The 57,671-nt window shown below is 57.1% G+C and carries 49 protein-coding genes and 2 tRNA genes (2 of these 51 cut by a window edge); 38 read left to right on the top strand and 13 right to left on the bottom strand.

Going from position 1 to position 57,671, the window contains the following annotated elements:
- From BQ5462_RS01160 to BQ5462_RS01120, 9 genes are all read left to right on the top strand, one after another.
- Positions 1–1,389, top strand: partial view of an AAA family ATPase gene (locus BQ5462_RS01160; protein ID WP_071141619.1) — the 3' portion only. 234 nt of this gene lie to the left of the window's left edge; only the last 1,389 of its 1,623 coding nucleotides appear in the window; its start codon lies beyond the left edge, outside the window; it ends in the stop codon at positions 1,387–1,389.
- 3 nt (positions 1,390–1,392) lie between these two features.
- Positions 1,393–1,872: a hypothetical protein gene (locus tag BQ5462_RS01155; protein ID WP_071141618.1), complete on the top strand. Its 480-nt coding sequence runs from the start codon at positions 1,393–1,395 to the stop codon at positions 1,870–1,872.
- A 116-nt stretch (positions 1,873–1,988) separates the two neighbouring features.
- Positions 1,989–3,227 carry a hypothetical protein gene (locus tag BQ5462_RS01150; RefSeq protein WP_071141617.1) on the top strand — a complete coding sequence of 413 codons (1,239 nt, stop codon included), beginning with the start codon at positions 1,989–1,991 and terminating at the stop codon, positions 3,225–3,227.
- Between the two features lie 201 nt (positions 3,228–3,428).
- Positions 3,429–4,868: a carbon starvation CstA family protein gene (locus BQ5462_RS01145; protein WP_071141616.1), complete on the top strand. Its 1,440-nt coding sequence runs from the start codon at positions 3,429–3,431 to the stop codon at positions 4,866–4,868.
- A gap of 320 nt (positions 4,869–5,188) precedes the next feature.
- On the top strand, positions 5,189–6,628 hold the full coding sequence (locus BQ5462_RS01140; protein WP_071141615.1) for an FAD-binding oxidoreductase: 1,440 nt from the start codon (positions 5,189–5,191) through the stop codon (positions 6,626–6,628).
- 209 nt (positions 6,629–6,837) lie between these two features.
- Positions 6,838–8,016, top strand: a complete 1,179-nt coding sequence (locus BQ5462_RS01135) for a hypothetical protein (protein ID WP_071141614.1) — start codon at positions 6,838–6,840, stop codon at positions 8,014–8,016.
- Positions 8,017–8,046: 30 nt separating this feature from the next.
- A complete protein-coding gene (locus BQ5462_RS01130; RefSeq protein ID WP_071141613.1) occupies positions 8,047–8,826 on the top strand; it encodes an NAD-dependent protein deacylase in 780 nt (259 codons plus the stop codon).
- 57 nt (positions 8,827–8,883) lie between these two features.
- Positions 8,884–10,164: a serine--tRNA ligase gene (gene serS / locus BQ5462_RS01125; RefSeq protein ID WP_071141612.1), complete on the top strand. Its 1,281-nt coding sequence runs from the start codon at positions 8,884–8,886 to the stop codon at positions 10,162–10,164.
- Between the two features lie 343 nt (positions 10,165–10,507).
- A complete protein-coding gene (locus BQ5462_RS01120; RefSeq protein WP_071141611.1) occupies positions 10,508–11,677 on the top strand; it encodes a type III PLP-dependent enzyme in 1,170 nt (389 codons plus the stop codon).
- Between the two features lie 27 nt (positions 11,678–11,704).
- Here BQ5462_RS01120 and nagA read toward each other — a convergent pair whose 3' ends face one another.
- Positions 11,705–12,832: an N-acetylglucosamine-6-phosphate deacetylase gene (gene nagA, locus BQ5462_RS01115; RefSeq protein ID WP_071141610.1), complete on the bottom strand. Its 1,128-nt coding sequence runs from the start codon at positions 12,830–12,832 to the stop codon at positions 11,705–11,707.
- A gap of 67 nt (positions 12,833–12,899) precedes the next feature.
- Between nagA and murQ the strand changes: the two genes are divergently transcribed.
- Complete coding sequence (gene murQ, locus BQ5462_RS01110) at positions 12,900–13,736, top strand: N-acetylmuramic acid 6-phosphate etherase (protein WP_071141609.1); 837 nt, start codon at positions 12,900–12,902, stop codon at positions 13,734–13,736.
- Positions 13,726–15,132, top strand: a complete 1,407-nt coding sequence (locus BQ5462_RS01105; RefSeq protein ID WP_071141608.1) for a PTS transporter subunit EIIC — start codon at positions 13,726–13,728, stop codon at positions 15,130–15,132. The genes murQ and BQ5462_RS01105 overlap by 11 nt, the downstream gene beginning before the upstream one ends.
- A gap of 192 nt (positions 15,133–15,324) precedes the next feature.
- Here the strand turns inward: BQ5462_RS01105 and BQ5462_RS01100 are convergent, their stop codons facing one another.
- Both BQ5462_RS01100 and BQ5462_RS01095 read right to left on the bottom strand, forming a co-directional pair.
- The gene (locus BQ5462_RS01100; RefSeq protein ID WP_071141607.1) at positions 15,325–16,323 is read right to left on the bottom strand and encodes an IS3 family transposase; all 999 of its coding nucleotides are present in this window, start codon (positions 16,321–16,323) and stop codon (positions 15,325–15,327) included.
- A gap of 11 nt (positions 16,324–16,334) precedes the next feature.
- Positions 16,335–16,739 (bottom strand): HTH domain-containing protein, encoded by a 405-nt coding sequence (locus tag BQ5462_RS01095; protein ID WP_071141606.1) that lies wholly within the window; start codon positions 16,737–16,739, stop codon positions 16,335–16,337.
- A 272-nt stretch (positions 16,740–17,011) separates the two neighbouring features.
- Between BQ5462_RS01095 and BQ5462_RS01090 the strand changes: the two genes are divergently transcribed.
- The 8 genes from BQ5462_RS01090 (at position 17,012) to BQ5462_RS01055 (ending at position 23,651) form a co-directional block, all read left to right on the top strand.
- Positions 17,012–18,061 (top strand): MupG family TIM beta-alpha barrel fold protein, encoded by a 1,050-nt coding sequence (locus tag BQ5462_RS01090; RefSeq protein WP_235819530.1) that lies wholly within the window; start codon positions 17,012–17,014, stop codon positions 18,059–18,061.
- A 105-nt stretch (positions 18,062–18,166) separates the two neighbouring features.
- Positions 18,167–19,276 (top strand): redox-regulated ATPase YchF, encoded by a 1,110-nt coding sequence (gene ychF / locus BQ5462_RS01085; protein ID WP_071141604.1) that lies wholly within the window; start codon positions 18,167–18,169, stop codon positions 19,274–19,276.
- Between the two features lie 33 nt (positions 19,277–19,309).
- Positions 19,310–20,083 carry a histidinol-phosphatase HisJ family protein gene (locus tag BQ5462_RS01080; protein WP_071141603.1) on the top strand — a complete coding sequence of 258 codons (774 nt, stop codon included), beginning with the start codon at positions 19,310–19,312 and terminating at the stop codon, positions 20,081–20,083.
- Positions 20,084–20,167: 84 nt separating this feature from the next.
- On the top strand, positions 20,168–20,779 hold the full coding sequence (gene nadD / locus BQ5462_RS01075; protein ID WP_071141602.1) for a nicotinate-nucleotide adenylyltransferase: 612 nt from the start codon (positions 20,168–20,170) through the stop codon (positions 20,777–20,779).
- A gap of 37 nt (positions 20,780–20,816) precedes the next feature.
- Positions 20,817–21,395 carry a bis(5'-nucleosyl)-tetraphosphatase (symmetrical) YqeK gene (gene yqeK / locus BQ5462_RS01070; protein ID WP_071141601.1) on the top strand — a complete coding sequence of 193 codons (579 nt, stop codon included), beginning with the start codon at positions 20,817–20,819 and terminating at the stop codon, positions 21,393–21,395.
- Between the two features lie 18 nt (positions 21,396–21,413).
- Positions 21,414–22,391, top strand: coding sequence for an LCP family protein (locus BQ5462_RS01065; RefSeq protein WP_071141600.1), 978 nt, complete (start codon positions 21,414–21,416; stop codon positions 22,389–22,391).
- A 16-nt stretch (positions 22,392–22,407) separates the two neighbouring features.
- Positions 22,408–22,761 carry a ribosome silencing factor gene (gene rsfS / locus BQ5462_RS01060; RefSeq protein ID WP_071141599.1) on the top strand — a complete coding sequence of 118 codons (354 nt, stop codon included), beginning with the start codon at positions 22,408–22,410 and terminating at the stop codon, positions 22,759–22,761.
- Complete coding sequence (locus BQ5462_RS01055) at positions 22,758–23,651, top strand: CvfB family protein (RefSeq protein ID WP_071141598.1); 894 nt, start codon at positions 22,758–22,760, stop codon at positions 23,649–23,651. Before rsfS ends, BQ5462_RS01055 begins: the two co-directional genes overlap by 4 nt.
- Positions 23,652–23,772: 121 nt before the next feature.
- On the opposite strand, the gene BQ5462_RS01050 is transcribed toward BQ5462_RS01055, so the two are convergent.
- Positions 23,773–23,848, bottom strand: a tRNA-Ala gene (locus tag BQ5462_RS01050).
- A gap of 186 nt (positions 23,849–24,034) precedes the next feature.
- On the opposite strand from BQ5462_RS01050, the gene BQ5462_RS01045 reads away from it, so the two are divergent.
- Positions 24,035–26,572, top strand: coding sequence for an excinuclease ABC subunit UvrA (locus BQ5462_RS01045; protein WP_071141597.1), 2,538 nt, complete (start codon positions 24,035–24,037; stop codon positions 26,570–26,572).
- Between the two features lie 90 nt (positions 26,573–26,662).
- Positions 26,663–27,871: a DUF819 family protein gene (locus BQ5462_RS01040; RefSeq protein WP_071141596.1), complete on the top strand. Its 1,209-nt coding sequence runs from the start codon at positions 26,663–26,665 to the stop codon at positions 27,869–27,871.
- 169 nt (positions 27,872–28,040) lie between these two features.
- On the opposite strand, the gene BQ5462_RS01035 is transcribed toward BQ5462_RS01040, so the two are convergent.
- Both BQ5462_RS01035 and BQ5462_RS01030 read right to left on the bottom strand, forming a co-directional pair.
- Positions 28,041–29,771, bottom strand: a complete 1,731-nt coding sequence (locus BQ5462_RS01035; protein WP_071141595.1) for a [FeFe] hydrogenase, group A — start codon at positions 29,769–29,771, stop codon at positions 28,041–28,043.
- A complete protein-coding gene (locus BQ5462_RS01030; RefSeq protein ID WP_071141594.1) occupies positions 29,765–31,600 on the bottom strand; it encodes an NAD(P)-binding protein in 1,836 nt (611 codons plus the stop codon). The genes BQ5462_RS01035 and BQ5462_RS01030 overlap by 7 nt, the downstream gene beginning before the upstream one ends.
- Before the next feature lie 257 nt (positions 31,601–31,857).
- Between BQ5462_RS01030 and BQ5462_RS01025 the strand changes: the two genes are divergently transcribed.
- Positions 31,858–32,277: an RrF2 family transcriptional regulator gene (locus BQ5462_RS01025; protein ID WP_071141593.1), complete on the top strand. Its 420-nt coding sequence runs from the start codon at positions 31,858–31,860 to the stop codon at positions 32,275–32,277.
- 122 nt (positions 32,278–32,399) lie between these two features.
- On the opposite strand, the gene BQ5462_RS01020 is transcribed toward BQ5462_RS01025, so the two are convergent.
- A tRNA-Ala gene (locus tag BQ5462_RS01020) sits at positions 32,400–32,475 on the bottom strand.
- A 360-nt stretch (positions 32,476–32,835) separates the two neighbouring features.
- Here BQ5462_RS01020 and larAH10 point away from each other — a divergent pair.
- Positions 32,836–34,143 carry an NPN-dependent 2-hydroxyacid racemase, LarAH10 family gene (gene larAH10, locus BQ5462_RS01010; RefSeq protein WP_071141591.1) on the top strand — a complete coding sequence of 436 codons (1,308 nt, stop codon included), beginning with the start codon at positions 32,836–32,838 and terminating at the stop codon, positions 34,141–34,143.
- Positions 34,144–34,272: 129 nt separating this feature from the next.
- Here the strand turns inward: larAH10 and BQ5462_RS01005 are convergent, their stop codons facing one another.
- The 5 genes from BQ5462_RS01005 to asrA all read right to left on the bottom strand — a co-directional run bounded on the left by BQ5462_RS01005 (position 34,273) and on the right by asrA (position 39,953).
- The gene (locus BQ5462_RS01005; RefSeq protein ID WP_071141590.1) at positions 34,273–36,318 is read right to left on the bottom strand and encodes a TonB-dependent receptor plug domain-containing protein; all 2,046 of its coding nucleotides are present in this window, start codon (positions 36,316–36,318) and stop codon (positions 34,273–34,275) included.
- A gap of 65 nt (positions 36,319–36,383) precedes the next feature.
- Positions 36,384–36,902, bottom strand: a complete 519-nt coding sequence (yfcE, locus tag BQ5462_RS01000; RefSeq protein WP_071141589.1) for a phosphodiesterase — start codon at positions 36,900–36,902, stop codon at positions 36,384–36,386.
- A 236-nt stretch (positions 36,903–37,138) separates the two neighbouring features.
- The gene (gene asrC, locus BQ5462_RS00995) at positions 37,139–38,116 is read right to left on the bottom strand and encodes a sulfite reductase subunit C (protein ID WP_205407910.1); all 978 of its coding nucleotides are present in this window, start codon (positions 38,114–38,116) and stop codon (positions 37,139–37,141) included.
- 9 nt (positions 38,117–38,125) lie between these two features.
- Positions 38,126–38,941 carry an anaerobic sulfite reductase subunit AsrB gene (asrB, locus tag BQ5462_RS00990; protein WP_071141588.1) on the bottom strand — a complete coding sequence of 272 codons (816 nt, stop codon included), beginning with the start codon at positions 38,939–38,941 and terminating at the stop codon, positions 38,126–38,128.
- Complete coding sequence (asrA, locus tag BQ5462_RS00985) at positions 38,931–39,953, bottom strand: anaerobic sulfite reductase subunit AsrA (RefSeq protein ID WP_071141587.1); 1,023 nt, start codon at positions 39,951–39,953, stop codon at positions 38,931–38,933. Before asrA ends, asrB begins: the two co-directional genes overlap by 11 nt.
- Positions 39,954–40,235: 282 nt before the next feature.
- Here asrA and BQ5462_RS00980 point away from each other — a divergent pair, with 282 nt between their 5' ends.
- The 4 genes from BQ5462_RS00980 (at position 40,236) to BQ5462_RS11570 (ending at position 44,718) form a co-directional block, all read left to right on the top strand.
- Positions 40,236–41,792, top strand: a complete 1,557-nt coding sequence (locus tag BQ5462_RS00980; RefSeq protein ID WP_071141586.1) for an ABC-F family ATP-binding cassette domain-containing protein — start codon at positions 40,236–40,238, stop codon at positions 41,790–41,792.
- A gap of 167 nt (positions 41,793–41,959) precedes the next feature.
- The gene (locus BQ5462_RS00975; RefSeq protein ID WP_071141585.1) at positions 41,960–43,219 is read left to right on the top strand and encodes a [Fe-Fe] hydrogenase large subunit C-terminal domain-containing protein; all 1,260 of its coding nucleotides are present in this window, start codon (positions 41,960–41,962) and stop codon (positions 43,217–43,219) included.
- A 78-nt stretch (positions 43,220–43,297) separates the two neighbouring features.
- Positions 43,298–43,876: a helix-turn-helix domain-containing protein gene (locus tag BQ5462_RS11575; RefSeq protein ID WP_071141584.1), complete on the top strand. Its 579-nt coding sequence runs from the start codon at positions 43,298–43,300 to the stop codon at positions 43,874–43,876.
- Positions 43,843–44,718 carry an IS3 family transposase gene (locus BQ5462_RS11570; protein ID WP_143037990.1) on the top strand — a complete coding sequence of 292 codons (876 nt, stop codon included), beginning with the start codon at positions 43,843–43,845 and terminating at the stop codon, positions 44,716–44,718. Before BQ5462_RS11575 ends, BQ5462_RS11570 begins: the two co-directional genes overlap by 34 nt.
- A gap of 71 nt (positions 44,719–44,789) precedes the next feature.
- On the opposite strand, the gene BQ5462_RS00960 is transcribed toward BQ5462_RS11570, so the two are convergent.
- Positions 44,790–45,653 carry a hypothetical protein gene (locus tag BQ5462_RS00960; RefSeq protein ID WP_071141583.1) on the bottom strand — a complete coding sequence of 288 codons (864 nt, stop codon included), beginning with the start codon at positions 45,651–45,653 and terminating at the stop codon, positions 44,790–44,792.
- Between the two features lie 578 nt (positions 45,654–46,231).
- On the opposite strand from BQ5462_RS00960, the gene BQ5462_RS00955 reads away from it, so the two are divergent.
- The 11 genes from BQ5462_RS00955 to BQ5462_RS00905 form a co-directional block, all read left to right on the top strand.
- On the top strand, positions 46,232–47,689 hold the full coding sequence (locus BQ5462_RS00955; RefSeq protein WP_071141582.1) for an aminotransferase class I/II-fold pyridoxal phosphate-dependent enzyme: 1,458 nt from the start codon (positions 46,232–46,234) through the stop codon (positions 47,687–47,689).
- Positions 47,690–47,705: 16 nt separating this feature from the next.
- A complete protein-coding gene (gene speE / locus BQ5462_RS00950) occupies positions 47,706–48,572 on the top strand; it encodes a polyamine aminopropyltransferase (protein WP_071141581.1) in 867 nt (288 codons plus the stop codon).
- The gene (gene speB, locus BQ5462_RS00945; RefSeq protein WP_071141580.1) at positions 48,559–49,416 is read left to right on the top strand and encodes an agmatinase; all 858 of its coding nucleotides are present in this window, start codon (positions 48,559–48,561) and stop codon (positions 49,414–49,416) included. The genes speE and speB overlap by 14 nt, the downstream gene beginning before the upstream one ends.
- Positions 49,417–49,633: 217 nt before the next feature.
- Positions 49,634–50,893, top strand: coding sequence for a saccharopine dehydrogenase family protein (locus BQ5462_RS00940; RefSeq protein ID WP_071141579.1), 1,260 nt, complete (start codon positions 49,634–49,636; stop codon positions 50,891–50,893).
- Positions 50,893–52,107, top strand: coding sequence for a carboxynorspermidine decarboxylase (locus BQ5462_RS00935; protein ID WP_071141578.1), 1,215 nt, complete (start codon positions 50,893–50,895; stop codon positions 52,105–52,107). The genes BQ5462_RS00940 and BQ5462_RS00935 overlap by 1 nt, the downstream gene beginning before the upstream one ends.
- A gap of 213 nt (positions 52,108–52,320) precedes the next feature.
- Positions 52,321–53,223: a phosphate ABC transporter substrate-binding protein gene (locus tag BQ5462_RS00930; RefSeq protein WP_071141577.1), complete on the top strand. Its 903-nt coding sequence runs from the start codon at positions 52,321–52,323 to the stop codon at positions 53,221–53,223.
- Positions 53,216–54,145, top strand: a complete 930-nt coding sequence (gene pstC / locus BQ5462_RS00925) for a phosphate ABC transporter permease subunit PstC (RefSeq protein WP_071141576.1) — start codon at positions 53,216–53,218, stop codon at positions 54,143–54,145. The genes BQ5462_RS00930 and pstC overlap by 8 nt, the downstream gene beginning before the upstream one ends.
- Before the next feature lie 3 nt (positions 54,146–54,148).
- Complete coding sequence (pstA, locus tag BQ5462_RS00920; protein WP_071141575.1) at positions 54,149–55,021, top strand: phosphate ABC transporter permease PstA; 873 nt, start codon at positions 54,149–54,151, stop codon at positions 55,019–55,021.
- The gene (pstB, locus tag BQ5462_RS00915; protein ID WP_071141574.1) at positions 55,014–55,799 is read left to right on the top strand and encodes a phosphate ABC transporter ATP-binding protein PstB; all 786 of its coding nucleotides are present in this window, start codon (positions 55,014–55,016) and stop codon (positions 55,797–55,799) included. The genes pstA and pstB overlap by 8 nt, the downstream gene beginning before the upstream one ends.
- Positions 55,800–55,812: 13 nt before the next feature.
- Positions 55,813–56,481, top strand: a complete 669-nt coding sequence (phoU, locus tag BQ5462_RS00910) for a phosphate signaling complex protein PhoU (RefSeq protein WP_071141573.1) — start codon at positions 55,813–55,815, stop codon at positions 56,479–56,481.
- A gap of 271 nt (positions 56,482–56,752) precedes the next feature.
- Positions 56,753–57,671, top strand: partial view of an alkaline phosphatase gene (locus BQ5462_RS00905; RefSeq protein ID WP_071141572.1) — the 5' end (the start) only. It continues 947 nt past the right edge of the window; only the first 919 of its 1,866 coding nucleotides appear in the window; the start codon lies at positions 56,753–56,755; its stop codon lies beyond the right edge, outside the window.

Here is a 57,671-nt window from a genome sequence, read left to right as displayed (position 1 = left end):
ACCCTGGGAGCCGGGGATTTCTTCATTACGAAGCTCCAGAAAGAAGACCGGCGGGATCAGACTCTGATCTTGACGGAAATCCCGGACATCAGCGACGATAACAGTGAAGCCCAGCGGATGCTGGACCTGGTGAGCCTGGCCACAGAAAAGTACAGTACCCTGGTGGTACTCTGCCACCGGCCGGTGTGGAACAACCTGCAGCGTCACGGTCTCATCGTCACCCTGGACATGCCTGACGAAGAAGAGATGTACCAGGTGATCCACGACCAGCTGGAGGGTAACCGGGATGCGGTGGACATCCAGTGGGACGAGGGGGATATGCGGGAAGCCGCTGCCACCCTGGCCGGCGTTACGAAGATCGAAGCGGAGAACGTGCTGTCGGCGCTCCTGGCCAAAGGATCCGTCACCAAGGCGGACATGGCCGAGGTGCGCAACGCCAAGAACCGCCTGTTTTCCAATATCTCCGGTCTGGAAAAGATCGCGGTGGACCCCACCATGAAGAAAGTGGGCGGTCTGAAGGGACTCCAGGCCTGGCTGGATGAGAAGAAGGCGCTGCTGAAACCGGAAAAGAAGGAGCTCATGCGGAAACTGCACTTGCAGCCGCCCCGGGGCATCCTGCTGGTGGGGGTGCCGGGCTGTGGCAAATCTCTGTCTGCCAAGGCCATTGCGGCCAACTGGGAACTGCCTCTCTACCGGCTGGATTTTGCCACGGTGCAGGGCAGCTATGTGGGCCAGTCGGAACGGCAGCTGCGGGATGCGTTGACCACAGCCGAGAACGTGTCCCCCTGCATCCTGTGGATCGACGAAATCGAAAAGGGCCTGTCCGGGGCCGGCAGCAATAACGATGGGGGTGTGTCCACCCGGATGGTGGGCCAGTTCCTGTTCTGGCTGCAGGAATGCCGCAAGGCGGTGTTCGTGGTGGCCACGGCCAATGATGTGTCCATGCTGCCTTCGGAACTGCTGCGCCGGGGCCGGTTCGACGAACTGTTCTTCGTGGACCTTCCTACGGAAGAGGAACGGGAGGACATCCTGCACCTGTACTTCCAGCGGTACCTGCAGGTGGATATCCATTCCAACGAGGATTTTGCCGGGCAGCTGGTGGCCCTGACGGACGGCTTCACCGGTGCGGATCTGGAAAGTGCCGTGCGGGAGCTGGCCTATCGGAAGGTGGCGGAACCGGAGCATGAATTGACCAGGGGGGAAATCCTGTCCTCCTTCCAGAATGTGGTTCCGCTTTCCCAGACCAGCCCGGAAAAAATCAATTCCATCCGGAACTGGGGCAAAGAACGGGCGGTCCCTGCTTCCGGCCGCCCCATCGGCGAAGAGAAACTGCCCACCCACACCGGCAATCTGGTGCGGCGGGTGCTGGTCCGGAAAAAGGAGGAGTGACCCATGTTCCTGAGCAGACAGAAACGGCAGACCCTGGCGGGGAGCACCCTGCAGACAAACGCCACAGGATCCCGGCAGCAGACCGGGACCCTGACGGGGGAAGGCGCCCGGCTGCTGCGGCAGAACCGGACACCGGCCTATATGGACGCCCTGGGAAAACTGGATGCCGGAGACGCCAGGCTGGACCCGGAATTTGCGGCCAGGGTGGTGGCCCGGATCCGGAAGGAATTCCCGGCAGTCCAGTGCCTGGGCAGCTTCCTGGGCATCCTGGCCCCATGCCATATCGACGATACCTATGATGTACACACCCTGGACTGGAAGGAGGACATCCTCCAGCACTACCACAGGGGAGAAGCCCTTCCGGAGGGACTTGCCAAGGGACGCAGCCTGGCACTCTACGGGGGCTATGCCTTCGTGGAGGTGTACACGGACTGCTGCCGGGGGGTCTATCCCGACGGCCATGTGGCCGTGATCCCTGACTGATGGGATTGTGAACCTTTTGGAGTACCTTGCTCCGGGTGACTGACGGGGTGGGGCAAATATGCTATACTGTAGGAAACAGGCGAGATTCGCCAAGCTACCTGTTAGGAGGGATTCATATGACAGAAGAAATGGATAAACGGGATAAAATGGAACAAGAGGACGATGCTGTGGAAGCAGAAGCCCGCCCCATGGACGAAGCACCGGACGAAGAACTGGAAACGGTGGATATCGCCCATGAATCGGAACAGATCATCCGCTGGGGCGCAGCCCGTGCCAGTGTGATCGTCATGACCCCCTTCCTGGGGAGCCTGGCCCTGATGGCCAACGAAGTGTACATGATCACCCGGCTGTGCGATCTGCGGGGTGTGGAACTGGAAACCGGCGCCATCGCCGGGCTGGTAGGCTCTTTGGGGGCCTCCTTCGTGGGTCAGACCGTATTCACCATGATTCCGTTCCCGCCGCTGCAGGTCCCCATGGCTGTGGGCATCACCTATGCTGTGGGCAAGGCGGCCAACGCCTGGCTGGATGCCGGCCGCCCCGACGATCTGAGCCAGTTCAGGACCCTGTATGAACAGGCCCGGAAGGAAGGCATGGCCAGATTCCGGGAATTCACCCAGGACAAACGGAAGAACATGCCCCTGGGGGATGAACGGAAGAAAGTGGCCGACAAGGCCCGTCCTCTGTTCGACAAACTGAAGGACCGGGCCGATGAAGCCGCTGTGAAACTGGGTGAAGTGGCTGAAAACATGGGTACCTATGTGGAAGACCTGAATCTCCTGGTGGCCCCGTTCCGGGAAGCTGCCAGCCGGTGGATCAGTGCCCAGAACTGGGAACAGCTGCGCCGGGGTGAACTGGTGGTGCCTTACACCGACCTGGCCAGGGGCCTGGGCGAAGCCATGAAGGACAGCGAATTCAAGTTCCGTGACTGCCAGTACAAGGGCGACCACCAGCTGCAGGTGACCGTGGAACACGAAAAATACGGCAGCCTGACTGCCGATGTGGAAATCGAGGCACTGGCCCTGAACAACACGGCTTCCTATGCCCGGTTCCGCATCCACGATTTCGCCATTGCTGACAACAAACTGGGCGAACTGCTGGTACGGCTGCTGGGGACCCGGATCATCATGAGCCTGGTGAATGCCATCTTCAATATGACGGTGGTGAACCGGGACGACCTGATCTGTACCTTCAATGACAAGAGCCTGACGGTGGACTTTACGGAAGTGGTGGCCAAGAGCAAGGTGGCACAGCTGAAGGTGAAGGGGTATAATCTGTTCGATCTGGTCAAACTGACTGGACTGGTTCCGGAAGCGGATGGACTGCATGTATACAGCAAATGGGGCCTGAAAAAGTAGAAACAGAAAATGTCCATATAAGAAGATACATGTGTTTACAATAAGAGAGAGGGTGGTAACACCCTCTCTCTTATTTTACGAATAATAGTAAATATACACAGAAGTCCCACAATTGTTGTAGATTTTTTGTGACGAAAGGATTATAATAAACGCGACAGTAAAATTGCGAATGGAAGGGATTCGCAGAAGGGGGTTTATTCAATGATTAGCTTCTTTGTGTGTCTTGCTATCTTAATTGCTGGTTATTTCATTTATGGCGGATACGTAGAAAGCTGCTTCCGTCCTCCTATCGATGACAGAAAGACTCCTGCCTATCGTCTGGAAGATGGTGTTGACTACGTACCTATGGAAAACTGGAGAGTTTTCCTGATTCAGCTGCTGAACATCGCCGGCCTGGGTCCTATCTTCGGTGCTCTGGCTGGTGCTATGTGGGGTCCTGCCGTATTCCTGTGGATCACGTTCGGTACTGTGTTTGCAGGCGGTGTCCATGACTTCATTTCCGGCGTACTGTCCGAACGGAATGATGGGGCATCCATTTCCGAACTGTGCGGCAAATACCTGGGGCCGACCATGCGTCACATCATGCGTGGCTTCTCCGTTGTCCTGCTGATCCTGGTAGGCGTTGCCTTCACCACTGGCCCTGCCGGCCTGCTGACCAAGATCACCCCGCTGAGCTACAACTTCTGGCTGGTTATCCTGCTGCTCTATTATTTCTGTGCTACATTCCTGCCGGTTGATAAGCTGATCGGGAAACTGTATCCGTTCTTCGGCTTCTGCCTGATCTTCATGGCTATCGGTGTTGCCTGCGGTCTGTTTTTCGAAGGGTATCATATCCCTGAAATCGCTCTGACCAACATGCATCCGAAAGGCACCCCGATCTGGCCGATCATGTTCATCACCGTGGCCTGCGGTGCCATTTCCGGGTTCCATTCCACCCAGTCTCCTATCATGGCTCGGTGCATCAAGAGTGAACGGGACTGCCACAAGATCTTCTACGGAGCTATGGTCTGCGAAGGCATCATTGCTCTGATCTGGGCTGCTGCTGGTGTTTCCTTCTATGGAAATACTTCCGGCCTGGCCGATGCATTCGTGAAATACCATGGCGCCGGCGGCGTTGTGTATGATATCTGCTCCGGCCTGATGGGCTATCTGGGTACTGTCATCGCTATGGTCGGTGTTATCGCCTGCCCTGTATCCTCCGCAGATACGGCCTTCCGTTCTGCCCGGTACACCGTGGTTGACTGGTTCAAGATTGATCAGCACACCCTGGTTTCCCGTCTGAAACTGGCTGTGCCCATCATCGCCGTTGGCGGTATCCTGACCCAGGTGGATGTAACCATCCTGTGGAGATACTTCTCCTGGACGAACCAGACCCTGGCTATGCTGGTGCTGTGGTCCGGTGCCATGTACCTGTATGCTAACAAGGGCAATGCCTGGATCGCCATCATTCCTGCAACCTTCATGAGCGCAGTATCCTGCACCTACATCCTGGTTGCTAAAGAAGGGCTGCAACTGAGCACGTCCGTTGCTTACCCCGCTGGCATCATTTTCGCCATCGTTGCCTTCTGCCTGTTCTGGAAACGGGCCAAGAAAGTTGACCGTGGCGAACTGGATATTGCCGACAAACCTGTCCAAGGTTGATTCCTTGTAAAAAATCCATTTCCCTTCAAAAAGGCCCGGGAGCTTTGCTCCCGGGTCTTTTTTTGCTTTTTCCAGAACTGTATACAAAAATAATTCGGATGCAAAATATACATGATTTTCAGGATCTTGTATAAAAAACATTACAGTTTTCTTGAGAAATTGCATGAAGTATGCAAAGGAAAACGATAAAATGTATAAAATAAAAGAAAAAAGCCCTTTACATGTATACAAGATATGGTATACTAGGACACATCAACCTCAATGGTAGAAAGACGGACGCGAAAAAACGTTACAAAATCACAGAGAGAAGGAAAGAATCAATGGAACATACGTACAATCCGGTCACTCCGGAACTGGTGGAAGAATTAAAAAAAGTGGTGGGCGACCATTATGTGAAGACGGATGAGGAATATCTGGAACAATATCAGACAGATGAAGAGGGGAACCCTCACTTCTTCAAAAAACCGGAAGTGGTGGTATTCCCGGGTACCACGGAAGAAGTAGCCGCCATCGTGAAACTGGCCAACAAATACATGGTTCCCATCACTCCCCGCAGCGCCGGTACCGGTGTGGCCTGTGGCGCCATCCCCATCTATCACGGCATGGTGGTGGAACTGCAGCGCATGAACAAGATCCTAAAACTGGATGCGGACAATTTCTACGCCGTGTGCCAGACCGGCGTATTTACCGGCCAGCTGCAGGCTGAAGCCAGGAAGGCCGGCGTCATGTACGCCGGGGATCCTTCCAGTGCCGAATCCTGCCAGATCGGCGGCAACGTGGCCAACAACGCCGGCGGCAACCGGGCTGTACGGTACGGTACCACCCGTGATCAGATCTACGCCCTGAAGGTGGTCACTCCCACCGGTGACATCGTGGACGTGGGCGCCCGGCTGAAGAAATGCTCCACCGGCCTGTGCCTGGAACAGTTATTCGCCGGCAGCGAAGGCACCTTGGGCATCATCACGGAAGTCACCGTGAAACTGCGTCCGCTGCCTCCCTACGCGTTCAACATGGTCTGCGTCTTCAAGACCGATAAAGAAGCCTTTGCCCTGCCCAACAAGATCCTGAAGGCCGGCATCGACCCCACCTCCATCGAATATATGGGCAACTCCGCCATCGACATGACGGTGAAATACCTGAACAAATTGAACCAGCACATGGAATTCCCCCATGTGGAGGAAGGCTGCTGCTACGTGATCGTAACCGTGGAAAGCTTCGACCAGGATGAATCCGACCGGAAAATGGAGAAGCTGTGCGATCTGGCAGAAGCCAACGGCTCCATCGACGAATTCGAGGCGGACGAACGGATCTGGGTCCTGCGGAAACAGTTTGCTGAAGCAGCTCGGGATATCGACAAGATGTTCCAGACGGAAGATTTCGTGGTGCCTCTGGACAAGATTGCGGAAATGACCGCCCAGATTCCCGAACTGGAAAAGAAATACAACCTGTACACCGTAACCGTGGCCCACATCGGCGATGGCAACATCCATGTGCTGCCTTTGAATAAATATGGCATGAGTCCGGAAGACTGGTTCAAGACCATCAAGGCCTTCCATGCGGATCTGTTCCCCCGCGTCTATGCCCTGGGCGGCAAGATGAGCGGCGAACACGGTATTGGCTACAAGAAGCTGGAAGAATTCGCCCGCTGCACGCCGGCAGGCGAAGTGAAGATGATCAAAGCCATCAAACGGGCCCTGGATCCCAACAACATCATGAACCCGGGCAAACTGGTGGATATCAACGGCGATTTCATCGCGTAAGTAAATTAAAAGGGCTGTGAATCTCAATCACAGTCCTTTTTTATTTTTGCCAGCACAGCTGGCTTCCTTCGACTAGTGACTAGTGACTAGTGACAGGGCCGCAGGCCCGCTTAGCGGGGGTGTGAAGTATTCACACCCTTTTTTTTGTTGTATAATAAGGAGGAATTGACTTTACGAAAACGGGGCCCTGCCCCTTGAGGAGATATGCCATGAAATCTTGTTTACCAAAGGGACTGGTGCTGCTTCTGGGCTGGCTGCTGTGTCTGCCCATCTGGGCCGGGGCGGCGCCCCAGATGGAACTGGGGTCAGCCCTGAGCCCGGAAAAGGACCTGCGGGCCCTGGTACTGAGCCGCTACGGTGTCCCGCCTGACAAACCTGCCACCTGTACGGATCCCCGCAACGGAGTTACGTTCACCCTGCCGGAGGGTTTTACGCTGCAGGGAGTCTACGGCAGGGGCCAGGACCATCAGGACATCCTAATCCGGGCCACGAAGGGAGATGCGGTGCTGGTGTACATGGCCAACGGCGCCATGATGAAGACGGACGGCCAGACCCAGGCCAAACCCTTCCAGTCGGAAAAGGTCATGCTGGACATTACCTATCGGACGTACCAGGAGGAAGCCAGGGCCAAGGGCCTTGCGGTGGAGGACAGCAGGCTGGGCACTTTTGCCGGACGGGATGGCATCCACATCCGGCAGATGGAGGACGGGAAACTGTCCGACCGGTATTTTTTTGCTGACCGGAAGAACCTGTACTCCTTCACCTTGCTGGCCCCGGAAAAAGAGATGGATCCTGCCCTGGAACGATCCTTCCAGAACAGCCTGGAAAGCCTGAAGATCCCCACTGCTTACGAGCGGGTGGAGGTACCCCACAGCGGGGTGTCCTACGAAATTCCCTATGGAAGTGTGGATATCCAGAAAGCCACCGATCCGGGGGACCCTCACCAGCTGAACCGGCTGCACCTGGACAACCAGCTGATCACCGGGGTGATCTACAGACCCCTCCAGGATACCATGGAGTATGCGTTCCTGCCCGACAGCCTGGACGGCCTGTGTGCCCAGGATCAGGAGAATCTGAGCCGGCTCATGAACGCGAACCGGCAGGCTCAGTGGGAGAAAACCCATCCCGGGCTGCGGCTGAAGAAAAATGTGACCTATTTTGCCAGAAAGGCCGGCCGGCCCTGCATCGTAGAGGAGGAAGTGACCCCCGGGGGCAAAAGCCTGGGCTATGTCTTCCTGCAGGATGGCATGTTCCTTTCCCTGGACTATATGCAGCTGGGGGAAAAGGACCAGCAGGATGTGATCGACCATAGCGTGGACAGCCTGCGGTGGACTTCCGATGGCTCTGGAAAGAAGGACGATCAGGGAACGGCCCTGCCTTCCCGATAAAAACAGGCGGGGAAGAAGGAGCTGATTTACATGGATGAAAAAGAATTCAAACAGGATATCGACACCCTGGACCGCTGGATCCGGGATGCCAGGAGCATTGTTTTCTTCGGCGGAGCCGGGGTTTCCACAGCCAGTGGCATCCCGGATTTCCGCAGCAAGGACGGACTTTACAACCAGCACGATGTGCAGTTCGAACAGTACAGGCCGGAATATCTGCTGAGCCACAGTTGCCTGGTCAATGAACCGAAGGTGTATTTTGAATTCCATCGGCAGAAGATGGATACCCGGAAGATTCAGCCCAACAATGCCCATAAATACCTGGCGGCCCTGGAAAAACGGGAACCGGAGAAGTTCCTGGGCATCGTGACCCAGAACATCGACGGGCTGCACCAGAAGGCGGGCAGCCAAAAAGTGTACGAGATCCACGGCAGCGCCCTGCGGAACTACTGCATGAGCTGCGGCAAGGTGTATCCACCCGACTACATCTTCGAATCGAAGGAACCGGTGCCTCACTGCAGCTGTGGCGGCGTGATCCGCCCCGACATCACCCTGTACGAGGAAATGCTGCCCGACGAGGCGGTGGAAAAGGCCGTGGGGGCCATTTCCAAAGCGGATCTGATGATCATTGCCGGTACCAGTCTGACCGTGTATCCGGCGGCCTCCTTCATCAACTATTTCCATGGCCGGTATCTGGTGATCCTGAACCGGGATCCCCTGGGGGTGCACCTGAAGGCACAGACCCTGGCCATCACCGACGATATGGACAAGGTTTTTGCAACCCTGGCCAAAAAAGAAGATATGGAGTTGTAAGGGCCATTTGTGCTATAATGACAGGAGTATTGCATAGACTTATTGGGGGTACTCATTATGTTAGATTTGAAATTTGTCCGGGATAACACGGAAAAAGTGGAACAGATGCTGAAGAACCGCCATGCCAAGGTGGATCTGGTGGAATTCAAGCAGCTGGATGCCAAACGGCGTACGCTGATCCAGGAAGTGGAAGCTGACAAGAGCCAGCGGAATACGGTCAGCGCTGAGATCAGCCAGATGAAGCGCAACGGGGAAGACGCTACGGAAAAGATTACGGCCATGCGTGCCCTGGGCGATAAGATCTCTGCTACGGATAAAGAACTGAAGGAAGTGGAGGAACGGCTCCATGCGGTGATGCTCACCATCCCCAATATGCCGGCTGCAGATGTACCGGTGGGCAAGGATGATACGGAAAATCCGGAAATCCGCAAATGGGGCGAACCCAAACATTTCGACTTTGAACCGAAAGCCCATTGGGATATCGGCGAAAAACTGGGCATCCTGGATTCGGAACGGGCTGCCAAGGTTTCCGGTGCCCGGTTCTACTATTACAAAGGGGCCGGTGCCCGTCTGGAACGTGCGGTCTATAACTTCTTCCTGGACCAGCACACCCGGAACGATGGCTACACCGAAGTGATTCCGCCTTACATCGTGAATACGGCTTCCATGACCGGTACCGGGCAACTGCCGAAATTCCATGAGGACATGTACAAAGTGGAAGGCCAGGACATGTACCTGATCCCCACCGCCGAGGTGCCTCTGACCAACTACTATCGGGATGAGATCATTGACGGCAAAGAGCTTCCCATCTATCTGACCGCCATGACGCCCTGCTTCCGGGCCGAAGCCGGCAGCGCCGGGAAAGATACCCGGGGCCTGATCCGGCAGCACCAGTTCCACAAAGTGGAAATGGTGAAGTTCTGCAAACCGGAAGACAGCTATGACGAGCTGGAAAAACTGGTGAACAACGCCGAAGAATGCCTGAAGCTGCTGGGTCTGCCCTACCATGTGGTCTGCCTGTGCACCGGCGACCTGGGCTTCTCTGCCGCCAAATGCTACGACGTGGAAGTCTGGTTCCCGCAACAGAACAAGTATCGTGAAATCTCTTCCTGCTCCAATACGGAAGACTTCCAGGCTCGCCGGGCCAACATCCGGTTCCGCCGGGATGCCAAGTCTAAACCGGAATATGTACATACCCTGAACGGCTCCGGGCTGGCCGTAGGCCGTACCGTGGCTGCCATCCTGGAAAACTACCAGCAGGCCGACGGGTCCGTGGTGGTCCCCGAAGTGCTGCGCAAGTACATGGGCTGCGATGTGATTACCGGAGTGAACTCCTGAGAAAGTTCTATTATTCGCTACAATTGAATAATTATGCGACACCCGCCTTTCTGGGCGGGTGTTTCATTTTTTAGTATCTGGACATATCGGGCTCATACGGACTCATACGCCCTCAATCGGGGAAAATCGGGCAATGGGGAAAAAAGTAGCGGATTCCAGATTAAAACCATATCTGTGAATATTTTTCTTGAAACTCCTTCGAACTCCTCAAATCTCCTCTTTTTTCCTCGTTTTTCCTCTTGCACTTTCCCCAATCCGTAGTATAATGAACTACGAATTTAGGGAAGACCGGAAAGGCCGTCACGGAAACAACGGGCCCGGAAGGTCCAAAGGGGGATGGATAATGAACGAACAAAGTTTTTTCCAATTGACTCAAGAAGCTGTCACCAGCCTGGCTGAACGGTATGGCACACCTCTTTTGGTGCTTTCTCTGGAGCAGGTTGAGAAAAACTATGATATCCTGCGGGAACACATCCCGCAACTGAAAATCCATTATGCAATGAAAGCAAATCCGGATCTGCACATCCTGGATCTGCTCATCAATAAAGGAGCCTGCTTCGATGTGGCCAGCGACGGGGAAATCCGTACCCTGAGCCAGCTGGGGGTATCCGGTGACCGGATGATCTACGCCAACCCCATCAAACTGGATGCGGGCTTTGCTGCCTGCCGGGATGCCGGTGTGTACCGGATGACCTATGACAGCGAAAGTGAAATCAAAAAGATCGCTGAACACTGCCCTGGCGCCACGGTGCTGCTGCGGCTGCGCATCGACAATGCCCAGGCCCATGTGGACCTGAACAAGAAATTCGGCTGCCCCCGGGAACGTGCCCTGGAACTGATGCTGAAGGCGAAGGAAGCCGGCCTGGATGTAGCAGGCGTCGCTTTCCATGTAGGCAGCCAGACGGTGGCAGCGGATCCCTACTTCCACGCCATGGACATTACCAAGGAACTGATGGAGGAAGCCCGGAAGGCAGGGCTTACCATGCGGGTGCTGGACATCGGCGGCGGGTTCCCCATTCCGGAAACCGGCGTCCATTATAATCTGACGGCGCTGCTGGACCAGGTGGCTGCCCGGCTGCGGGAAGATTTCAGCGACCTGGAGATCTGGGCGGAACCGGGCCGGTATATGTGCGGAACGGCTGTGAACCTGATCACCCGGGTCATCGGCGAAAATGAACGGAATGGCCAGACCTGGTATTTCCTGGATGACGGTATTTATGGCACTTTTTCCGGTGTGATTTTCGACCAGTGGGATTTCAAGCTGATCAGTTTCAAGGAGGGCCGAAAGATTCCGGCCACCTTTGCCGGTCCCAGCTGCGACTCCCTGGACATTATGTTCCGGGGGAAGATGACGGAACCCCTGGAAGTGGGGGATGTGCTGCTGGTGCCCGTGTGCGGTGCCTACACTTCCGCTTCTGCCACTACCTTCAACGGTTTCCGGAAAGCCAGAACGGTGATCTGGGAAGAAGTACGGGAAGAACTGGGCCTGGATGCCCTGAGCATGGCTGGATAAAAGAGAAACAAAAAGAACCTGTATCTTTCATTTCTGAAAGATACAGGTTCCTTTTTTGTAGGTCTGTAAGATATGGAAATCGTCGTCGAACATGGTGAAATCGGCCCGCTTGCCTGGTTCCAGGGTGCCCCGGTCCGTGAGGCCCAGCTCCCGGGCCGGGTTCAGGGTAGCCAGCTGTACCGCCTGGGGCAGGGTCAGGTGGGCGAATCTCCAGATGTTCTGCACAGCCTTTTCCATGGTCAGGATGCTGCCGGCCAGGGTGCCATCTGCCAGGGTGGCCCGGCCATCCTTTACGAACACCTTCTGGCCGCCCAGCTCGCTTTCTCCTTCGCCCAGCAGACAGGCCCGCATGGAATCGGTGATGAGCACGATCCTGTCCAGCCCTTTGGCACGGACCGCCAGACAAAGAGCGGCCGGGTGGATGTGGATGCCGTCGGCGATGAGTTCGCAGGTCACCGGCTGGGTGAGGGCTGCCCCCACCAGTCCGGGCCGGCGATGGTGCAGGGGGCTCATGGCGTTGTACAGGTGGGTGATGTGGCTGGCCCCGGCCGCAATGGCCCGGGAGGCCTCCTCGAAGGTGGCATCGCTGTGGCCCAGGGAGACGATGATCCTGTGGCTGCAGCAGCGGGGGATGAATTCCATGTCCGTCAGGGTCTCCGGCGCCAGGGTCAGGATCTTCAGGATATCCGCATAGGGCTCGATGAAGTCCCAGCGGGCTTTCCGGATGTGACAGGCTTTCTGGGCTCCCTTGTATGTTTCACTGATGAAAGGACCTTCCAGGTTGGCGCCCAGGATATCCGCTCCCGGTTCATGGCCCCGGGCCTCCCGGATGGCCGAGAGGGCTTTTCCGATGGCTTCCTCGCTGCAGGTCATGGTGGTGGGCAGGAAGCCTGTGACCCCGGTGGAGGCCTGGAGCCGGCTCATGGTGGCGAGGGCCTCCCGGGTGCCGTCCATGGCATCGCAGCCTCCGCAGCCGTGGATGTGGAGGTTCAGGAACCCGGGAGCCACGTAGGCCCCTCCGGCATCGATGATCTGGGTATGGGCAGGCAGCTGGTCCGGGTCTGAGAAGCCCTCCAGCATCTTGTCGAAGGTCAGTGCCTGTCCCTCAATGATTTCTTGTGGTAAAATAAATCTGCCGTTGATGATGGCTTTCATACTTGTTCTCCTTCTCACGGTACAGAATTATCTTTATTATAGCACAACCGAACCAGGAGGTTTTTTCATGATCGATTTGAACAAATTATCTACAGAACAGCGGAACCCGGCATCTGTAGCCATTGATAAGGTATCCACCCAGGAACTGGTGGAAATCATCAACCGGGAGGATCACAAGGTGGCCGATGCGGTGCAGAAGATCCTGCCCGCCATTGCACTGGCCGTGGATCTGGTGGCTGACCGGCTGAAAAAGGGAGGCCGGTTGTTCTACATGGGCAGCGGAACCTCCGGACGGCTGGGCATTTTGGACGCGGTGGAATGTCCGCCCACCTACAGTACGGATCCGGAGCAGATCCAGGGACTGATTGCCGGGGGCTATGAAGCCATCTTCCGGGCCAGGGAAGGGGCCGAGGACAGCGAGGAACAGGGTCGTAACGACATCTGGGCCAAGGAGCTGACGCCTGATGATGTGGTCATGGGGATCAGCGCCTCCGGCCGTACGCCCTATGTCCTGGGCGGTATGAAGGAAGCCAAGGAACGGGGCTGCGCTGTGCTGGGATTGTGCTGCAGCGCCCGGAGCGCCATGGCAAAAATCGCCGACCTGTGTCTCACCGTATTGCCCGGGCCGGAAGTGATCACCGGGTCCACCCGTATGAAAGCCGGGACGGCTACGAAGATGGTGCTGAACATGATCACCACCGGAGCCATGGTCCGCCTGGGCAAGGTACGGGGCAACCTGATGATCGATGTGCGGGCCACCAACGAGAAACTGCTGGAAAGGGCCCTTTCCATTGTGTGCACCGTTACGGGCTGCAGCCGGGAGGAAGCACGGCTGAGCCTGGCCCGGAACCGGGGCAGTGCCCGGAAGGCTGTGGAGGAATGGGAGGCCATCCATGGAAAATAAGGAACTGGCCCGTCAGATCCTGCAGGTGGTGGGGCCCGGGACCAATGTACGTCAGGCCACCCACTGCATGACCCGGCTGCGGCTGGTCCTGGAGCATCAGGATGTGGACCGGGAGTCCCTGAAGAAGCTGCCCGGGGTCATGGGGGTGAACCAGTCCGGACCGGAACTGCAGATCATCCTGGGGCCGGGGAAGGCTGCCCAGGTGACGGACGCATTCAACGCCCTGCTGGCTGCACCGGAGGAAGCGATGACGCCGGCTCCGGAAAAGAAAGCCACGGAGCAGCCGGGGAAATCCAGCTTTCCCCAGGGAGAAGTGGGGGATGGCAAGGCCCTCCATGAGGCCATCCGGGCGAAGAATGCCACGCCGGCCAAACTGTTTTTGAAACGGATCAGCAGCATCTTCGTGCCCCTGATCCCCGGTTTCATCGGCTGTGGCCTTTTGACGGGAATCTTGAACATCGTCCGGCGTCTGGATCCGGCGCTGGCCCAGAACGTGGCCTTTCAGATCCTGGGCCTGGCCGGCAATACGGTGTTCTGGGGCATGGACCTGTTCGTGGGCTGGAACGCGGCCAGAGAATTCGGCGGGTCGCCGGTACTGGGCGGGGCCCTGGGGGCGCTGATCAGCCATCCGGGTCTTTCCGGCATCGTATTGAACGGACAGGCTCTGACTCCGGGCCGGGGCGGTGTGGTGGCCGTGCTGATCGTGGCGGCCCTGGGAGCCCAGCTGGAAAAGAAACTGCATCAGCGGGTGCCCGAGGCCCTGGATTTGTTTTTGACGCCGTTTTTGGTGCTGGGCATCATGGCATTTGCAACTTTATATGTGTTCCAGCCCCTGGGCGGTTTCATCGCTGAAGGCATCGGCTTTGCAGCCACGGAGGCGGTGGCCCGGGGCGGGGCTCTCACCGGGTTCCTCCTGGGTGGCACGTTCCTGCCTCTGGTCATGCTGGGAGTCCATCAGGGACTGACCCCCATCCATGCCCAGCTGATCGCCCAGTACGGCTATACCATTCTGCTGCCCATCCTGGCCATGGCCGGAGGCGGACAGGTGGGTGCCGCTGCGGCGGTGTACCTGAAGACGAAGGACCCGGATGTGAAACGGGTGGTGGCTTCCGCCCTGCCCGTAGGGCTCATGGGTGTGGGAGAGCCGCTGATCTACGGGGTGACCCTGCCTCTGGGACGGCCCTTCATCGGGGCCTGTATCGGCGGGGCCCTGGGGGGCGCGGTACAGGCAGCCTGTCAGGTGGGCGCCGGAGCCCTGGGGATTTCCGGTCTGCCCCTGGCGCCCAGCACTACCCAGGTAACGGCATACCTGGCCGGTCTGGCCATTTCCTATGCAGGGGGGTTCGTGGCCACCTGGGTGCTGGGGTTTACTGATCCAGTGCAGAGTAAAGAGTGAAGAGTGCAGAGCAGAATCTAAACCGTACCCCTTGTCAAGGACAGTTTATAAAAGTAGGACCCCTTGTTTTAGACAGTTCAACAATCTTGGTACCTTTAAAATGGACGTCTGGTAATTGTCTATCAGAAGGCCCCTAACCATCCAAATCTCATGTACTGGCTCCTTACTCATAAAATGGCTGCTTTTGCCATTTTATGAGGTGAGCTGGTTCCCCAGCTCACAGGCTCTCCGCTTCAATGTAGGAACCTCGGGCATCTTGGGAATATCGAGCGGATAAACCCCTGTTGTTACAAATTGGTAGAACTCGTTTGGCGACAGTTTCGCCAGTTCCCACTGGTAGCGATCGTTGTTGTAATAATCCATGTAATCATCTACGATGGCCTTCACCTCCCCAAAGCTCACTGCTGCTGCAATTTTCTTTTTCACATGGTCTTTCATACGGCCGAAGAAGCTTTCCTGCGGCGCATTGTCCCAGCAATTCCCCCGCCGTGACATGGATTGTCTGAGATCCTTGTCATGGAGGATATCAATGAAGCTGTGACTCGTATAATGGCAACCCTGGTCAGAATGCACGATGGTTTCAGCATGCAGTGAGACGCCGTGATCTCGAATCAGGTTGTTCACCGTTTCTACCACGAAATCCATCTCCAAAGAATTGCTGAGGACATACGCCAGAATCTGCTTGGTATAGGCATCCAATATGGTAGAAAGATAAGCAAAGATCCCATTGTAAGGAAGGTACGTAATATCTGTCAGCAGTACCATGCGAGGGCCATAGTCCTCAAACTGGCGCTGCAGCAAGTTATCGGCCACCGTATTGGTCTTCAGGGCTTTCACCAGCTGCCGATAGGGATTCGCCTTCCTGATGGGGCAAAGCAGGTGGAACTTTTTCATCAGACGACGGATTTTCTTCACATTCATAATGACGGGCGGATCCATGTGGAGCAGCTCCATATAGATGCTGCGGGCGCCCTTCTTGTACCCTCGTCTTTTGTAAGCGGCAAGGATCAGTTCAAAGTCCTTGCGGTCCTGTTCTTCCTGGGCCTGCCGAAATGCTTCCGCCTTCACCCAGGCATAATAACCGCTTCGGGACACGCCTGCCATCTTGCATAAACTGCTGATGGAAAGTCTGTTCTCGCTGGTACTTACCGTCTTTTCTATGATTTCGAACACACAAGAGGAATCGTTCATGAGCAGAGAATCTACCTTTTTGTGTTCTTGATCGCGGAAATTTTTTTTAAATATTCCACTTCCTGCCGCAAGTATTCAACTTCATGTCTGAGGGCCTTAATGTCATCTTCATGCTTGACCTTGGCGGCGGTGTCAGACCTGTCGGCGGGTCTCCTGCCTTCATAGAAACAGCCATATTTGGCATATTCCTCTTTGATATGCTGGAGAGCACCGCCAATGCGTCTTTCGCCCAGCACAGCAGGGTCAAAGCCGTATTTTTTGAAGATGTCTTTGGGATAGACTCCTTCCATATATTCGGTGTAAAAGATTTCTTTAAAGGACTTCCTCAGGACCAGGGTAGAGCGGCTTACGCTATACACATAAGGGTTCTGGCGCAACGCTGCAATCTGCTCCTCAGTAAAAAGTTTTCTGCTCATGTGGATTCTCCTTGGCTTTATTGGATTTGAGGATACCACATACATATGATTGTGTTCAATAGGTTGGGTCCAAAATGAGCACGTCAATTTTAAAGGATTCAAATTGTAGCCTGTCCAATTTTGTGGGCAGGTGCTACTCTTAAAAAGTGTCCACACTTATGGGTACAGTATAATCCATTTTTGTATATTGGAAATCGCAGTGCGATTTCCTTCCAACGGCTAGTGACTAGTGACCAGTGACTAGTGACTGCCTTTGATGAGGAGGTTGAATGATGACAGTACACAAAGGGATTTCTTTGTATCCGGGGCTGGGCATGAGCCTGGAGGAGATGCTGCAGCGGCTGGAGGAGGCCGCCGGGCTGGGGGTGGACCGGCTGTTCCTTTCCTTCCACATCCCGGAGACGGATCCGGCTGCGTTTGAATGCCAGGTGGCACCTCTCCTGGCCCGGGCCAGGGCCCTGGGGCTTGCTGCGGTGGGAGACCTGGTACCCGGCAAACCGGTACCGGACAACCTGCCCTGTCTGCGGCTGGATGATGGCTTTACTCCGGACAGGGTGGCGGAGTTGCAGCGTGATTATCCGGACCGGACCCTGGTGCTGAATGCCTCGGCAGTGACGGAAAGCCAATTGGAAGCCCTGCAGCAGGCCCAGGTGGATTTTGGCCGGGTGGAAGCCCTCCACAATTTTTATCCCCATCCCCATACGGGGATTTCCGTGCCTTACTTTTTGAAACAGAATGCCCTGCTGCGCCGGTACGGGATCCCTTCTGGCGCTTTTGTGGCCAGCCAGGCCGGGAAACGGGGACCCCTGCACGAAGGGCTGCCCACCCTGGAGCAGGACCGGCACCGCAGTGTCTCCATCGGGGCCCGGCAGCTGGCCGCCCTGGGTGCAGACACCCTCTACATCGGTGACGACGGCCCCAGCTCGGAAGAGGTAGAGGCACTGTGCCGGCTGGAGGAAGGGGTGCTGGAACTGACCCTGGAAGTGTTCCAGTGGCGGCCCTGCCATGACATCCTGGCCACCCATGTGTATGAGACCCGGCCGGAGGAGGCGGAAGAGGTGATCCGCACGGTCAACAGCCGGGCTCTGTGGAAAGGGGTGGATATCCCTGAAATCCCCTTCCGGCGCTGCCATCCGGGAGATGTGACGCTGGATAATGGCCGGTATGGACGCTACGCCGGAGAACTGGAAATCTGCAAGACGGAACTGCCGGCGGACAAACGGGTGGATGTGCTGGGCCGGATCCCGGCCGCTGAACAGTTTTTGCTGCAGTATCTGACCGGCGGAAAGAAATTCCGCTTCCACCCGGTCAAGATCCAGTAAAAAGAGAGCAGTGCCGAAAGGGGACGGGGTGAAACGTGGGATACAGTGCGTCCTCTGGGGAAATATGATATAATAAAAGTTAGTTTGCACGAAGGAGAGATCATCATGAGTTCAACCAATCTGGAAATGGGTATCGTAGGCCTGCCCAACGTAGGCAAAAGCACCCTGTTCAACGCCATCACCAAGGCAGGGGCCGAAGCGGCCAACTATCCTTTCTGTACCATAGAGCCCAATGTGGGTGTGGTCGACGTTCCCGATCCCCGTCTGGACGTACTGGCCAAAATGTTCCATTCCAAAAAGATTGTCCCCGCCGGGATGAAATTCGTGGACATCGCCGGTCTGGTAAAGGGAGCCAGCAAGGGGGAAGGCCTGGGAAACAAATTCCTGAGCCACATCCGGCAGACCGATGCCATCGCGGAAGTGGTACGCTGTTTTGAAGACGGCAATATCACCCACGTGGAAGGCTCCATCGACCCGGTCCGTGACGTGGAGATCATCAACACGGAACTGTGCCTGGCCGACCTGGAAAGCGTGGAAAAACAGCTGACCAAGGCCCAGAAGCTGATCAAAGCCGGGGACAAGAAGGCAGCAGCCAAGGCTGCCCTGCTCCAGAAGATCTCCGACAACCTGAGCGAAGGCATCCCCGTGCGCCGGCTGGAACTGACGGACGACGACAAGGAGAACCTGAAGGAACTGGATCTCCTCACCAGCAAGCCCATCCTGTACGTGGCCAACGTGGCGGAAGAAGAAGCCGCCGACTGGTCCGGCAACAAATACGTGAAGGCCCTGGAAGATTACGCCGCCAAGGAAAACGCCCAGGTGATCGTGATCTCCGCCAAGGTGGAAGAAGAAATCGCCCAGCTGCCCAAGGACGAAGCCAAGGAATACCTGGAAATGGAAGGGCTGACGGAAGCCGGCCTGGACCGGCTGATCAAAGCCGGGTTCAAACTGCTGGGCCTGCAGACGTTCCTGACCGCCGGGGAAATGGAATCCCGGGCCTGGACCATCGTGGCCGGTTCCACGGCGCCCAAGGCTGCCGGCAAGATCCATACGGACTTTGAAAAAGGTTTCATCCGGGCCGAGATCGTTTCCTACGACGACCTGGTGAAATGCGGGTCCAAACAAGCTGCCAAGGAAAAAGGCCTGGTACGCCTGGAAGGCAAGGACTACATCATGCAGGACGGGGATGTAGTGGAATTCCGCTTCAACGTGTAAGCGGAGGATTTTCAAGAGAAAGAAGGGCATGCCATGCTGTTCGATACCCATACCCATGCAGATTATTCCTGCGATGCGGAGCAGACCATCGGGGAAGCGGCGGAGGCGGCCCACAACCTGGGCCTGGGGATCATCCTGACAGAACATTGGGACCGGTATTATCCCTCCTACCCGGAAAGCTTCCTGTTCGACATCGCCGATTATTTCAAACACAATACTCCCTTGCGCAGCGCTACGGTGCTGCTGGGCATCGAGGTGGGGCTGCAGCCCAAAGCCATTGCCGAAGACAAGGCCATGGTGAAGCAGTATCCCTTCGATGAAGTGGTGGGGTCCATGCACTGCTTCGACGGGCTGGACATGTATGAACCGGATACCTACAAGGGCCTCTCCAAGGACGAGGCCGTGCGCCGGTATCTGGAGGATTCTGTCCGGTGCCTGGAGATGGAGCCGGATTTCGACTCTTACGGGCACATCGATTACATCTGCCGGTACATGCCCTATGAGGACCCCAATCTGTACTACAGCGACCATCCGGAGCTGTGGGACAGGGTGTTCCAGCTGCTGATCGATCAGGACAAGGCCATCGAGATCAACACGAGACGGCTGGGGAATCCGGCGGTGGTGCCGCCTCTGGTGGAGCTGTACAAGCGGTTCCACGAACTGGGTGGAAAGTATGCCACCTTGGGCAGCGACGCCCACTACAAAGAGCATGTGGGCCGGGACTTCGCCGTGGGGCAGAAGATTGCCGAAGCGGCCGGTCTGGAGCTGGTTTATTTCAAGGGACGTAAACGCATTGTTTGTCCATAAAATTGTCACGGGATCAACCTTGTTTTCGTTTCTTTTCCCTGTTATAATACACGGGTATCACCCTGATAAAGGAGCGTGGAAACCATGGGCCGTCAGCGGCTGGGCATCCTGGGCGGGACCTTCGATCCCATCCACAACGGGCATTTGATGATCGCCCGGGCCATGCAGGAGCAGCTGCACCTGGACCGGGTGCTGTTCATTCCGGATTATATCCCTCCCCACAAACGGGGCTGGCACTGCTCCCCTTCGGCGGACCGGCTGGCCATGACGCTGCTGGCGACGGAGGACAACCCTCTGTACACCGTTTCCGATATGGAACTGCGGCGGGGCGGGGTCTCCTACACCAGCGATACCCTGCGCCAGCTGTACCGGCGCTGGCACCGGCTGTACGATCTGTACTTTTTGATCGGCGCCGATTCGGCGGAACAGCTTCCCACCTGGCACAATATCCGGGAAGCCATGGAGTACGCCACGTTTGCGGCAGCGGCCCGGCCCGGGTTTGCTCCGCAGAAAGAAGCGGTCAGTGCCAGGCTGGCCCGGCAGGGACTCACCCGGTTGTGCTGGGTGGATACACCGGAGCTGGACCTTTCTTCCACGGAAATCCGGAAGAAGGTCCGCCGGGGCGAATCGATTGCGAACCTGGTACCCAAGGCAGTAGCGGAATACATCGAACAGAGAGACCTCTACCGCAAGTAGGGGCTCTCTGTTTTTTTCTTTGATAGGAGGCATGATCATGGAACTTGAGGAAATGCAGGCCCGGCTGGAAAAAGAATTGCCGGCCAAACGCTTCCACCATACGGTGGCAGTGAGCCAGACCGCTGTGGAGCTGGCGAAGCTGTACGGCGTGGATGAAAAGAAGGCGGCCATCGCAGGCATGCTCCACGACAGCGGGCGGCAGATCCCCAAAAAGGATTTTATCGCCAAGGCGGCGGAACTGGGCATCCAGCTGGACCCGGTGGAAAAAGCCCAGCCCATCCTGATCCATGCCAAACTGGGCGCCTACTATGCCGAGCATGAATTCGGTGTCACTGACCCGGACATCCTGTCCAGTATCCGGTACCATACCACCGGGGCCGCCCATATGAGCCCTCTTGCCATGGTGATCTACCTGGCCGATCTGATCGAACCCCACCGGGACTTTGAAGGGGTGGATACCCTGCGGCAGCAGGTGCGCCAGGGCCTGGAATTCGGCATGCTGAAAGCCTACGCCCATACCATGGCCTATCTGCTGGACCAGGGGCAGCTGATCCATCCCGACTGCCTGGCCGGATACAACGAACTGATCATGGAACAGAAAGCCAACCAACAATAACAGGAGCGTACGCAAACAATGACTGAACCAAAGAAGACAGGGGGACGGCGCTACAAGAAACGGCTGCGAAAGGGACGGCTGTTCTTTTCCCTGGTGCTGATCTGCCTTTTGATGGGCAGCTGCTTCGCCGCCGGTATGCGGATCTATAACCGGTTCTTCCGGCCCCGGGCCCAGGTAGCAGATACGAAAGAGAACAGCCTGACCACCGAAGGGTTTTCCCGGCGGATCAATGTACTGCTTCTGGGAACCGACGACGGGGACAGTGAAGATTTTGGCACCGATGCGCCCAAGCGGACCGATGCCATGCTGCTGGTAAGCTTCGATCCCCAGAATGACCAGGTCTCTGTGCTGAGCCTGCCCCGGGATACCCGGGTGACCATCCCCGGCCGCCGGGGCCACGACAAGATCAATGCGGCCTATGCGTATGGGGGCGTTCCTCTGGCCCGGAAAACCGTCAGCAATCTGCTGCAGGTGCCCATCAACCACTACATGCAGGTGGATTGGAAAGGCTTCATCAAGGTGGTGGATATGCTGGGCGGTGTGGACCTGGACGTGGAACAGGATATGGACTACGAGGATCCCTATGCAGATTTGAAAATCCATCTGAAAAAGGGAAAACAGCACCTGAATGGAGAAAAGGCCGGAGAATACGTCCGGTTCCGGCATGACGAAATGGGCGATATCGGCCGGGTGAAACGGCAGCAGAAATTCATGAAGGCCCTGGCCAAACAGGCCTTTACGGTGACCAACATGGTGAAACTGCCCATGATCATCGGAACGGCCACTGAATATGTGAAAACGGATATGGACTTCATCCAGATGGTGAAGGCGGCCAACTGCCTGCGGCTCTTTGGAGACGGCGGCGTGAAAAGCGCCAGCCTGAAGGGCGATTTCGGAGACATCGGCGGGGTCAGTTACTGGGTGACCACCCCCTCCAAGATTGCTGCGACCCTGGACGAGCTCAAGATCCCTCATAAAAGGATTCCCAGTATCTGACGAAAGGAAAAGTGAAATGACGGGTAAAGAACTGGCCAACAAGATTGCAGCTGCGGCTGCGGACAAGAAAGCACGGGATATCCTGCTGCTGAACATGGAAGGACTGTCTTCCGTGACGGATTATTTCATGATCTGTTCGGCTCCCAGCACCACCCAGGTGCGGGCCATCGCCGACGGCATTGAAGACAAGCTGGCCCAGGAAGGCAAGCTGCCCGCCCATAAGGAAGGGTACAGCGAAGGCAACTGGGTGCTGCTGGACTACGGTGACTGCGTAGCCCATGTGTTCCAGGAATCCCAGCGGAATTTCTACAATCTGGAACAGCTGTGGGCGGACGCTCCCAGCGAAGCTTACACGGAGCCGGAAGCATGAGGAAAGAGCATGGACCGGTAACGGTCAAGACGGTGGGACGCTACCGGGTGGGGGATGTGTGTGACATGACCGTGGCCCGGCTGGGCGAAGCCGGGGCATTCCTGGACGCCGGTACGGGCAATACCTCCGACGATATCCTGCTCCACCAGCATCAGCAGACCCATCCGGTGAAAGTGGGGGACAGGGTAAAGGTGTACCTGTACCTGGATGCCAAGGGACGGATGACGGCCAGCATGAAGCTGCCCAAAATGCGGGAAGGGCAGCTGGGGTATGTAAAGGTGCTGTCGGTGACCCGGCAGGGCGGTTTCGTGGATATCGGAGCCGAACGGGGCGTGTTCCTGCCCTACAGCGAAATGCGGGGCCACGTTTCTCCCGATCAGCTGGTCTGGGTGAAGCTGTACCGGGATAAAAGCGGCCGCCAGGCTGTGACCATGCGGGTAGAGGACGATATGGTGCGGGCTTCCGTACCGGCGAAGGACGTGAAGGTGGGGGACGAACTTACGGGCACGGTGTACAACATCCTGCCGGAAGGGTTCTTCCTGCTGACTACCCAGCGGTATCTGGCCTTCATCCACCGCAGCGAAGTGCCCGGCGGGCGCCTGGATTTCGGTCAGAAGGTCACCGGCCGGGTCACCTTTGTCCGGGAAGACGGGCGGGTGGACATGAGCCTGCGGGAAGTGAAGGAAAAGGCCATGGTGACGGACAGTGAGCGGATCCTGGCCCTCCTGGAAAAACGCCAGGGCACCATGCCCTACAGCGATGCCACGCCCCCGGAAATCATCAAAGATGCTTTTGGCATCTCCAAAGCTGCGTTCAAGCGGGCCCTGGGGCGGCTGATGAAAGAAGGAAAGATCGTCCAGAAGGACGGCTGGACCAGTTTGAAGAAATAAAAGAAACCCGGTTGCTGATGCATTGTGCATCAGCAACCGGGTTTTGTCATATGTCATAAGCAGAAGGAAGCAAACAAAAAGCCCATGCAGTCTTTCGACCGCATGGGCTGTACATTTCATTTGGTGGAGACAAGGAGGATCGAACTCCTGACCTCTTGCATGCCATGCAAGCGCTCTCCCAGCTGAGCTATGCCCCCAAACGACTTCCTTAGTATACAATGGAATCAGGGGATTTGTCAATGGGTTTTTTAAAAAATTTGGATTCCTTTCCTGCGTGCCCTGTTTTCGGCTGTAAGCCAGGGATGTGCTTATGGTATACTATATGGATAAAGCACCGCATGGGGCGGTCTTTTTTATTCAGCCAATCATGGAGGGAAAAATAAATGGACGCACACAATACGAAACTGCCCCGCTGCATCGAGGTCCGGGGCGCCAGGGTCCACAATCTGAAAAACATCGACGTGGATATCCCGTTGCATCAAATCGTGGGCATTGCCGGTGTTTCCGGTTCCGGTAAATCATCACTGGCATTGGGAATCCTTTATGGGGAGGGGTCCCGGCGGTATCTGGAGTCTCTTTCCACCTATACCCGCCGGCGGATGACCCAGGCAGAACGGGCGGAGGTGGAGGAGGTCCGGTATGTGCCGGCGGCCCTGGCCCTGCGGCAGCGTCCCGGTGTACCGGGCATCCGTTCTACCTTCGGGACGCTGTCAGAGCTGTCCAACTCCCTGCGTCTGATGTTCTCCCGTCTGGCCAGCCACCGCTGTCCCAACGGCCACTACTGCCCTCCTTCCCTGGCCGTGGCGGCTATGCAGGAAATCACCTGTCCCGTATGCGGGGCCAAATTTTACGGACCGGGGGCGGAGGATCTGGCGTTCAATTCCCGGGGAGCCTGTCCCACCTGTGGAGGTACGGGGGTTATCCGTACCGTGGACGAATCCACCCTGATCACCGATGAAAATCTGTCCATCGATGAGGGGGCCGTGGCGGTGTGGGGCACCCTCATGTGGTCCCTGATGAAGGATGTATGCCGGGAGATGGGCGTGCGCACTAATGTACCCTACAAGGACCTGACGGATCAGGAAAAGGACATTGTCCTCCACGGCCCCATGGTGAAAAAGCATATCCACTATATGAACGAAAAATCCCATCAGATGGGAGAACTGGATTTCACCTATTACAGTGCCGTGAATACGGTGAAGAATGCGCTGGCCAAGGTGAAGGATGAAAAAGGCATGAAACGGGTGGACAAATACCTGAAAGAAGGAGAATGTCCTGACTGCCATGGCACCCGTATGAGTGAAGCCACCCGGGCACCTCGGCTGCGGGGCATTGGCCTGGACCAGGCATCGGCCATGCCCCTGGCTGATCTGGTGGAATGGGTGAAGGGGGTGCCTTCCACCCTGCCGGAAGCCATGGTTCCCATGGCCGGGAGTATCTGTGAAGCCTTCCTGGATACGGCGAAACGGCTGCTTGACCTGGGACTGGGGTATCTTTCCCCGGATCGGGCGGCTGCCACCCTTTCCACCGGGGAGCGGCAGCGGGTGCAGCTGGCCAGGGCCGTACGGAACCGGACCACAGGGGTACTCTATGTCCTGGATGAGCCATCCATTGGTCTCCATCCCTATAACCTGAAGGGGCTGACCGGGGTCATGGATGATCTGATCGCTGACGGCAATTCTGTGGTGCTGGTGGATCATGACACCCAGGTGCTGCTCCATGCCGATCATCTGGTGGAAATGGGGCCGGAGGCCGGAGCCGGCGGAGGGCAGGTGATCGCCCAGGGGACGGTCCAGGAACTGGAGCATACGCCCCATTCGCTGATCGGTCCCTATCTGGCGGAAGAGCAGCGCCTGGAAAGGGCTTCCAGGACGGTTCGGCAGCGGGAATGCCGGCGGCTGCGGCCGGTGATCCCGGAAAAGGAGCTGTTCGACCGGGGCACCCTCCATCTGGTTACGGACCGGATCCATACGGTGCAGCCTCTGGATGTGCGGATCCCCCAGGGACGTATGACAGTGGTGACCGGGGTATCCGGATCCGGCAAGACCACCATGGTCCTGGAGAGCCTGATCCCGGCCCTGACCGCCCATATCCAGGGCGCGCCGCTGCCTGCTCATGTAAAGTCCATCCAGGCAGAGGGCATCCGTCAGGTGAAACTCATCGACGCGACTCCCATCGGCATCAATGTACGCTCTACCGTGGCCACCTATGCAGGTGTCCATGCGGAACTGCGCAAGGCCTATGCCCGTCTGGCCCTTTCCCGGGAGAAAGGGTACAGGGCCGGAGACTTTTCCTACAATACGGGAAAGCTGCGCTGTCCCACCTGTGACGGCACCGGCCAGATCACCCTGGACGTGCAGTTCCTGCCCGATGTGGATATTCCCTGCCCGGACTGCCACGGGTCCCGCTATGGACGGGAAGCGTACGGACTTTTACGGAAGGCCGGGGACGGAAAGGCATACAGCCTTCCGGAACTGATGAATCTGAGCGTGGACCAGGTGCTGGCAGCCTGTGGCGGTCTTTCCCTGGTACAGAAACGACTGCAGGTGCTCCATGACCTGGGACTGGGATATCTGACCCTGGGTGAGGAAACGCCCGGCCTTTCCGGCGGGGAAGCCCAGCGGCTGAAACTGGCCAGCGAAATGGGCAAGGGCCAGAAGGATTCAGTGTTCGTGTTCGACGAACCCACCATCGGGCTCCATCCCCGGGATGTGGAGACCCTGCTGCAGGTGTTCCAGGGGCTGATCGATTTCGGGGCTACCGTGGTGGTCATCGAGCACGACCTGGATGTGATCCGCAATGCTGATTACCTGATCGATCTGGGGCCCGGCGGTGGGCAGGCCGGTGGCCGGATCGTGGCCCAGGGAACCCGGGAGGCCATCCGGAACTGTCCGGAAAGCATTACAGGAAGATATATCTGATGAGAGATTTCCCCCTTTCCATTTTTGTCACAGAGAAGTATACTAAAAGGTATGCTTTATTTTGACAAAATGAGGATGGGGGATTGTTTTATGACATCGCTGATTGGGCCGGGAAACACCTGGCTGTTGTTGAGCATTACCTGTGTGACCATTGCAGGGGCCATCTGGCTGGAACAGAAATATGCCTGGGCCTCCCGGATTTCGGGGGCGGTCATCTGCCTGCTTGCGGCAGTGCTGCTGGTGAATCTGGGGGTGATCCCCAGCCATGCGCCTCTTTTCGATGACATCATCTGGGGGTATGCGGTGCCGGTGGCCATTCCCCTGCTGCTGCTCCAGGCCAATATGGCCCGGATCTGGCAGCAGACGGGACGGATGCTGTTCATCTTTCTGATCGGGGCCGTGGGCACCCTGTGCGGTGCCGTACTGGGCTATGAAATCCTGGGGAGCCGCATTCCCGGACTGGCCAAGGTGGCAGCCATGATGACCGGCTCCTACATCGGAGGTGGCGTGAACTTCGTGGCCCTGTCCGATGCCTTCAAGACCAGCGGCACCCTGGTGTCCGCCACAGTGGTGGCAGATAACCTGAATATGGCCGTGTACTTCCTGGTGCTGCTGAAATGCGTGGGCAGTGCTTTCTTCCGCACGCACTATACCCATCCCCACATCGACCGGGTGGAACAGCTGGGCAAAGGGGATGCAGAGACCCTGGCAGCGGCTTACTGGAGCCGGAAGGACATTTCCCTGAAGGACATTGCCATGAACCTGATGTACGCGGTGGTGGTGGTCACCCTGAGCCGGAACCTGGGGGCATTCCTGGGAGCAGTAATCCCCGCGGACGGAGGCTTTGCGAAGATGGGCAACACCTTCTTCAGCAGCCAGTATGTATGGATCACCCTGTTTTCCATGCTGTTTGCCACGTTCTTTGAAAAAGAGGCGTCCAGGATGTCCGGCGCCCAGGAAATCGGAACGTACTTCATCTATATGTTCTTCTTTGCCATCGGAGTACCGGCTTCCATTCCGGAAATCCTGCACAACGCACCGCTGTTGTTCGTGTTCTGCTTCATCATGGTGGTGGTGAACATGGCCTTCTGTTTCCTGGGAGGCAAGCTGTTCCACTTCAACCTGGAAGATATCGTGCTGGCGTCCAACGCCAACATCGGCGGACCCACCACAGCGGCCGGCATGGCCATTTCCCAGGGATGGGTGCAGCTGGTGGGGCCTTCCATGCTGGTAGGGACCTTCGGCTACGTAATCGGGACGTACATCGGGATGGTGGTCGGGAGTTTGTTAGGGGCATAGAGCCTATGGCTACAGGCCAGGGATGGGCGCACCGGGCGATATTTTGCCTTCGGCAAAAATCTTGGTGCGCCCCTACGGATTGCAAATCGAACTTCTGACTGATTGCTGATCCATCTAATCACTAACCACTAGCCACTAAAAAAGGTGTCGCATCGAGCGACACCTTTTTTTACATCTTCCACGCAAAATGATCGGTGTGGAGCAATTCTTCTGCCTTTTCGCTTAAGGGTTTGCCCAGGAACTCCTTGTACAGCCGCTGGATCTGGGGATTTTCGTGGGAATACCGCAGCTTGTTGTGTTTGTCCAGCTGGTGGAGCTGCGCTCCCCGCACCTCCTGGAATTCCTCGTCCTGCCGGGGGATGGGCTGGCCGCCTCCGCCGGCACAGCCTCCCGGACAGGCCATGACTTCCACGAAGTCATAGTGCACATGCTTCTTTTTCAGGGCCTGCATCAGCTTCCGGGTGTTGGCAAGACCACTGACCACGGCACAGCGGATGGTCCTGCCGGCAATGGTGTATGTGGCCTGACGCAGGGCCGGGCCGGTGCGGATATCCCTGAACAGGTCCGGATCCGGATTGTGGCCGGTGAGCTGGGCGTAGGCCGTACGCAGGGCTGCTTCCATGACGCCGCCGGTGGTGCCGAAGATGGTTCCGGCGCCGGTAAAGGTCCCCATAGGGTCATCCAGAGGTTCTTCCGGCAGCAGGGCGGGGTCCAGCCGGTCGGCCCGCAGCATCCGTACCAGCTCCCGGGTGGTGAGTGCCAGGTCCACATCGGGTCCATGGACCGTGCGCATGGTGGGCAGGGCACATTCGGCCTTCTTGGCCAGACAGGGCATAATGGATACGCAGTACAGTTTTTCCGGGGGAACGTCCAGCTTTTGGGCCAGCCACGTCTTGGCCATGGCCCCGAACATCTGCTGGGGAGATTTGGAGGTGGACAGGTGCCCGGTCAGCTCTGGATACTGGCCCTTCAGGAACCGCACCCAGCCCGGGCAGCAGCTGGTGAACATGGGATAGTCCCGGGTCTCGCCCCTGTTGAACCGTTCCAGGAATTCGCTGGCTTCTTCCATAATGGTCAGATCCGCGCCAAACGTGGTGTCGTATACATGGTCGAAACCCAGCCGGCGCAGGGCCGCCGCCAGTTTGCCAATGGTGGCTTCCTCCCGGGGAACGCCGAAAGATTCGCCCCAGGCTGTCCGGACTGCCGGGGCGACCTGTACGATGGTCACTTTGTCCGGATCTGCCAGGGCTTCATAGAGTTTGTCCGTATCGTCCCGCTCCCGCAGGCCGGCCACCGGGCAATGGATGATGCACTGGCCGCACAGGGTGCAGTCCGAATCCTTGATGACCCGGTTGTTGGATACATCGATGGTGGTGCGGCTGCCGGTGCCGGCCACATCCCAGACGTTCATGTCCTGGATCTTGTTGCATACCTGGATGCAGCGCATGCACTTGATGCATTTGTTGTAATCATGGAACAGGGGGAATGTGGTGGTCCAGGCCCGGCGCAGGCCTTTGGGCAGCTGCTCCTGGTAGGGGTTGTCGTGGATGCCCAGGCCGTTGGCAAGGTCCTGCAGTCGGCAGTTTCCGCTGCGCACACAGGTGGCGCACCGGCAGTCATGCTGGGACAGGATCAGTTCCACATTGGTCTTGCGGGTCTGCCGTGCCCGGGGTGAATTGGTGTGGACCACCATGCCCTCCTGGACAGGGCTGTTGCAGGCGGTGACCATGGCATGTTCGCCTTCCACTTCCACACAGCACACCCGGCAGGCGGCGATTTCGTTCAGCCCTTTCAGATAGCACAGGTGGGGAATCACAATGTGGGCCTGGCGGGCGGCTTCCATGATGGTGGTGCCTTCCGGCACCTGGATTTTCTGGTTGTCGATGGTGCAGGTTACCATTCCCGGTTCCTCCCTCCTTTGAAGCTGCCGTACCCAAAGTGGTCACAGCGCAGACAGCGGCTGGCCTCCTGCAGGGCTTCTTCCGGGGTCATGCCTTCGCTGACCAGTTCGAAGTTCCCTTCACAATGGGGGGTGCAGTGCTGTTTCAGGTTCACCCGGCCACAGGGGGGCGTGTTGGTGAAATGGGCGGGAGGGATATCCACTTTGCAGGTAATGCGGTGGTGGAAGCCCAGGAAGGAATCGATGTTGTCCGCGGCCACCTTGCCGGCCGCTACGGCCTTGATGACCGTGGCCGGACCGGAGACCGCGTCCCCGCCGGCGAAAATGTTGCCCAGACCGGGTACACTGCTGGTCAGATCCGCCTGGATGGTCCCCCGGTGGATGGTGACACCGATGGCTTCAAAGGGTTCCGTAACGATGGCCTGACCGATGGCGATGATCAGACAGTCACAGGGGAACCGCCGTTCTGGCAGATCCGCCTTTTCAGGACTGGGCCGGCCCTTGTGGTCATAGGGACCGATGTGCTGGGGCTGGGTGATCAGCGCGGCCACATGGCCCTTTTCGTCCACTTCGATGCGGGAAGGGGCCTCCAGGGTGACGATTTCACAGCCTTCCGCCATGGCTGCTTCCACTTCTTCCGGCAGGGCGGTCATGTCCTCCTGGCGCCGGCGATAGATACACTGTACGGAGGCGGCTCCCAGCCGTTTGGCCGTCCGGGTGGCATCCATGGAAACATTGCCGCCGCCGATGACACAGACCCGTTTTCCCGTCAGATCAGGGATGTGGCCTTCTCCGATGTCCCGCAGCAGCCGCACGGCGCTGTAGACACCCGAGGCATCCTCATGCTCCAGATGGAGCCGTTTGTCGCTGTGGGCTCCGATGGCGATGTACACGGCATCATACTGCTTTTGCAGCTCTGCCACCGGCAGGTCTTTGCCCACCGATACGTTGGTATGGACCTGGATGCCCGTGCTCTGGATGTAGTCCAGGTCCCGGTCCAGCACCTCCAGGGGAAGCCGGTAGTCAGGAATCCCGTAGCGCAGCATGCCGCCCAGTTTGGGCCGCTGCTCGTACACGGTGACAGCATGGCCCATCAGGGCCAGATAGTAAGCTGCGGTCAGTCCGCCAGGGCCGCCCCCGATCACTGCCACAGTCCTGCCTGTGGACGGAGCCGGCTCCGGGGCTTTCACCGGTTGGGAATGATCCACGGCAAAGCGCTTCAGGCCGCAGATGTTCACCGGAGCGTCCACCATCATCCGGCGGCAGTGGTGCTCGCAGGGATGCTCGCAGACATAGGCACAGGCCGATGGAAAAGGATTGTCCTTGCGGATCAGGGCCATGGCGTCATCGTAGTGGCCCTCCCGGATCAGGGCGATGTAGCCGGGAACATCCACATGGGCCGGGCATACGGATACACAGGGAACCGGATGGCTCAGCCCGCAGATGCAGCGCCCGGTAAGGATGTGCTCCTCGTAATCTTCCCGGAAGCCCCGGACCCCTTTTAACACCATGTAGGCGGCTTCATAGCCGATGGCACAGTCCGAGGAATCGGCGATCACCTGGGCCGTTTTTTCGATCAGATCGATGGTTTCCAGTGTGGCAGTACGTTCCAGGACCCTTTCGATGAGCACGGCCAGCTGGCCCAGACCTACCCGGCAGGGCACACATTTGCCGCAGCTCTGGGCGTGGCAGAACCGCAGGAAGTTCAGGGCCATATCCACGGGACAGAGACCGGGCGAACTGGCACTGATCCGGCGGTGCATATCCTGATACAGACCGTTCAGGACCGTCTGGGCCCTGCCCGGCGTTTCGATTTGTAAGCGACTCACTCCATTCTCCCCCTCTTATGGAAACAAAACCACAGAAACATATAAAAAATAAACAGAACTGTTTCTATTTTATCGTGCAGTGTGGAAATGTGTCAATCGACAGGACGGAAAAATCAGATAAATTTTCAATTTTTCCTGCATCTCCTGCAGCGTATAAGAAAATAAAATTCCTATAAATAAGTAGGGATTCACCCTTCCTTTTTTCCATAAGCTATAGTACAATGATATGGAATGAAGTCTGTACAAGGAGGAAACCCATGAAAATCTCTACCAAGGGACGGTACGCGCTGCGGCTGATGATCGATCTGGCCATCAACGGGACCGAATCCTTTGTTCCCATTAAAAGTGTATCACAACGACAGGAAATCTCAGAAAAATATCTGGAACAGATCATTACCCAGCTCTCCCGGGCCAAGCTGGTAAAAAGCGCACGAGGGGCCCAGGGGGGCTACAAACTGGTACGGGATCCCAAGGATTACACGGCAGGGGAGATCCTGCGGGCTGTGGAAGGGTCTCTGGCACCGGTGGCCTGTCTGGAACCGGGCCATGTGGTCTGTGACCGGGCGGCTCATTGTGTGACCCTGGATCTGTGGAAAGAAATCCAGGACGCCATCGACAATATCGTGGACAATACCACCCTGGCGGATCTGGTGGAAAAACAGAAAGAGAAGATGTAAGGGACAGGAGCTGTGAAAAAATCATTCACAGCGCCTATATTTTGCCAGCGCGAAGCTGGTTTTGAACACATGAAAAAGTACCCACCCGGAAGAAACCGGCGTGGGTACTTTGCGTTTGGAATTGGTGGAGCATAGGGGGATCGAACCCCTGACCTCAAGATTGCGAACCTTGCGCTCTCCCAGCTGAGCTAATGCCCCAATATATTTATTATACCGCGGAATCAGGTGGGGTGCAAGGCACAAATCAAGTGGAGAGGGAAGCGGGGATTGCGAACGTTGTTGCTGCCACCGTCTCCGGGGGCATGCAGCGAACTTGGATCCATCGCCATAGTGAGCTGCAGGCATTGAATTCTGTTCAAAAATTTGCTTCAGCAAATTTTTTCCCTTCGGCTAGAGACCAGAGACTAGAGACATAGGGCGGTGTATATCGCCCGGCAGCCAAAAAGGGGCTGTGAAGTATTTCCTTCACAGCCCCTTTTTATCCGTGTTATAATATTCTGTATAAATAGTTTACTCGTCGCACCCCTGCAAAGCTCTTAGGAAAGGAAGTAAGGTATCATGGCACTGAAGAAATTCACTTTCAACTTCGGTAAGACCACCCAGGACGTGGAACTGCCGGAGGAACGGATCAGCAGCATCATCGAGGGGAAGGACGTCCCGGCCGTGGACGTGGAAAAGGCCACCCTGGAGGCCCTGCGCCACCCCATCGGCTGTAAACCCATGCAGGAGATGTTCCACAAGGGGGACAAGGTCTGCCTGGTCATCGCCGACGTGACCCGGACCTGGAACAAGTCCTCGGAGTACGTGATCCACGTGGTGAACGAACTGAATCGGGCCGGGGTACTCGACGAAGATATGACCATCCTGTTCGCCCAGGGCACCCACCGGGAACAGACTCCGGAGGAAGATATCCGGGTGGTGGGCGAGGAAGTGGCCCATCGCATTAAAATGTTCCAGCACCATTGCCGCAACAACGATGAACTGACTTGCGTGGGCACCACCCGTTACGGCACGAAGGTCATGCTGAACAAGAAAGTAGTGGAAGCGGATAAAATCGTCATCATCGATGGCATCACGGCCCATCTGTTCGCCGGGTACGGCGGCGGCCGGAAGCTGATCCTTCCGGGGGTGGCCGGCTGGGATACCATCCAGGAGAACCACTGCCATGCCCTGGCCGACAAGTTCGGTGCCGGCATCAACCCCAAGACCCGGAACGGGATCATCGACGACAATCCGGTGAACTACGACATGCTGGATGCCATGGATATGGTGAAACCTACGTTCCTGGTCCATTCCATCATCAACAACGACGGCAAGATCTGCAACATGGTGGCCGGGGATCCCTACAAGGCCTGGCTGGAAGGGACGAAGATTGTCCACGCTAACCAGGCGGTCTCCTTCAAGGAACGGGCCGACGTGACCTTTGCCTGTGCCGGTGGCTACCCCAAGGATGTGTCTCTGTACCAGGGCTGCAAATGCTACGATCCGGCGGATGTGACCACGAAACACGGTGGCATCATCATTGCCATCATGGAAGCCAGCGATCTGTACGAACCGCCGGAATACCTGGGCAGCTTCAAGTACGACAACGAGCAGGACATGGAAAAGGACCTGCGGAAAAACTTCACCATTCCGTTCTTCGTGGCCTTCAACCTGTTCTGCATGACCCACCGGTACACCATCTACCTGGTGACGAAGCCGGAGAACTTCGAGGCCATCAAGAAGACGAACCAGATTCCCTGCGCCACGGTGGCCGAAGCCTGGGAAAAGGCGAAAGCCCAGCTGGCAGCAGAGGGAAAGACGGATTACACCATCAACGTGGTGCCCCACTGCGGCGGTGTGATCGCGGAAGAACCCCAGAAATAAAAAGGTAGAAAGAAAGAGCTGTGAAAAAGCATTCACAGCCCTTTTATTTTGCCAGCGTCAGCTGGCTTCCATCGGCTAGTGACTAGAGACTAGTGACGGTGTGTGAAAAGTATTTTTCACACACCTCTTTTAATATTCCCAAATCACTCCCACCAGGGCCGTGCGGCCGTAGGCCGGGCAGTCGCCCAGGGTCCGGGACCCCACGTCTTCATAGCTTTCATCCAGCAGGTTCCGGAGCTTCAGGTACGTGCTCCAGTGCTTGTTGAACCGGTAGTTCACATTGGCGTCCAGGGTAAAGGCATTGCCCGTATACCAGCCCTTGTCCCGGCCCCAGGCGGCCTGGAACAGCAGGCTGTTGGTCCAGCGGCTGTCCTTGTAGGTCAGGGCCGCCTTGACGGCATGGGGAGCCACTTCATCGGTGTACTGGGGATCGATACCGCCACCGTAGGTGGTGTCGGTCCGGGTCCAGGCATAGGAGGCGGTGAGACCGTACCGGGGACTGAACCGGTCCTCCCAGGTGAGCTGGAACCCTGATTTGTTCTGGCTTTCCAGATTCTTCGGCGTCCAGGCTCCGGCCTCTTTGTACCAGACAATGGGATTGTTGCTGTGGGACACAAAGGCATTGGCGTCCAGGGTGCTGTGAGCACTGAGCCGGTACCGGATGCCTCCGTTCCACTTGAGGCCCGTTTCCGGCTGGAGATGCTGGTTGCCCCGGATCTTCCAGGCACCGTCAGAATCCCGATTGTAATTGTTGTAATACAGCTCATCCAGGGTGGGGACGGAGTAGATCCGCTGGAGGGCCCCGTAGAGGGTCAGCCGGTCATCGGGACGGTATTCCAGGGAGTTTCCGTACACGTACTCGTTGTCGAACCGGGTGTTGTGGTTGAACAGGGAGGTACTCTGGAGGGACAGCTTGTCGTACCGGGTCCTGGTGGCCACAAAGGCGGACAGATTGCTGATGCCCTTGTTGTAATTCTTGGCGAAGTTGTGGGCATCCAGCAGGTTCTGTTCCGTGTCCAGGGAGGTGTGCTGCCAGGAGGCACCGGCGGAAACCGTCAGATTCCGGCCCATCTTCCAGCCGTCCCGCCAGTCCAGACTGTTGGTATGGGCCTTCCATCGGCTGTAGCTGGGAAGCCGGTCCTGTTCCTCCGTGCCTGCCGGATAGTAGGAATCAGCCTGGTTGTAGTAGTGGGAAAAGGAGATCCAGGCCGGGGCAGGGGTGTCTTCCTTATAGTTGTAGGTCAGGTTCACATTGTTGGCCAGCTTTTCCGCTTCATATTCTTCCTGATGCCTGTCCCAGTAGGAACGGCCCAGCCAGAGTCCCCGGCTGTTGCTGAAATGGGCGTAGGACAGGGTGAGGGAAGTGGAATCGGTGAACTGCCGGTCGAACCGGTAGAACATTTCCCGGCGGTTCCGGGCGGAATCGGGCATGGTGTGCCGGCTGCCGGACGCATTCCGGTAGTGGAGGGCATCCAGGTTGGACCGGCCTCCGGTGCCCAGCCAGCTCCAGCCTTCGGAACTGCCTTCCAGGTGGGCGTTCCAGCGCCATCCGTCATAGGGCCCCCGGGCCCCCTCCAGCTGGATCTGGTGGTCCCGGCCCTTCCGGGTGACGATGTTGATGGCACCGCCGGGGGTATCATAATTCAGATAGCCCCCGTCTGCCATCCCGTGGATCACTTCGATCCGTTCGATGGCAGAGGGAGGTACGGCCATATCCAGGTCGTAGGTGCTCCGGCCGTTGGTGAGACCGCTTTCCAGGTTCATCCGGTGGCCGTCGATGAACACGGCCACCCGTTCGTCCCCGTCGATCCGGACAATCCGCTGGGACGTGTTCACCACCCCGCCGGTGACGGTGACCCCCGGGGCATAGTTCAGGGCTTCGGCCACCGAATCATAATGGTTGTCGGCGATTTCCTGCCGGGTGATGATGGTGACGCCGGCTGCCACCGGCATCAGATCTGTATGGGATACGGCGCTGTGGGCGTCGATGGAGGCAGGCTCTTTATCGGGTTTCTGCCCCAGGAGCGCCGGAGCCTGTTGGGGATGGGACACCGCTTTCTGGGCATGGCTTTTCTCCGGGTACGGTTCCTGTGCCCGGACAGGAAGGGCGGGGAGCTCGGCCAGGGCCACTACGGCCAGAAAAAGGGAGAAAGACAATTTTTTGGAAGGAAGCATGATTGGGATCCACCTTTGCAAGGGATTTTTGTAAGGCTATTGTACCATAGCCGGGGCGGGGAAGGTCATTTCAGTTCCCGCCACTGGGGGCCTTTATCGTCCAGCACCATATAGCTCCTGGCACTGCCGCCCTTGGGCAGGGAGATGGAGCCCGGATTCCAGTACCGATTGCCGTTGCCCCAGGTTTCGTCGGCCGGGATGTGGGTGTGGCCGTGGAGCAGGATGTCCCCAGGCTGGAGCAGGGGCGGGTGCTGGGTATTGTAGTGGTGGCCGTGGGTGGCGAAAATCAGGTGCCCGTTCCATTCCAGCAGGGCGTATTCGGCCAGCACGGGGAATTCCAGGACCATCTGGTCCACCTCGGCTTCGCAGTTGCCCCGGACGCAGAAAATCCGGTCCTTGACGCTGTTCAGCAGCCGGATGACCTCTTTGGGGGCATAGCCTTCGGGCAGGTCGTTCCGGGGCCCGTGGTACAGCAGGTCTCCCAAAAGAAGCAGTCGGTCGGCCCCTTCGGCACGGAACCGTTCCAGCATCTGCCGGGTGAACAAGGCGGACCCATGGATATCAGAGGCAATCATGTATTTCATGGGCATCATCCTTTCTGTGGATATGGTTTATTATAGCATGAAAAAAGACGTCAGACCGGCCCGAGAGGGCCTTTCAGACACGGCCCCAAGGGGGCCTTTAGACATCAGCTTTGTTCGACCTGGCAGCAGTATCCGACTGCTTATTGCCATCAAGCTGACGTCTGACTTCTGAGAGGCCCATTAGGGCCGGTCTGACGTCTTTCCAGTTGGGAAGGCAAACGCGGCGGGTTTGCCTTCTATTTCAATCCCCAGTACCGGATCCCGTTCCAGTACAGCGGTTTGTACACCTCGGCCTTTTCCGGCAGGTGCACGTCCCGCATGATGTATTCCATGAACGTATCCACCCCGGTGCGGTCCACGATATATCCGATGTGTTCCTTGCCGCCGGGGGCTTCCGGATCGATGTACTTCCGGGCGTAGTCATATACGTTGGAAATGATCTTTACCACGCTGTCCGCGTCGGCCCATTTGATGAAGTCCACGCCCATCCGGGGATTCTTCTTGCCGCTGCGGCCCAGGAGAGTGATGCGGAAATACTGCTGCTTGCTGCGGGTCCAGGCCCGGTTGGGGCAGGCATGGGCGCACACCCCGCAACCGATGCATTTTTCCACGTTCCGCACGGGCCGGAATTTGTCCATGTGCAGGGCTTCCACGGAAAGCTGTTTGCACTTCTTCACGCAGGCCCCGCAGCTGATGCAGCGGGAGGGGTCGAACTGGGGTTCCGTCATGCCGATGATCCCGAAATCGTGCATGCGCACCTTGCAGCAGTCGTTGGGGCAGCCGGTGAGGGCCACTTTCACGTGCAGGTCGTTGGGGAAGATGGCCTTTTCGATGCGTTTGGCCAGGGCCGTGGTGTCATAGTTGCCGAAGGGGCACACCCGGTTGCCCACGCAGGCCATGATGTTCCGGGTCCCGGAAGCCGGGAAGCCTGTACCGGGCATTTCCTGGTTGATGTCCAGTTCATCGATGATGGGCTGCAGGGCCTTGTTCACTTCCGGTACCTTTTCGTAGGGGATGCCCAGGATTTCGAAGCCCTGGCGGATGGTCAGGTGAACCTGGCCGTTGCCGTAGGTCTCGGCGATGTGCTGGACCTGGCCCAGTACATCTGCGGTGAGATGGCCGCCGGGTACCCGCACCCGGGCGGAGGTAATGCCCCGGATCTTGGTGATCCGGTAGGCGTTTTTCTTCAGTTTTCCACAATTCACATCCAGCATGGCAGCCTCCTAATCAATGAAGGAACGGACCTGGGTGTATTTGAACACCGGGCCGTCCTGGCACACGTAGATCTCGCCGATCCGGCAGTGGCCGCATTTGCCCACGCCGCAGCACATTTTCCGGGATTCGGACAGCCAGATTTTCTCTTCGTCGAAGCCGATATCGATCAGGGTCTTGATGGAGAACTTGATCATCATGGGAGGTCCTACCACCACGGCGATGGCGTTGTCCGGATCCTGCAGGTTCATCTCGGGGATGTACTGGGTCACCAGGCCCACATGGCCGTCGTAATCCGGGTCGTTGTCCGCCTTGTCCACGGTGTAGATCAGGTTCATGCCGCTCTTTTTCCAGCGTTTCAGGTCGTCCCGGAACAGGATGTCCTTCGGGGATTTGAAGCCCACAATCACGGTGAGCCGTTCACATTCGTCCATATGGTCGGCGAAGTAGTCGATGACCCCGTGGATGGGGGACAGGCCGGAACCGCCGGCCACCAGTACGATTTCCCTGCCCTTGAACAGGTTCACGTCGAAGCCGTTGCCGTAGGGCCCCCGCAGGAAGAAGTGGTCACCCACGTAGTTTTCGAAGATTTCGTTGGTCAGGCTGCCCACTTTACGGATGGTGAAGTCCAGGGAATGGTCGGTGATGCCGCTGACAGAAATGGGGGCTTCGCCGTATTTGGGGATGGAGATCTCAAAGAACTGGCCCGGTTTCACAGGATGTTCCTTGCCCCGGTCGTAGGCCATGCGGAACGTATATTCCAGTTCCGCGTGTTTGATGACTTCCAGGATTTCGGATTTGAAGGGCAGATAGGTATTATTTTTCATGATTCTCGGAAACCTCCTCCATGCCGTCAGCCAGCTTTTCGATGCAGTGGACGAACGAAATGTATTCCGGGCAGATGGCGTCGCAACGGCCGCAGCCTACGCACATCTGGTAGCCGGCCCGCTTCTTGAAGTCCAGCACCTTGTGCAGCACTTTGAAGCGCATCCGTTCGCCGCCTTTCTGGCGGAACTTCAGGCCGCCGGCCACATCGGTGTAGCCGTCGATCATGCAGGAAGCCTGCACCCGGCGCCGTTCCCCGGCCTTGCCGTTTTCCGTGTAGTACAGATCCTGCATGGACCAGCAGGTGCAGGTGGGGCACACCAGGGTGCAGCGGCCGCATTTGATGCAGCGCTTGTCGTATTCATCCCAGATGTGGCTCTTGGCGACAGCACTGGTCAGGTTTTCCGGAACGGTAACAGTAAAGTCATTCTCTTTCACGTAATCAGGCGTTACATCCCCTTTGGGAGCCGTCAGTTCGTCCAGGGCTTTCGCCAGGGTGGCATCGGGGACATCCAGTTCCCAGCCGCCATCCCGTCTGTTCAGAGCGGCGTCGTAATCCGTGCTGTGGTTGGTGCCCATGGACACGCAGAAGCAGCCGTCGAAGGAATGATTGCAGCCCATGAGAACGAATTTCAGTTTGTCCCGGCGGGCTTTATAATAGGAATCTTCCGGCCCGTTCTGCAGGAAGATGTAGTCGAACCGCTGTACGGCGGCCAGGTCGCAGCTGCGCAGGAATACGATCTTGCCCTTTTCCGGATCCCTGGCTTCGTTCACGTCGTCTTCCGTGAAATACAGCAGGGTCTGGCACACCGGCAACACCGCTTCTTTCCAGGAATAGTCGGACCGCTGGTCCCACACGATGTCCTCCGGGCTCTTGATCACGCCGTAGCGGACCACGTCGGTTTCCGAGAACCGGCCGGTGCCGGCATACAGCTTGGGGGCGTAGAGGTCGTAGTCACGGCTCCACGCGTCGAAAACCTTCTGGAAGGTTTCCTCATTCAATTGATAACCCATGTCTTTCTCCCCTTGTACCTTCAGGTACCCAGTGTAAATGGTGGATGGTGGATGCCTGCAGAGTCTCGGAATGGCATCTCAATCCTCTGTATCCCAGCCCTTTGACACCGTTCCCTGACTCCTGGACTATCCCAAATACTTCTATGATAGCATACTCCGGTCCCGCTGTCCGTTGCCCTGCCAACATGGTTCTGTTATTGCACCGTCGGGGCTTTCCATGCTATACTGAACCGATTACGGGAACCGGCAGAGGGTTCCGCATATTGATCAAAGGAGAACTGCATGAGCGTATTGGATGTTGCCCACCTGTCCCACAGTTACGGGGGACGGGAGATTTTCGACGACGTATCCTTCCGCCTGGAAAAAGGCGAGCATGTGGCCCTGGTAGGGGCCAACGGAGAAGGAAAATCCACCTTCATGGCCATCATCACCGGCAAGCTGAGCCCCGACGAGGGAAAGGTGACCTGGGCCCGGCGGACGAAGGTAGGGTACCTGGACCAGCATTCGGTCCTGGAACCGGGAAAGACCATCCGGGAAACCCTGCGGACGGCCTTCCAGGACCTGGTGGAACAGGAACAGGAGATGCTGGCGGACTACGATAAAATGGAAAGCGCCTCTCCGGAAGAGATGGACCGACTCATGGCTGAGGTGGGTGAAATCCAGGAGCGGCTGGAAGCGGCAGAGTACTACAACCTGGATTCCAAAATCGAAGAAGTGGCTGGTGGACTGGGCCTAAGGGACATCGGTCTGGAACACCGGGTGGATGAGCTGTCCGGCGGCCAGCGGACCAAGGTGCTGCTCACCAAGCTGCTGCTGGAGAATCCGGATATCCTGCTCTTGGATGAACCCACAAACTACCTGGACGTGGAACACATCCAGTGGCTGACCCGCTATCTGCAGGAGTACGAGAACGCCTTTATCCTGATTTCCCATGATGTGCCGTTCCTCAATGCAGTGACCAATGTGATCTGGCACGTGGACAACTTCAAGCTGACCCGGTACACGGGCAACTACGAGAAGTTCCAGGAAATGGCGGCCACGAAGCGGCGCCAGGAAGAGGCGGCCTACGAACGGCAGCAGGCGGAAATCAAAAAGGAAATGGATTTCATCGCCCGGAACAAGGCACGGGTGGCCACCCGGGGCATGGCCAACAGCCGGATGAAGAAGCTGGAGAAAATGGAGCTGCTGACCAAGCGGACGGAAAAGCCCAAACCCCATTTCCGCTTCCTGGAGGACCGGAGCCCTTCCCGCTTCGTGCTCACCGGGACCAACCTGGTGCTGGGGTATGATGTACCCCTGACGAAGCAGGTGGACCTGAAGATCGAGCGGGGCCAGAAAATCGCCTTGCGGGGCACCAACGGCCTGGGGAAATCCACCCTGCTGAAAACCCTGCTGGGGCTCATCCCACCGGTGGCGGGCAGTGTGGAACGGGGCGAATTCGTCTCTGTGGGCTATTTCGAACAGGAAAGCGTGAAGGGGAACCAGAACACGGCCCTGGAGGAACTGTGGCAGGAATATCCGGGCATGAGCAACTCCGAGGTGCGAGGAGCGCTGGCAGCCTGCGGGCTCACCAATGATCACATCACCACGAAGATGACCGCCCTTTCCGGCGGGGAAGCGGCCAAGGTGCGGCTGTGCAAGATCATGCAGCGGCCGGTGAACCTGCTGGTGCTGGACGAACCGACGAACCATCTGGACGTGGAGGCCAAGGCCGAGCTCCAGCGGGCCCTGCAGGCATACAAGGGGACCCTGCTCCTGGTGTCCCACGAACCGGAATTCTACGAAGGCTGGATCGATCAGGTATGGAACATCGAAGGATGGTCCACGAAGATTGTGTGATATAATAAGTGAAAAGCAGGACGGATTTCACTGAAGGATCCGCTGCATTCCGTAGGGACGACCCATGAGGGGCGTCCGGACCCAGGTCGGCCAGCGGCCGAACACGGATCCTCAGCCATAAACCATAATCCAATGATACGGACGGATTTGTTTCAAGGGGAGGCAAAATGAGCGAAAACGAAAAAAAACATGACATTACCATGGACGAGCTGTACCACAAAATGCTGAAACGGGCTGTGGACGGCAAGGACGTAACCGATGTACCGGAAGGGGATCCCAAGCTGATCGAATGCCTGGCCCATCCGGAGGAAACCAGCCTGGTGTGGCGGGTAAAACCCTGCACCTGTTCTGAGGACAAACAGGCAGATTGTGTGAAGGTATGCCAGTGGGATGCCATGCGCCCCAGCGCGGACGGTGTCCAGATCGACCCGGACAAATGCGTGGGTTGCCAGGCCTGTGTGGATGCCTGCAAGCTGGAATCCCTGAAGACCAAAAAGGACATCATTCCGGTGGTGGAAGCCCTGAAGCAAGGGGATACCCCTATTTTTGCGCTGGTGGCACCGGCTTTTTCCGGTCAGTTCGGCCCTGAGGTCACAGCCGGCAAGCTGCGGACCGCCCTGAAGATGCTGGGCTTTTCCGGGATGCTGGAGGTAGCCGTGTTCGCGGATATCCTGACCCTGAAGGAAGCCCTGGAATTCAACAAGAACGTCAATAAGGAAGGGGACTTCCAGCTGACCAGCTGCTGCTGCCCCATGTGGATCGCCATGATCCGCCGTTTGTACCATCAGCTGATGCCCAATGTGCCCGGATCGGTTTCGCCCATGATTGCAGGAGGACGTACGGTCAAAGTCCTCCATCCCAATGCCAGGACCGTCTTCATCGGTCCCTGCATGGCCAAGAAGGCGGAAATCAAGGAACCGGATCTGAAGGGGGCCATCGACTATGTGCTCACCTACGAGGAACTGCGGGATCTGTTCAGCACCACGAACCTGGATCTGAAGAGCCTGCCGGAAGAAAATGTGCCCCACGCCTCCAGGGCGGGGATCTGTTATGCCTATGCGGGCGGCGTGGCTGCTGCCGTGGATGCCACGGTGAAACGGCTGAACCCCAACCGGACCCTGCCCATGAAGATCCGCCGGGCGGACAGTGTGCCTGAATGCCGGGCCATGATCGACAACATCCTGAAGGGGAACCATGAGGGGAACTTCTTCGAAGGCATGGGCTGCAAAGGTGGCTGCGTGGGCGGTCCCAAGGCTCTGGTGAACCGGGAGGAAGGCAAGAAGAACGTACAGGCCTACGGAGACCAGGCCACCTACAAGACTCCGGCGGAAAATCCCTATGTCATCGAGCTGCTGAAGAAGCTGGGATTCTCCACTGTGGAAGAATTCCTGCAGAACAGCGATCTGTACGACCGGAAATTTGATTGACAAAAAGGGGGTGTGAAAAAATTGAGCTGACCCCCAATTGTTAGACCAAAAATCTAACAATTGGGGGTTAGTTTTTTTATGGCAAGACACAGCTATGAATTTAAGAAAAAAATAGTACTGGAATACTTGAACAGTGACAAAGGGTGTATTTCTATTTCACGTAAATATGGGATGGCAAGTAGCAGCCAGCTGCTAAAGTGGGCTGCTGCTTACAAGGCATTTGGAGATAATGGTCTGAAGAGATCTCGCTCTCAAAAAATATACTCTTTCAAAGAAAAACTTTCTGTGGTAGAGTCTTACTTAACAAATGAAATCTCATATCAGGAATTGGCAATTCGTGTAGGAATCAACAATCCGTCATTGATTTCCAGATGGGTCAATGAATTTAAAATTGCGGGGCCGGATGCGTTACGGTCACATAAAAAAGGTAGGAAAAAGACTTTGAGCCAATCAAAACCCAAAAAAACAGATACCCAGGTTCAACAACCGATGGTCAACATCAGTGTGGAACATGTCCAGGAGTTAGAGAATGAAAACCTTAAACTCCGAATAGAGAATGCTTTTTTAAAAGAACTGAGGAGACTGCGTTTAGAGGACGAAGCAAAAATGAGAGAGTTGCGAAAATCATCTCCAGTCTCCGAGGATCATTCAAGTTGAAAGACATTCTCTCCTATACGCAAATGCCCAAAGCAACCTATATGTACTGGCAGAAACGGTTTGACCGCGAGAATCCAGACCAGGAAGTAGAGGAGAAAATACAGGAAATCCGCAGCCAGCATAAAGATTATGGATACCGTCGCATGACCGGTGAGCTAAAGAACCAAGGGATTTGCGTGAACAAGAAGAAAGTTCAACGTATCATGCAGAAACTGAGCCTTCAGGTAACATCTTTTACCCGGAAGAGCCGTAAATACAGCTCCTATAAGGGTAAGGTAGGAACCATTGCTCCAAATAGGATACATCGTCGTTTTGAGACGAATATCCCTCACCAGAAGATTACGACCGACACTTCAGAATTCAAATACTATGAAGCAGATTCACAGGGACATTTGACTCTGCGCAAGCTTTATCTGGATCCTTTCCTGGACATGTTCAATAATGAAATCATCAGCTATGGAATAGCCAAATATCCTTCGGCTAACAGCATACTGGAAGCTCAAGCCAAAGCAATCAAAATTACTGCTGATTGTCCGTATCGAAGAACATTTCACTCCGATCAGGGCTGGGCATACCAAATGAAATTCTATACCAAAAGACTAAAAAACGAACGAATTTTTCAGAGCATGTCTCGAAAAGGCAACTGTCATGATAACGCTGTAATGGAAAACTTCTTCGGCTTACTGAAGCAGGAAATATATTACGGAGTGACCTACTACAGCTACAAAGAATTAAAAGGCGCTATCGAACGATACATCAAATACTATAACGAGCAAAGAATCAAGGAAAAACTGGGCTGGAAAAGTCCTGTTCAATACAGGCTTTCCTTGCAGGCAGCATAAAAAAGTAACGAGACGGTAAAAACCATCTCGTTACTAAGGTCTAACTTTTTGGGGTCACATCAAATGCTTTTTCACACCTCCTTTTTCTTTTCCTCTTTTCCGATTCCTGGCACTGTATCCACATTTGGCCCTTGGAATGGATGGCCGGCAGCCGATCGGACCTGGGGGATTCCTTCCGGTCCGGACATGGGATGGGGTCCGTGGTAGGACAGGTTGTTTTCCAAGATCCCATCCGGATTGGTGGCCACATGGGGATGGACATAGGTGGTACCCCCGTCGGGGGAGGATCGGAAATAGCCGTTCACGTGGTGGACCGGGACCGGATGGCCGTCTCCCGTGCCGTGGAAACCATCGGTGCCGTGGACTCCGTCCCCTCCCGTGTGGACCGTGTGGCCGGCGTCGGTAAAGGCGGCTCCCTCAAAGGCCCCCAGGATCTTCAGGAACGGCAGCAGGAAAGAAATCACCACCAGAGGCAGGCCGAACAGTACCGTGAGGGCGCTGCGGCTTTCGTAGCCTTTCCGATAGGAAAACCGGAGAAGCAGATGGACCAGGAGCACCGGCAGTCCGGCGGCCAGGAGCAGGGCCAGGTAGGACAAAAAATGCAGCAGCCACCAGGGTATGGGGATGAGATGCCCCAGGGTCACCACTCTGTAGCAGGCTTCCACCAATTCCCAGCCCAGCCGCATCCGGTCGGAAAAAAGCTCATAGTAGACCATATATACCAGGAACCCGCTGGCCAGCAGCTGGGCGTTCTGGATCACGTAGCGGATCCGGAGGATGAAGAACACGATGCCGATGATGATGAAAATCAGGGCCACGGGGGGAAAAATCCTGGACAGGGCCATCATCACTCCGGTGAAGAGCAGCATGGTCCAGAGCATGGGAGCCGTTTCTACCAGCAGGAACAGCACCCACCCCACTATGGCGGCCGTCATGTGGCCATGGCCCGCCCAGCCTAAGGAGTAATACCCCAGCCCCCAGAGAGCCAAAAGACTCCCCCAGTGCCAGGGACTCCGTATCTGGCTCCGTACCCATTCCTCTCTCCTCATCCCAACAGCTCCCTTCGAAAAGTCTGTTCCCATGGTAGCACGGGGAGGAGGGGAAGACAAGATGAAATTGACAACGGGGTGGGGGTATGTTAAAATTTTTACGATTTGAAAATTCGGTTACGGGTTTTCGGATTCATTACAGGACCACTGGACAGGGGTCCTGCCCTTTCGGGGCAGCTGTCCGGTCAAGGCCATACGGACAGCCGGGTCCACTGCCGAATTGGCGGCAACTGGTTTGCAGCCTTATTGATTGAACCTGCTGGTTCAACTTTTATAAGTTGGTTACTTCATAACCGCAATGCGTCTGTGCGCAGACTTGTGAAACGGTCAATAAGAGTCGTTCGTAACGGGGATTCCCAAAAGAAGCAAACCGAAATACCGGATGAGACCTTAAAACGCAAGCTGCAAGGGGCAGCTTGCGTTTTTTTGTACTGAAGGAAAAAAGCACTGGGGAGGGAAACAGCTTGGAAAAGCAATATCGGTTGAAACAGGATCGGGCGCCCATCTACGAAGCACTGGAACGCTTCCGGAAAATGCGGGTGGTGCCCTTTGACGTGCCCGGCCACAAACGGGGCCGGGGAAACCCGGAACTGACAGAATTCCTGGGGGAAAAATGTGTGGGAGTGGATGTGAACAGCATGAAGCCCCTGGACAACCTGTGCCACCCGGTATCCGTCATCCGGGAGGCAGAAAAACTGGCCGCCGATGCGTTCGGGGCTTCCCAGGCTTTTTTGATGGTGGGAGGTACCACCAGTGCCGTCCAGTCCATGATCCTGTCTTCCTGCAAGCGGGGAGATAAGATCATCCTGCCCCGGAACGTGCATAAGAGCATGATCAATGCTCTGGTGCTGTGCGGTGCCATTCCGGTGTATGTGAACCCGGATGTGGATCCCCGGCTGGGCATCAGCCTGGGCATGAAACGGGAACAGGTGGCCAGGGCCATCCGGGAAAATCCGGATGCAGTGGCGGTGGTGGTGAACAACCCCACGTACTACGGCATCTGCAGCGATCTGCGCTCCATCGTACGCATGGCTCATGAGGCCGGCATGCTGTGTCTGGCGGACGAAGCCCACGGCACCCACTTCTATTTTGGCAGCGGACTGCCCGTATCGGCCATGGCGGCCGGAGCGGACATGGCCGCCATTTCCATGCACAAGAGCGGCGGCAGCCTGACCCAGAGCAGCTTCCTGCTCACCGGACCCAAGGTCCATGCAGGTTATGTGCGCCAGATCATCAACCTGACCCAGACCACCTCCGGCAGCTACCTGCTCATGAGCAGCCTGGACATCAGCCGGCGACGTCTGGCGCTCCACGGCCGGGAAATCTTCCACAAAGTGGTGGATATGGCGGAATACGCCCGGCAGGAAATCAACAACATCGGCGGATACTATGCCTTTGGCCGGGAACTGATGAACGGGGATTCCGTGTTCGATTTCGACAATACCAAGCTGAGCATCCACACCCTGGACATCGGCCTGGCCGGCATCGAAGTGTATGATATCCTGCGGGATGATTACGACATCCAGATCGAATTCGGCGATATCGGCAACATCCTGGCCTATCTGTCCATGGGGGACCGGATCCAGGATCTGGAACGGCTGGTCAGTGCCCTGGCAGAAATCCGCCGCCGCTACCAGAAAGATCCCACCGGCATGCTGACCCAGGAATATGTGGAACCGGTGGTGGTCACCAGCCCGCAGGAGGCCTTCTACGCCGATAAGGTGAGCCTGCCTCTGGAACAGTGCGAAGGCCGGGTGTGCAGCGAGTTCGTCATGTGTTATCCGCCTGGGATCCCGCTTTTGGCGCCGGGCGAAAAGATTACGAAGACCGTGCTGGAACATATCCGGTACGCCAAAGAGAAGGGCTGCAGCATGACCGGTTCGGAAGATCCGGAGCTGAAGCATCTGAATGTGTTAGCCTAAGAGGGGGAAAATACCAATGGAAATGTGGTTCAGCGAATTCCATACGCCGGATGTGAAACACAGCCTGCGGGTGGATCGTCATCTGTTTTCCAAGCAAAGTGATTTCCAGCGGATCGATATCTTTGAGACACCGGAGTTCGGCCGGGTCCTGACGCTGGACGGCAATGTGATGCTGACCGAGCGGGATGAGTTCATCTACGATGAGATGATGACCCACGTGCCCATGGCAGTGCACAAGGGCATCAAGGACATCCTGGTGATCGGCGCCGGGGACGGCGGCGTGGTACGGGAACTGACCCGCTACGACCGGGTGGAGAAAATCGACCTGGTGGAGATGGATCCCATGGTGGTGGAAGCCTGCCGGAACTATCTGCCGGGGAATGCCTGCCGGATGGACGACCGCCGGGTACATATCTATTTTGAGAACGCGCTGAAATTCATCCGCCATCGGGAAAACAGCTACGACCTGATCATCGTGGATTCCGTGGATCCTTTCGGACCGTCCGAAGGGTTCTTCACCCGGGAATTCTACGGCAGCTGCTACAACGCACTGCGGGAAGACGGCATCATGGTGAACCAGCAGGGCAGTCCCTTCTATAAGGAAGACGCCATCGCCATGCAGCGGAGCCACCAGCGCATCGTCAGCACGTTCCCCATCAGCAAGGTGTACCAGGCCCACATCCCCACCTACGCGGCGGGCTACTGGACCTTCGGCTTCGCCAGCAAGAAGTACCACCCCATCAACGACCTGGACGCCCCGGCCTGGGAAGCCCTGAACATGCATACCCGGTATTACACCACCCGGCTGCACGTGGGCGCCTTCTGGCTGCCGGCCTTCCTGGAGGAGATGCTGAAAGAGGTGGAAGACAATGCTGAAAAATAATGTGGAGACCTTCCTGGCCTGTGAAGCACCCTACGAGGATGCGAAAATCGTCCTGTTCGGGGCGCCCTTTGACTCCACTACCAGCTTCCGGCCCGGGGCCCGGTTCGGGTCTTCGGCCATCCGCCATGAAAGCTTCGGGCTGGAGACCTACAGTCCCTACCAGGATAAGGATCTGGAAGACTACGACATCTTCGACAGCGGCGATCTGGAGCTGTGCTTCGGCAGTTCCGAAATGGCCCTGCAGGACATCGAGCAGCGGACGGCCACCATTTTGCGGGACGGAAAGCTTCCCTTCATGCTGGGGGGCGAACACCTGGTGACATTGGGGGCCGTGCGGGCGGTCTTCAAGAAATATCCGGATCTGGAAATCATCCATTTCGATGCCCATACGGATCTGCGGGATGACTACCTGGGTGCCAAACTGAGCCATGCCTGTGTGCTGCGCCGGTGCTGGGACCTGGTGGGGGACGGGAAGATCCACCAGTTCTGCATCCGCAGCGGGGAACGGGCGGAATGGCAGTTCGCCAAGAAGCATACGGACCTGCATCCCTTCAGCTTCGGCACCTTGCAGCAGCTGGTGGAGAAGCTGGAAAAAAGCGGCAAGCCCGTGTATTTCACCATCGACCTGGACTGCCTGGATCCGTCCGTGTTCCCGGGCACCGGGACCCCGGAGGCCGGCGGCGTATCGTTCATGCAGCTGCTGAACGCATTGCGGCTGGTGGCCCGCACCAACGTGGTGGGCACCGACGTGAATGAACTGGCACCCATGCTGGACGCCAGCGGCACGTCCACGGCCGTGGCCTGCAAGGTGGTGCGCGAGCTGTTATTGGCGCTGTGCAAATAAAGATTTGTCCTCCCCTGAAAGGGGAGGGGGACCAGCCGAATGGCTGGTGGAGGGGTTGCACATCGGGTGTGGGACCCCCTACCCGCAAGCGGGTCCTTTCCCCCTTTTCCACGGGACTAGGAGACTCCTATTCGTCGTCTCCGTCGCAGGGGGACACAATGTATTTTAACTGCTTTTCTACCTATAGATTCACTGTATACCTGAGGAGGGGATTTCCATGAGTAGAGTACTTGTTATCGGCTGCGGCGGTGTGGCTTCCGTCGCCATCCAGAAATGCTGCCAGGCCAGTGATGTGTTCACGGAATTGTGCATTGCCAGCCGCACCAAATCCAAATGCGATGCCCTGGCCGCCAAACTGGCCGGCAAAACCCAAACGAAAGTGACCACCGCCCAGGTGGACGCTGATCATGTGGACCAGGTCATCGACCTGATCAAGAGCTACAAGCCCGACCTGGTCATGAACATCGCCCTGCCCTACCAGGATCTGACCATCATGGATGCCTGCCTGGCCTGCGGCGTGAACTACATGGATACGGCCAACTACGAACCGGAAGACACCGACGATCCCAAATGGCGGGCCATTTACGAAAAGCGCTGTAAGGAGGAAGGCTTCTCTGCCTACTTCGATTACAGCTGGCAATGGGCCTACAAAGAAAAATTCGAAAAGGCCGGTCTGACCGCCCTGCTGGGCTGTGGCTTCGACCCGGGCGTGACCCAGGCTTACTGTGCCTATGCCCAGAAGCATGAATTCGACACCATTGATACCATCGACATCCTGGACTGCAACGGTGGCGACCATGGCTATGCCTTTGCCACCAACTTCAACCCGGAAGTGAACCTGCGGGAAGTCTCCGCTCCCGGCAGCTACTGGGAAAACGGCCACTGGGTGGAAGTACCGGCCATGAGCATCAAACGGGAATACAACTTCGACCAGGTGGGCGAAAAGGACATGTACCTGCTCCATCACGAAGAAATCGAAAGCCTGGCCAAGAACATCCCCGGGGTGAAGCGGATCCGCTTCTTCATGACCTTCGGCCAGAGCTATCTGGACCATATGCACTGCCTGGAGGATGTGGGGATGCTGTCCACCACGCCCATCAACTTCGAAGGGCATGAAATCGTTCCCATCAAGTTCCTGAAGGCCCTGCTGCCGGATCCGGCCAGCCTGGGGCCCCGGACGAAGGGCAAGACCAACATCGGCTGCATCTTCACCGGCAAGAAGGACGGCAAGGACAAGACCTACTACATCTATAATGTGTGCGACCATCAGGCCTGCTACCGGGAAGTGGGCAGCCAGGCCATCAGCTACACCACCGGCGTACCGGCCATGTGCGGTGCCCTGATGCTGCTGACCGGCAAATGGACGAAACCGGGCGTACACACTGTGGAAGAACTGGATCCGGATCCGTTCCTGGCTGCGCTGGATAAATACGGCCTGCCCAAGAGCGAATCCAGCCATCCGGAACTGGTGAAATAATGGACTGGCAGAAGGTGCGGGACAATCGTCCCGCTTTTGCCGGTTTGGGGGAAAAGTCGCCGGAACAGGCCTTCGGGCAGCTGGCGACCCCCTGTTACATCCTGGACAAGGCGGCCCTGCGCCACAACGGAGAAATCCTGAAGGGGGTGCAGGACCGGACGGGCTGCCGGATTTTGCTGGCCCAGAAGGCCTTTTCCAACTATGACCTGTATCCGGTGCTGGAACCCTATGTGGCCGGCACCGAGGCCAGTGGTCTGTACGAAGCCCGGCTGGGCCGGGAGGCAATGGGCAGCAAGGAAGTCCACGTGTTCTGCGGCGCCTACCGGGCGGACCAGATGGAAGAGGTCTGCCAGGTGGCGGACCACATCGTGTTCAACTCGCCCCGGCAGCTGGCCACCTTCGGGCCCATGGCCAAAAAAGCGGGGAAGAGCCTGGGGTTGCGGATCAATCCGGAGTGCTCCACCCAGGAGGGCCATGCCATCTATGATCCCTGTTCCCCCGGGAGCCGCATGGGCACCACACGGACCCAGTGGGAGGCCCAGATGACGCCGGACCTGGTGGACCTTCTGGACGGGATCCACTTCCATACCCTGTGTGAACAGGATGCGGATGATCTGAAGACCACCCTGAGGGCTGTAGAAGAGAAGTTCGGCGATGTGCTGCCCCGGATGGAATGGGTGAACATGGGGGGCGGGCACCACATCACCCGCCCGGGGTACCACATCCCCCTGCTGGAGGAATGCATCCGGTGGGCTCAGAAACAATGGGGCGTCACCGTGTACCTGGAACCGGGTGAGGCCTGTGCCCTGAACGCCGGCTACCTGGCCACCCGGGTACTGGACGTGACACGGAACGGAGATGTGAACATTGCCATCCTGGACACCAGCGCTGCCTGCCATATGCCGGACGTACTGGAGATGCCCTATCGGCCGCCGCTTTATGGTGCCGGGGACCAGGGCGAAAAGCAGAAAACCTGGCGCCTGGGCAGTGCCACCTGCCTGTCCGGAGACGTGGTGGGGGACTACAGTTTCGACGGAGACCTGGAAGTGGGGGACCTGCTGCTGTTCGGCGATATGGCCATCTACACCACCTGCAAGAACAACACATTTAACGGAATGCCCCTGCCGGACATCGACGTGCTGGAAGAGGACGGAACGGTGAAAGTCCTGAAGCACTTCGGGTACGAAGATTTCAAGATGAGGCTGGGGAAGTAAAAATAGTCACTGGTCATTCGTAGACGGAATTTGCTAGTCACTAATCACGAATCACTAACCACGAACGGGAGCTGTGAAATCCTTCACAGCTCCCGTTTCATTTTTTACAATTCTTTACAATACCCTGCCTTTAGTTTTTACATTGGGCTGATATCTTATAGCTATAGCAAAAACAAAACCTACCATCTTGAAGAATGACAAGGGAGCGATGAGATGATGTTGAAAAGCAAATGGAGAAAATTGGCCGTTACGGTACTGGCCGGGATGATGGTCCTGGGCGCTGCAGGGTGCGGCGGACAAAAAGCGGCAGATACCAAGAAACCGGCTGCAGTCAGCGGCAACATTACCGGTTCCGGTTCTTCTGCCCTGCTGCCTCTGGTCAAGGATGCAGCGGCAAGCTTCAAGAAACAGCATAAAGATGTGAGCATCAGCCTGAACGCCGGCGGTTCCGGCATGGGCCTGAAACAGGTTTCTGAAGGTTCCGTAGACATGGGGAACTCCGATGTGCCTGCAGCCTCCAAACTGCCGAAAGAAAAAGCAGCTGAACTGGAAGACCATAAGATCTGCGTCATGACGGTTGCCACCATTGTGAACAAGGACGTGGCCGAAAAAGTCAAGAGCCTGACCAAACAACAGCTGACCGATATCTTCACGGCCAAAGTCACCAACTGGAAAGAAGTGGGCGGCCCGGATGAACCCATTACCCTGGTAACCCGGCCCAAGACTTCCGGTACCCGTGCCCTGTTCGCCAAATATGCCCTGGGCGGTGCGGAAGAAGCTTCCAACAAATCCCTGGAAACCGATAACTCCGGCCTGCTGGTACAGAGCGTAGCCCAGAACAAGGGCGCCATCGGGTATGTGGCCCTGCCCTACCTGACCAGGAATGACACGGTTGCCACCATTTCCATCGACGGTGTGGCTCCCACTCTGGAAAACACCTACTCCGGCAAATACAATGTGTGGGGCTATGAACATGTTTACACCAAGAAAAATCCGAAAGCCGCTGTAAAAGCTTTCCTGGATTACCTGTTGTCTGCCGACTATGGCAAACGGATCGAGGAGCTGGGGTATGGTGTCAGCAGCAAGATGCAAGTCAAAGATGCCGCTCATGATTGATGAAACGGTAACGAAAAAATTGACGCAGGTCCACCGCAAAGAGGCTCTGTCACAGTCCGTCATCACGGCCTGTGGCATTGCAGCGGCCCTGCTTCCTTTCCTGATGGCCGCTTTCCTTCTGGTGAAGGGGAGCGGCACCTTTTGGGATTTTGGGCACAGCATCACCGAGTTCCTGTTCTCCGGAGCCTGGAAACCCAGTGATACCATGGAAGGCGGTGGCCAGGTGGGGGCGGCCATGTTCATCAGCGGCTCCCTGGTTACCTGCTTCCTGAGCCTGGTGATTGCCCTGCCGGTGAGCCTGGCAGCCGCCATCTACATGTCGGAAATGGCCGGTCCGGCCGTACAGCGGATCATCCGCCCCATTGTAGAAATGTTCACCGGTATCCCTTCTGTAATTTACGGCTGGGTGGGTCTGACGGTCCTGGTACCGTTCCTGCGCAAGATCTTCCCCATGCCCTTCGGCTTTTCCGTGCTGGCCGCGGCACTGGTCCTGGCCGTGATGATCTTCCCGGTCATCACCACCATGGCCGCCGACGCCATGCTGGCTGTCCCCAGGAGCTGGCGGGATGCTTCCTATGGCCTGGGGGCCACCCGCTGGGAAACCATCCGCAACGTGATCCTGCCTGCTGCCCAGCGGGGGATCTTCACCGGGGTGGTGCTGGGCCTGGCCCGTGCCCTGGGTGAAGCCCTGGCGGTGGCCATGGTCATCGGCCAGATGAAACGGTTCCCCACCTCCCTGTTCCTGCCGGCATCCACCATGACCACGGTGATCGCCAACGATATGGGCGGTGCCATGGAAGGCGGCGAATACAGTGCAGCCCTGTGGACCCTGGGCCTGCTGCTGTTCGTGATTTCCTTTATCCTGATCTTTATCATCCACCATTTCGGAAAAGATCCCATGAAACTGAAAGAGGAGGAGTAAGCCATGAACGGTTTAGCACATAAAAGAGCCATGAATCGGCTCATGAGCGGGCTGTTCACCGCCGGAGCCTATGGCTCTGCCATCCTGCTCTTCGCATTCATTGCCCTGGTGGTGGGCCAGGGCATTTCCGGCCTGAGCAGTGACATGCTGCTGGGCATCCGGGATATGTTCTTCAATACCCTGTACCTGGTGGTGCTGGCCCTGATCATCAGTGCCCTGTGGGGCATTCCTGCCGGGGTCTATCTGGCAGAATATGCCACGGACGGGAAACTGACCAACTGGATCCGGATGGCTGTGGAGACCCTGTCTTCCCTGCCTTCCATTGTAGTCGGCCTGTTCGGTTACCTGGTCTTCATCGTGATGACCGGTTCCCAGTGGAACCTGATGGCCGGTGCCTTATCGGTGTCCATCCTGACCCTGCCTCTCATGGTTTCCGTTACGGAAAACGCCCTGAAAGACCTTCCGCCGGAATACACCCTGGGCAGCTTGGGACTGGGCGCTTCCAAGTGGCAGACCATCTGGAACGTGCTGCTGCCTGCCTGTCTGCCCCGGATCATGACCGGCCTGATCCTGGCTGCCGGCCGTGGGTTCGGGGAAGCTGCCGCGCTGATGTTTACCGCCGGCATGAGTACGGACATCGACTGGAGCAACTGGGATCTCAGTTCGGCCACGTGCCCGCTGAACCCGTTTCGGCCCGGCGAAACCCTGGCCCTGCACGTATGGGTCATGCGGACCGAGGCCCTGAGCCCCGATGCCGGGAAAATCGCCGGCCTGACCTCCGCCATCCTGATGCTGGTGGTGGTCCTGTTCAACGTGCTGGCCCGGTATATCAGCTGGCGCCTGGAAAAGAAGATGGAGGGAACTGCAGATGAATGAGACTGAACAGAAGACCGCTTCTCCGGAAGAGCTGGTCTTCGACATCCAGCACCTGAATTTGTTTTATGGCAAACACCAGGCGCTGAAAGATATCAATATGAAAGTGAAACGCAACGAGATCACCGCTCTGATCGGACCTTCCGGCTGCGGGAAATCCACGCTGCTGAAGACCCTGAACCGGATGAACGACTGGGTGTCCGGCTGCCGGGTGGAAGGGACGATCCTGTTCGAGGGGAAGGACATCTTCAAGGAAGTGGATCCGCTGGCCCTGCGGTACCGTGTCGGTATGGTATTCCAGCAGCCTTCTCCTTTCCCCAAGAGCATTTTCGATAACGTGGCTTACGGACCCCGTGTGCAGGGCATCACCAACAAGGCCCAGCTGACGGAAATCGTGGAAAAAAGCCTGCGGCAGGCTGCCATCTGGGACGAACTGAAAGACCGGCTGGACAAAAGTGCCCTGGGCCTGTCCGGCGGGCAGCAGCAGCGTCTGTGCATTGCCCGGACCCTGGCTGCCCAGCCTTCCGTCATCCTCATGGATGAACCCACTTCTGCCCTGGACCCCATTTCCACCCAGAAGATCGAAGACCTGGCCCTGGAACTGAAAAAGGAGTACACCATCGTCATCGTCACCCACAACATGCAGCAGGCCAGCCGTATTTCCGACAAGACGGCGTTCTTCTACCTGGGCGAGCTGGTGGAAATGAATGATACCGAAACCCTGTTCACCAATCCTTCCGAACCTCGGACGGAATCGTATATCACGGGTCGGTTCGGTTGAGAGAGGAGACGCTATGAGAGACGCTTACATCAAGGATCTGATCGAAATCCAGGACCAGGTGCGGGATCTGATCGGCACCCTGGAAAAGACCCTGGAGGAAACCAAGGATGCCCTGTTTACCGGGGATCTGGACAAGGCCCGGCTGGTACGGGACGGGGACGACAAGTTCGACGAAATGATCCGGGGAATCATGCGGAAGGATCTGACCATCCAGGTGCTGCAATCCCCGGTGGCCTCCGACTGGCGTCTGCTGATGGGTACGTTCCGGGTACTCAGTGAACTGGAACGGATTGCGGATCACTGCTCCGATATGGCGCTGTACATCGCCCGGATCCTGGAACGGAAACCGGTGGTGAAGGCTCCGGCAGGGTTCCGGGAAATGTACGAGGACATGCAGGCCCTGCTGGAAGAAAGCTTCCGGTGCTATCTGGAAGGGGACGACGAAAAAGCCCGCTACATCGGCGACAAGGACGATATTGTGGATGCGGATTTTGAACGGATCCTGCCCACCCTGACCGATGAAATCAAGAAAGACCCGGAAGATGTGGCTTCCTATGTGGACTATGTGCTGCTGCTGAAATATATGGAACGCACGGCTGACCACGGGACCAACATCGGAAACTGGGTGCTGTATATGAAAAAGAACCTGCTGAAAGGCGACAACGGGTTCACCATGGATTGAAAGAAGGCGCTGTGAAAAAATCATCCACAGCGCCTTTATTTCGCCAGCGTCAGCTGGCTTCCATCGGCTAGTGGCTAGTGGCTAGTGACTAGTGACTAGTGACTAGTGACGGGGTGTGAAAAAGTATTTTTTCACACCCTTTAAATTTGACACAAATTATACAAAGCCTTGACTCAAACCTGACACACCTCTTCTATAGTAATCATGTACCAAGTTCAATCGTAACCCTGGGCATCTACCAGCACAGGGAAGAGTATAGGAGGCAAAAGGTATGAATAACAAGTGGCTGAAACGCGCAATCCTGACGGTTGTAGCCGGCGGTTCCCTTATGGGCGTGCTGCCCGGTGTGGAAGCGGCTGAAGTCCGCATCCTGCCCGTGGACAAGGCAAAATTCTGGGCAGGGGCCAAATTCGACTTCGACGTGGAAGTGAAAGGGGCCAGGAACCTGCAGAACGTTGACATCACGGTCAACGGCCAGCCGGCTGACAAATTCTTTGGCAAGAAACTGGAAGCCAAAGATCTGGGCAACGGTGTGGTTTCCTACCGGGCTGACGGGGTGACCTTCCCCAAGACCGGCTCCTACGCCGTCAAAGTAACGGCCCAGGATGCTGACGGAAAGGGCGTTTCGGCTGCCGGATATACGGTGGTCAACGAAAAGGCTCCCAAACGGGCCAGGAACGTGATCCTGTTCGTAGGGGACGGCATGAGTCTGCAGGCCCGTGAAATCGCCCGGATCCTGTCCAAGGGCATGACCAACGGCAAGTACAACGACCTGCTGGCCATGGAAAAACTGGACCACAACGCGGTCATTACCACCAGCGGCTATGATTCCCTGGTCACCGACAGCGCCAACTCCGCGTCTGCCTATGCCACCGGCCACAAATCCGTGGTGAACGCCATGGGCGTATACGAAGACTCCACCAAGGATCCTCTGGATGACCCCAAAGTGGAAAACATCTCTGAAATCCTGAAACGGACCCGGGGCATGTCCATCGGTGTGATCACCCAGGCGGAATCCACAGACGCCACCCCTGCTGCCATGATCGGCCATACCCGCCGTCGTGCTGCCCAGGACGTGCTGGCCTCCAGCTACCTGGAAGCCTACCATCGCCCCGATGTGATCATGGGCGGCGGCTCGGCCCGGTACATCCCCAAGAGCACCCCTGGGTCCAAACGGAAGGACAACGAAA

Source organism: Acidaminococcus timonensis, from assembly GCF_900106585.1.
Classification (GTDB): domain Bacteria; phylum Bacillota; class Negativicutes; order Acidaminococcales; family Acidaminococcaceae; genus Acidaminococcus; species Acidaminococcus timonensis.
This window is presented reverse-complemented; position numbering and strand designations above follow the sequence as displayed.

Coding starts and splice junctions, on each gene's coding strand:
- asrC (WP_205407910.1), bottom strand. CDS start 38,116: ATGCTGGATGTGAATTGTGGAAAACTGAAGAAAAACGCCTACCGGATC.
- yfcE (WP_071141589.1), bottom strand. CDS start 36,902: ATGAAATACATGATTGCCTCTGATATCCATGGGTCCGCCTTGTTCACC.
- pstC (WP_071141576.1), top strand. CDS start 53,216: ATGATTGATGAAACGGTAACGAAAAAATTGACGCAGGTCCACCGCAAA.
- BQ5462_RS00975 (WP_071141585.1), top strand. CDS start 41,960: ATGAGCGAAAACGAAAAAAAACATGACATTACCATGGACGAGCTGTAC.
- BQ5462_RS00930 (WP_071141577.1), top strand. CDS start 52,321: ATGATGTTGAAAAGCAAATGGAGAAAATTGGCCGTTACGGTACTGGCC.
- BQ5462_RS01100 (WP_071141607.1), bottom strand. CDS start 16,323: ATGAACGATTCCTCTTGTGTGTTCGAAATCATAGAAAAGACGGTAAGT.
- BQ5462_RS01055 (WP_071141598.1), top strand. CDS start 22,758: ATGAGGAAAGAGCATGGACCGGTAACGGTCAAGACGGTGGGACGCTAC.
- asrA (WP_071141587.1), bottom strand. CDS start 39,953: ATGGGTTATCAATTGAATGAGGAAACCTTCCAGAAGGTTTTCGACGCG.
- BQ5462_RS01005 (WP_071141590.1), bottom strand. CDS start 36,318: ATGCTTCCTTCCAAAAAATTGTCTTTCTCCCTTTTTCTGGCCGTAGTG.
- BQ5462_RS00960 (WP_071141583.1), bottom strand. CDS start 45,653: ATGACGGCCGCCATAGTGGGGTGGGTGCTGTTCCTGCTGGTAGAAACG.
- ychF (WP_071141604.1), top strand. CDS start 18,167: ATGAGTTCAACCAATCTGGAAATGGGTATCGTAGGCCTGCCCAACGTA.
- BQ5462_RS01095 (WP_071141606.1), bottom strand. CDS start 16,739: ATGAGCAGAAAACTTTTTACTGAGGAGCAGATTGCAGCGTTGCGCCAG.
- BQ5462_RS00980 (WP_071141586.1), top strand. CDS start 40,236: ATGAGCGTATTGGATGTTGCCCACCTGTCCCACAGTTACGGGGGACGG.
- larAH10 (WP_071141591.1), top strand. CDS start 32,836: ATGGCACTGAAGAAATTCACTTTCAACTTCGGTAAGACCACCCAGGAC.
- BQ5462_RS01090 (WP_235819530.1), top strand. CDS start 17,012: ATGACAGTACACAAAGGGATTTCTTTGTATCCGGGGCTGGGCATGAGC.
- BQ5462_RS01150 (WP_071141617.1), top strand. CDS start 1,989: ATGACAGAAGAAATGGATAAACGGGATAAAATGGAACAAGAGGACGAT.
- nadD (WP_071141602.1), top strand. CDS start 20,168: ATGGGCCGTCAGCGGCTGGGCATCCTGGGCGGGACCTTCGATCCCATC.
- speB (WP_071141580.1), top strand. CDS start 48,559: ATGCTGAAAAATAATGTGGAGACCTTCCTGGCCTGTGAAGCACCCTAC.
- pstA (WP_071141575.1), top strand. CDS start 54,149: ATGAACGGTTTAGCACATAAAAGAGCCATGAATCGGCTCATGAGCGGG.
- rsfS (WP_071141599.1), top strand. CDS start 22,408: ATGACGGGTAAAGAACTGGCCAACAAGATTGCAGCTGCGGCTGCGGAC.
- BQ5462_RS01045 (WP_071141597.1), top strand. CDS start 24,035: ATGGACGCACACAATACGAAACTGCCCCGCTGCATCGAGGTCCGGGGC.
- BQ5462_RS01025 (WP_071141593.1), top strand. CDS start 31,858: ATGAAAATCTCTACCAAGGGACGGTACGCGCTGCGGCTGATGATCGAT.
- murQ (WP_071141609.1), top strand. CDS start 12,900: ATGATCGATTTGAACAAATTATCTACAGAACAGCGGAACCCGGCATCT.
- BQ5462_RS01140 (WP_071141615.1), top strand. CDS start 5,189: ATGGAACATACGTACAATCCGGTCACTCCGGAACTGGTGGAAGAATTA.
- BQ5462_RS01040 (WP_071141596.1), top strand. CDS start 26,663: ATGACATCGCTGATTGGGCCGGGAAACACCTGGCTGTTGTTGAGCATT.
- BQ5462_RS01105 (WP_071141608.1), top strand. CDS start 13,726: ATGGAAAATAAGGAACTGGCCCGTCAGATCCTGCAGGTGGTGGGGCCC.
- nagA (WP_071141610.1), bottom strand. CDS start 12,832: ATGAAAGCCATCATCAACGGCAGATTTATTTTACCACAAGAAATCATT.
- BQ5462_RS00935 (WP_071141578.1), top strand. CDS start 50,893: ATGGACTGGCAGAAGGTGCGGGACAATCGTCCCGCTTTTGCCGGTTTG.
- speE (WP_071141581.1), top strand. CDS start 47,706: ATGGAAATGTGGTTCAGCGAATTCCATACGCCGGATGTGAAACACAGC.
- BQ5462_RS01065 (WP_071141600.1), top strand. CDS start 21,414: ATGACTGAACCAAAGAAGACAGGGGGACGGCGCTACAAGAAACGGCTG.
- asrB (WP_071141588.1), bottom strand. CDS start 38,941: ATGAAAAATAATACCTATCTGCCCTTCAAATCCGAAATCCTGGAAGTC.
- BQ5462_RS01135 (WP_071141614.1), top strand. CDS start 6,838: ATGAAATCTTGTTTACCAAAGGGACTGGTGCTGCTTCTGGGCTGGCTG.
- BQ5462_RS01130 (WP_071141613.1), top strand. CDS start 8,047: ATGGATGAAAAAGAATTCAAACAGGATATCGACACCCTGGACCGCTGG.
- BQ5462_RS01120 (WP_071141611.1), top strand. CDS start 10,508: ATGAACGAACAAAGTTTTTTCCAATTGACTCAAGAAGCTGTCACCAGC.
- BQ5462_RS11575 (WP_071141584.1), top strand. CDS start 43,298: ATGGCAAGACACAGCTATGAATTTAAGAAAAAAATAGTACTGGAATAC.
- BQ5462_RS01155 (WP_071141618.1), top strand. CDS start 1,393: ATGTTCCTGAGCAGACAGAAACGGCAGACCCTGGCGGGGAGCACCCTG.
- pstB (WP_071141574.1), top strand. CDS start 55,014: ATGAATGAGACTGAACAGAAGACCGCTTCTCCGGAAGAGCTGGTCTTC.
- BQ5462_RS00940 (WP_071141579.1), top strand. CDS start 49,634: ATGAGTAGAGTACTTGTTATCGGCTGCGGCGGTGTGGCTTCCGTCGCC.
- BQ5462_RS01080 (WP_071141603.1), top strand. CDS start 19,310: ATGCTGTTCGATACCCATACCCATGCAGATTATTCCTGCGATGCGGAG.
- BQ5462_RS01035 (WP_071141595.1), bottom strand. CDS start 29,771: ATGGTAACCTGCACCATCGACAACCAGAAAATCCAGGTGCCGGAAGGC.
- serS (WP_071141612.1), top strand. CDS start 8,884: ATGTTAGATTTGAAATTTGTCCGGGATAACACGGAAAAAGTGGAACAG.
- yqeK (WP_071141601.1), top strand. CDS start 20,817: ATGGAACTTGAGGAAATGCAGGCCCGGCTGGAAAAAGAATTGCCGGCC.
- phoU (WP_071141573.1), top strand. CDS start 55,813: ATGAGAGACGCTTACATCAAGGATCTGATCGAAATCCAGGACCAGGTG.
- BQ5462_RS01145 (WP_071141616.1), top strand. CDS start 3,429: ATGATTAGCTTCTTTGTGTGTCTTGCTATCTTAATTGCTGGTTATTTC.